Genomic DNA, 53197 nt, shown 5'->3' with positions numbered 1-53197 from the left:
TCAAGGGCAATGCGGTCATCCCAACCATTAAAATTTACTCTAAAAACTAAATTCTGTCTTCAACATCACTTTTTCATAGATTTTTTGACATAACCTGTTAGAAAAACTATATTATTTTCTTCTTCTCATATTTATATATTAGGCAAAATTAGGTAAAATCCTTTATTTATTTATAAAATTAAGATTTATAAAATTATTCATTTATATTAGAAATCGTTTTAGTGTTTAAGGGCAAAATATAGTTTATTCCTGCTATTTATGCTATAATATAGTTAAAGAAAGAAGGTGGAATTTATGCAGATAATTACAATTTCAAGGCAGACAGCAAGTGGGGGAGAAGAAATTGCTGAAGAACTGGCCAACAGACTTGGCTTAAAATTGATCGACCGCAGTTTTGTTCTAAAAAACTGGCTGCCCGAAGTTGCCGATGAGCATCAGCTTCATATGCTGGAGCAGAGTTCTAAATTCTACACTAAGATTGCTAATCCAAAAGCAGAAAAAGATGAGCAGATAAGCTTTGCTGATTATCTTGCTCAAAGACTAAAAAAAGAAGCTGAACAGAATAATCTCCTCATTTTAGGTCTGGGGGCCCAGATTATTTTTAAAAACCATCCTTATGCTCTGCATTTTAAAGTTGTAGCCAGCGAGGAATTTAGAATCAAAGAATTAGAAAAAAAATATGGTCTCCATCCCGAAGAAGCAGCCAGAGAACTTGAGCTTGCTGACCGAAAACACCGCCGCTATGTCTGGCGAATTCATAATCTGGACTGGGAAGAAACGACCCTCTATCATTTAACTTTAAATCGAGATGGCCTCAACCTGGAAGAGAGTCTCTCTGTTTTAATGAATTTAGTTGACCTCAAAAAAGAAAACCCTAAGCCTCTGGAAGATAATAACGAAGCAGAGGCAAAAGAAATTGAAAGTGAAAGCCAGCGCAGCTTTGGCCATGAGAGCGAAAAGGAATTTGCTAAAATTTTAGATATGCATCATATCAAATGGGAATATGAACCAAGTGAATTTCCACTGGAATGGGATCCTGAAGGTAATGTGATCATGGCCTTTAGACCTGATTTTTATCTGACAGAACATGACACCTATGTTGAACTAACAACAATGAAAAGAAAATATACAACAGAAAAAAATAAAAAGGTGAGGCTGCTGCAGGAGCTCTATCCTCATATCAAAATAAAAATTGTTTATAAAAAAGATTTTGAACAGCTTGCTGAAAAATTTGAGCTGGACAGGGGTGAAAATTAAATGAAAAAAGATAATATAGGTGAAATTATACTTTCCGAAAAAGAAATAGCAGCAAGAATTGACCAGCTGGCAGCTCAGATTAATCAGGACTTTAAAGACAAAGAGGTAATTTTAGTCAGCATTTTGAAAAGCTCGCTTTATTTTATGACCGATTTGAGCCGCAAATTAGATTTCCCTGTCAAACTTGATTTTCTTGAACTAAATCATTATGCAGACAAAGACAACTCAGGTATTATCAGGGTAACCAGAGATTTAGAATTTAGTATTGCTGGTAAAGAAGTTTTAATTATTGAAAACATAATTAGAACCGGCTTGACTCACAGCTATCTGCTTAAAAATTTAGGTGCACGCAGTCCTAAAAATATCAGTATCTGTACCCTACTCCATATTAATGAAGATAAGCTGCTGGATCTGCCAGTTGAATATACTGGCTTTGAAATTGAAGATAATTTTGTCGTTGGATATGGTCTGGATTATCAGGAAAGATACAGAAATTTACCCTATATTGCAAAATACGAAGAAAATCCCCAGCCCTAGAGAACTGAGGAGTTTAGCTTATTTATATAATTCTGCTTCAATCTTTTTCATTGCCAGACTGGCTTTCTCCTGAATAAATAAATCTGTAATATCATCAGTGAAATTTGATTTCTTAATGTTAATTTCAATTATTTTGGCTCCTTTACTCCTGGCAACTACTGGAATCAAAGAAGCAGGCTGTACCTCTCCGGTAGTACCAATTACAATAAAAAGATCTGCCTTTTCCGCTTCTTCAAATGATAATTTTTCGGCCTGATCAGGTATTGCTTCTCCAAAAAAGACAAAGTCCGGTTTTAAAATTTCTCCACACTTTTCGCACTTTGGAGGCAGCTTCTGCAGAATTTCTTCTGTTACCGGATATTTTGCTCCACATTCAGTACAGACAAGTTCTCTAGAATTGCCGTGAAACTCAAATACATTTTTACTACCTGCCTCCTGATGCAGATTATCAATATTTTGAGTAATCACTGCCTGAACATAGCCATCAGCTTCCAGGCGGGCAATCACTCGGTGAGCAGCGTTGGGTTCTGCTTTGCCAAAATAATCATAAAATATCTTTTTAATTGTTACCCAGCTTTCTTCTGGATTTTTATAAAAATTTTTTAGGTCTAAAATTATAGGATCATATTCATTCCAGAGGCCGTTTTCTCCTCTAAAAGGTGGAACACCACTTTCGACTGAGACACCGGCTCCTGTAAATACAGTTACATGCCGCGAATGCCTTATTAAATCAGCAGCTTTTTGATATTCTTTCATATTTCTCACCTCAAACCTATTATATCATATTTTTATGATAAATAGTCAAAAACAGCCAAAATTTAATCTAAAAAGTCATCCTTGTCATCTTCAAAAGTCCGCATAAAATCTACCGCTTTTTTGCTGATCTCAAAAAACTCTCCCCGCTGTCTTTCACGAAAATAGCTGCTCTGTTTATAACTTACAAAGTCATTCTCATCAAGCTGATAGATCTCCATTAGACTCCAGCCCCAGTCAAATTTTTCACCTATCTCCTGTCTGAATATCTTTTTAGAATTCAAAATAGAAGCCACTTCATAATCAGTGTGATTAAAAGGCTCAACCCTTTCATCAGCATTATATGTTATCAATTCTTCAATGTCAGTTTGATTTTGGTCGATTAACTTTTCAAATTTAATGTGCGCAGGGTCTTTTTCTACTGCTTCTATTTCCTTTTTACCAAGATAATGAAGATTGAAGTCATAAAGAACCTTCATTTTTAGATACTCATATTCCCTGACATCAGAAAAACGGCCTTTAATTTTCTGGACAGGATAATGAATTAGATTATCTCGATTTTTATTATGCTTTGTAATTTCTCTTTTTTCTTTTAAAAACAGAACTATATCTCCAGTTACTGCCTTAATGCAGGGTTTATTCCAGCTGATTTCTTCCTCTTTTCCGTTTTCATTAAGCAGGTCAACAATTTTTATCGAGCTATCATTAACTTTATCTATTTTATATAAAGATATTTCTGCCAAGAAATCCACTTCAACCACCTCTTTTTAATTTTAGCACTGCTAGCTAAAAAACACAAGATATTTAAACCCCCATCCAAATATTGAATGAGGGCTTAAAATTTTTTCTTTATTATTTTTGCTAGTTATTTTTAATGCTCCAGTAACTCAACCTCGATAAACTCTGTTAGGCCTTCAACTGCAGCATCTGCGTCTTCTCCTTCAGCCTTCAAGGTGATCTCATCACCTTTGCCAAGACCCAAACTCATAATTCCCATAATACTTTTTGCATTGACTTCTTTTTCTCCAACGATAATTTCAATCTGTGACTTAAAATTTCCTGCCTTCTTAACCAGCTGTGAAGCCGGTCTGGCATGTAAACCTGTCTCATTGTTAATTGTCAAAGTCTTTTCTGCTGTCATTTTAAAATCCTCTCCTTATAAGCTTATATTAATTATTTTTTTAGTTGTTTAATTCTTTTTTTATTTCTTCAGCAATTAATTCTGCTTTGGTTCCAACAACCACCTGAGCATTATTCTTATTTGCTTTTAAAACACCGGAAGCTCCCAACTTCTTTAATTTAGCTTCATCTAATTTGCCAGAATCTCTAACTTCCAGCCTTAATCTTGTAATACAGGCATCAACACTTTTTAAATTATCAGCACCACCCAGGGCTTCGATATACTGTCTGGCTTTTGTACTACCAGTCTGTACTGAATTATCTGAACTGCTTTTCTGCTGACTCTCAGGCATTACACTCATCTGATTACCGCCTGCTGCAGCTTCCTCTCTCCCTGGTGTTGGAATGTTAAACTTCTGAATCGCAAAACGGAATAAGAAATAATAGACTGCAAAAAATGCAATCCCAATTGGAATAATTAAAAATGGTTTTGTGGCCAGTCCATAATTTAAGAAATAGTCAATCGCACCGGCAGAAAAGCCAAAACCATGCTGGATCCCTAAAACATAGGTTACAACCATTGAAAAACCTGTTAAAAGTGCGTGAATAGCATATAATACCGGAGCTAAGAACATGAAGGCAAACTCAATTGGTTCAGTAATACCAGTTAAAAAGGCTGTAAGTCCAACACTTAAAAAGATACCGGAGACTGCTTTTTTGTTTTTCGGTTTAGCTGCATGATACATAGCTAAAGCAGCTGCCGGCAGTCCAAACATCATCATTGGGAAAAATCCAGACATGAAAAATCCAGCCGAGGGATCTCCAGCAAAGAAACGAGATAGATCTCCAGTTACAACTTCTCCCGCTGCAGTTGTAAACTCACCAAAGACAAACCAGATAAAACTGTTAAGTACATGGTGCAGGCCAACTGGAATTAATAATCTGTTTAAGACGCCATAAACAAAGACTCCAATTGGACCGGCATTAATAATCCACTCACCGGTAAGCTGAATGACATTCTGAATTGGAGGCCAGATATAGCCAAAAATACCTGCCAGCAGAACACTTGCTGCACCAGTAATAATTGGGACAAAACGCTTACCGCCAAAAAATCCTAAAAAGTCAGGTAGTTCAATATCATGGTAGCGGTTATATAAAAATCCTGCAAGTAAACCACCAATAATTCCAGCCAGAACGCCCATATTTATATCAGAATTAATTGCCTGAGTTGCATTGGTGATTACAAAGTAACTGACTGCTCCTGCCAGTCCGGCTGCCCCGGAACTATCTTTAGCAATTCCAACTGCAACTCCGATACCAAACAATAAAGCCAGATTATCAAAGATTGCAGAACCAGCTGCCATGACAAAGGGAATATCGAAAACATCCCCGGCACCAAGTCTGAGCAGCAGTGCTGCTGCTGGAAGTACTGCTATCGGTAACATCAGAGACTTACCTATTTTCTGCAAACTAGAAAAAATCTTTTTCATTTTTTAAAACCTCCTGTTTTTTGTTAAAAATCTTTACTAAAACTTACTCATAAATAAAATAACTGCAGAGAAAATTTCTTTCCTGGATCTATATAATAATTACAGTTTAAACTGTAATTTTATTTTCATAAATTCTAAAAACAATAGAAAAGCCGAAGAGAATCTACTACTCCCCTGGAATAAGGAATAATAGTTTCTCTTCGGCTCTTGCCTGATTAAACAGTAACATGCCTCAGTGAATATTTAGTTTTTGCATTCTATTTTTAAATGTAATTTTATCTTTAATTAAATTGCTAAATCAAAATTAATTAAAATCCCTATTCAGTCTGTGCAGGTGCAGTGCCAGATAACCTTTCTCATCTTCGGGAACCTGGTAATCAAATCTGGATTCAATAATTTCTGCCAGTTTCCCTGCTAGCTGATAACTTTCTTTAAAGTCCTTTTTGATATTCTCTAAAAGTGGATTAGTATTATTTTCTCTACTTTCGATCCTCTCTAAAGCAAAACGGAGATGGTTGACCAGTCGGGCATAATTTAAACTATCATATTCAAGTTCCTGCCCAAGTTCTTCTTCCACCTTTGCAACCAGCTGTTTGATAATTGAAGTATTCTTAACTGTTTTAGAAACCTCACTGTTATTAATTGCTCCGTGAATGTGAAATGCAATAAAACCAATCTCACCCTCTGGTATGGAAATCTCAAAATTATTTTCCAGAATCTTTACTGCCTTCCTGGCCAGCTGAAATTCTTTTTTATAAAGGGTCCTGGTTTCCATCAAAAATGGATTTATAATCTCCAGCCCCTCTTTAATTCTTTTTAAGGTGAAAGCGATATGATCAGTCAGGCCAATCCTGATATACTGATTTATATCTTCATCAAGCTCCTCATTAACCATATTGATAATCTCTTCAGTTGCCTGAATGATCTTACTGTCTACCTCTTCCAGCAGCTGAAAATAATTACTCCTCTTTTCCCCGGCGAGAGGTACAAACTCCTGCTTGATTTGATAATCATCTTTTGTAAAAATATCACCTTTGCTGGATGCAAAACCAATACCAGTTGCAATCAGAATCAGTTCCTGCTTTTCAGCACCTTTTTCTGCTAGAATCACATTATTATTAAATACCTTTTTCACTTTATACTTTTCTCTAACAGACATCTGATTCCCCCTGAAAGTAAAAGCCTCATTTTATTAAACAAAAAGAAAAATCTAGAAAAAAATATAAAGTCCTCCCTCTTAGCTAATACAAATTAGTTAAGGAACTTATATCTTCTCCTAGATTATGCCTGATTTAACAGTAACACTCTCTTTTCCTCGATTGAGTTTTTTTAATTGTAACACTATTTATCTTTCTTTTCAAGCATTTTAATCAATTTTTTTAGTTAATGAACCGAAAAAAGATCTAATTCGAATTTAGGCTGCATCTTTAGCCAGCTTTTTTGCCAACATCAGTATTGTTTATTTTAGAATTTTGCAGTATAACTGGAGTACCCAGGCCGCCGGCTGCTAGAATAACCTTATCTGCTTCGTATTCAAACTCATCCTCAGCATTAACACCTCTAACTCCATAAGCCTGCCCCTGATCGATAAGAACCTCTTCTACTCTACTATCATATCTAACTACCGCTCCCTGCTTGACAGCCTGATTTAAATAATTTTTTGCAGTCCACTTGGCTCCCTGTTTACAGCCATTAATACAGAGTCCACATTTTATGCATTTTTGTTGATCAATTGCTTTCGGCATAGTTTCCATCTGATAACCCAGGCTTAATGCTGCCTCATAAATTGCTCTGGAACCTGAGGCTTGAATTTCTTTGGTTGAAAGTCTTATTGGAATTTCATTTTCAGCCTCTTTAAATTCCTGACTGAGATCAATCCCCATTTCCTTAAACTCTTTTTCATAACATCTAACTATATTCCCGGTGGCGACAACTGTTGATCCCCCACCCATAAAAGTCCTGTAAATTATTACTCCTTCTTTTGATTTCTTAGGAGTTCGTGTATATTTATTACAGTCATAGAAACTCAAAATATCACGATTAGAAAGGTAATTACCAATTAAACTTCTTATTCTTTTCAACCAGATTGTTTAATATGAATATAATCAACCATCCACCTCTAAAAACAAAAAGATTTTGAATGGCTAAATAATATAAAACCTCCTCTTAAGATGATTTTTTTTTACATCTAAGAGGAGGCTTAAGCATCCAGGAAACAATTTAATTTTGAGTTACAATTTTTTAGACAGTTTTACCAGGGTTTAAGATGTTTTGAGGATCAAAAGTATTTTTAATTCCCCGCATCAGCTCCAGCTGCATGGGTCCAATATCTTCATGTAAATACTCTTTTTTGGCAATTGCAATTCCGTGCTCTCCTGATACCTTACCCTTCATCTCTCTTGATTTAGCATAAAGCTCGCCCATAACCGCTTTGTTTCGCTGCTGCCAGGTTTGATCATCTAAGTCGTCTTTTAAAGTATAGAGATGTAAATTTCCATCACCAGCATGACCAAAACCGCGGATTCTTAAATTATGTTTATCCTCTAACCTGTGAGTAAAGTTAACAAAGTCAGCAACTCTATTTCTCGGCACAACTACATCACACTCATCTAATTCACTAACTGCTTTTAAAGCTTCAAGCAGGGCACCTCTGGTATCCCAGATTACATCCTGCCGCTCATCAGTGTTGGCAATATAGACATCATAAGCATTATTTGCCAGACAGACATCAGCTGCTACTTCGTACTGTTTTTCTATTTCCTTTTTATCATTACCGTCAAATTTAAGTAAAAGGTAGGCTGGAGCAGATGTATCTGGAAACTCTTTACCCAGATAATCAGTTGCAGCAAGCAGGACTTCCTTTTCCATAAATTCAATGCCTGTGGGCACTATCTTCGCATTTATGATTTCCGGTACAGTTCCAATCGCCTCTTCCAGGCTGTCAAATGGAATCAATAAAGTCAATGCTTTTTTAGGCATTGGCACTAATTTTAAGGTGATTTCTGTTACAATACCAAGGGTTCCTTCTGAACCGATCATCAGATCCTGAATACTGTAGCCAGAACTGTTTTTAACAACCTTACCACCGGTATTAATAATTTCTCCGTTTGGCAGCACAATTTCCATTCCCAGCACATAATCTCTGGTAACACCATATTTAACTGCTCTCATTCCTCCGGCATTGGTGAGCACATTACCACCCAAGGTAGCACTTTTTTCTCCCGGATCAGGTGGATACATAAAACCTAAATCATTTACTTTCTCAGCAAAATTCATTAAGATAACTCCCGGCTGGACACTGGCAGTTAAGTTTTCTTCATCAATTTCAATGATTTCATCCATGGAAGTTGTTAATAAAAGGATACCACCCTCCATGGCAACTGCTCCCCCACAAAGCCCGGTTCCGCTTCCACGAGGAGTTACAGGTATATTTCTATTACTGGCAAATTTCATAATTTGAGCTACTTCTTCTGTATTTTCAGGCTCTACAATTAGCTCAGGATATACTCTAAGCTCTGCCAGTTCATCATGAGAATAATCTTCACTAATATCTTCCTTTAAAGTTACTCGATCACTATCTAAAATTTCGATTAAGGATTCGATATCTGCCTCTGTTATTTTATTAAAATTCATCAATTTACCCCCTATAAGTAGTACTAAACAACTGCTGCTGTTTTCTCAAAAACCTGCTCACCATTTTTTATCTTCTCAATTAATTTTGGTACAATCTCATATAAATCGCCCACCATACCATAATGAGCTACATTAAAGATACTTGCTTCTGGATCAGTATTTACTGCAAAAATATGTTCTGAGCTCTTCATGCCAGCCACAAACTGTACCGAACCTGAAACTCCTAAGGTGATTAATAATTCCGGTCGAACTGATCTTCCGCTTAAGCCAATCTGCTGCTGGTGTTCGGTCCAGCCCTTTTCAATTAAAGGACGGGTGGTTCCAATCTTAGCTCCTATTAAATCAGCAAGTTCTCTGATCATCTCTAAATCTTTTTCTTCCCTTACTCCCCGGCCAACAGCAATAATTTTATCTGCTTCTTCGATACTATCAACTTCAGGTTTTTTAGTGATGCTGACGAAGTTGGATCTGGTTTCTAATTCTTTTTCGTCAACACTAAAGTTAATAACTTCTCCGGTCGGATTCTCTATTCTTTCAGCAGGTTCCATAACCTTATAGCGCACAGTTGCCATCTGGGGTCTGGTTCTGGTAGTTAAAATCCTGGCCATAATATTACCACCAAAGGCAGGTCTGGTCTGGACTAAATCTGTATTCTCTCTAACATCTAAAATTGTACAGTCTGCAGTCAATCCTGTTTTAAATCTGGTTGAGATTCTTGGTGCCAGAGATCTACCGATTGAAGTTGCTCCAATCAGGATTATTGTTGGCTTTGTTCTCTCTACACAGTCTTCAAAGGCCCTGGCATAGGCTTCAACATCAAAATGATGCAGAGGTTCCTGATTATAAACATAAACTTTATCTGCCCCGTGTGCCAGGATTTCTTCAGTCTGATCAGTTAAATCATGGCCGAGTAAAATAACATGCAGTTCCTGATTAATTTTATCAGCCAATTCCCTCCCTTTACCCATCAACTCATAGGTAACCGGGTGAATTTTACCTTCTAACTGTTCTGCAAAAACTAAAACATCACTGTAGAGGCTCTTATCAACAGCTTTTCTTTTGTCCTCAACCGGCTGAATTAAACCTTCAGGACAGCTTTTAACACAAATTCCGCAGGCCTTACAGGCTGAATTCATCTCAATTTTACCGTCTACTATATCTATAGCATCAAAAGGACAGGCTTCAATACATACTTTACAAAGAGAACAATTTACATAATCTATGCTGTAGTTACTCATACAAGCTTCAACTCCTTTAATTCATTAAATAATTTGTCAGACAGTTCTTCTCCACTTCCATCCCAGATTACCTGTTCAATATTATCATCTGGAGGGAAAACTTCTTCTACCTGAGTTGGAGAACCCTTTAGTCCAAAATTATTTTCATCATCATCAAGTAGATCAGCAAAGGTAAGTGTTTCTATTTCTCTGTCAGCTGTTTCTAGTTTAAGTCTATAAGAAGGAAGGCGGGGCTGATTTACATGTTTGGTAACAGTAATCAAACCAGGGTAGCTAAATTCTACCACTTCAATAGTCTCTCCCATATCCTTTTCCACCATAATTTTTTCCTCAGTAGAGCCTTTAATTGAACTGACATAGGCTACATGGGGAATCTTAAGAGTTTCAGCAATAGCTGGACCAACTTGAGCGGTATCTCCGTCCGTGCTCTCCATACCGCAAATAATTAAATCATAGCCATTTTTGAGACCGATAACCTCAAGTCCCTTGCTCAAGGTATAACTTGTCGCCAGAACATCTGCTCCAGCAAATTTAATATCAGATAAAATAAAACCCTTATCTGCCCCCATCATATAAGCCTCTCTAATAACTTCTTTTGCCTGAGGAGGCCCCATGGTAATTGCGGTAACTGTTCCTCCGTGTTCAGCTTTCAACCTCAGTGCAGTTTCCAGTGCATACATGTCATAAGGATTCATTATTGAATCAACACCATCACGAATTAGATTTCCGTTTTCATCTACTTCCACATTTTTGGTTTCTGGAACCTGTTTAACACAAACTAATATTTCCAATTATTACACCCCTTTAAATTATATACCCGTTATTAAAAATTTAAGCCCAAATGCTAAAAAATATTTTAGATAACAATCCCCACTGTCATCTAAATATAAAATTTAAATCTGCCCCAATAAAATTATTTTTAATTTGAACCCCCTTTATCCAATATTTTAAAATAGAACTATCGGACCGATGGTCTGACCAATTTTGCGAAAAAATAAATATTTTTGCTTTATGTATTTTAGGACTGATGGTCTGACCATTAATTTTAAAAAAATTTGAATATTTAATTATATTCTTATCATATAGCATTCTATCAGGCTTGTCAAAGGAATTTGCAAGTTATTTATTTCTCAAATAAAGTTGAGATATTTCTTCTCTTTATCTTAAAAAGAATATAAATGGCAAAGAGACTGAATTTTCATCCAGCCTCTTTACAAGTTTAAACAACCTGACTTAATTTATTTTTGCCTGTTGGAATACAGAGAGGGGTTCCAAATACAGGATCAGAAACAATCTGACAGTTTAAATCAAAAACTTCTTTAATCACTTCTTCATCAATAACTTCTTCCGGTTTACCCTGGGCAAAAACTCCTTTATCTTTAACAGCCACTATATGATCAGCATAGCGGCAGGCTAAGTTTAAATCATGCAGGACCATAATAATTGTCCGCTGATCTTTCTTGTTTAATTCATAGAGTAAGTCAAGCAGATCAACCTGATGGGAGAGATCAAGGTAAGTAGTTGGTTCATCGAGTAAAATTATTTCTGTATCCTGAGCCAGGACCATTGCCAGCCAGGCCCGCTGCCGCTGTCCACCAGAGAGTGAACTTAAATCTCGGTCAGCAAGTTCTAAAAGACCTGTGTCTTTTAAAACCTTTTCAACTATCTTTTGATCCTCACTGCTTGAGGCCTGATACCATTTTTGATAGGGATATCTTCCCTGTTCAACCAGTTTGCGGACGGTAATCCCCTCTGGAATAGTAGAGCTTTGAGGTAAAAAGGCAAGCTTTTTTGCCACTTCTTTGGTTGAAAGCTGATTAATATCTTCTCCCTTCAGTTCTACTGACCCCTCCACAGGTTTTAAAAGCCGGGCCATAGAATTAAGCAGGGTTGATTTGCCAGAACCATTACCACCAATAAAAATAGTAATTTCGCCTTCTGGTATCTTTAAGTCAAGGTTATCAATTATTTTATCTTTGTCATAGGCCAGTGATAAATTTTTAGTTTCTAAAATACTCAAAGTTCTACCTCCTTTAAAATTGGTTGCGATTTCTGTAAAGTAAATAAATAAAAAATGGAGCTCCGATTCCGGAAACAAAGACTCCTGCCGGTAAGTCAAGTGGTAAAAAGGCCGTTCTGGCAAGCAAATCTGCTGCCATAAAAATCATTCCACCACTTAAAACTGAATAGATAATTAAGATTGAATAAGATTTTCCTCCCATTTTTCGGGCAATATGAGGTGCAATCAGTCCAATAAAAGCAACTCCTCCGGCATAGGCTACAGCAGATCCGGCCAGAGCTACACTGATTGTCATTAAGAGAAAGCGGTTGAGCTGGATATTTAAACCCAAAGCTGCAGCTACCTTATCACCTAAGGCCAGGAGATTTAAACTTTTGTAAAAAGCAAAAGCCAGTGGAATAAAAATTATAACCCAGGGCAGAAATTGAAAAAGATCCTCCCAGTTTGTACCATAAATACTCCCGGTCAACCAGACATAGGACTGAACTGTGGTACTGATTGGACTGAAGACAATAATCATTGTTACCAGAGCATCGACAGCTGCTGCAATCCCAATTCCAATCAAAACCAGCCTGATTGAACTGACACCCTTCTGCCAGGCCAGAAAATAGATCAAAGCGGAAACCACCGCTGCTCCCAGGATGGCAGCAAAAGGCAGACCGCCAATCCCATAATCAGCACTAAAAAAACTTAAGTAGGTGATTGCTCCAGCAGAAGCCCCACCTGTGATTCCAATTATATCCGGAGAAGCCAGGGGATTTTTAATATTTGCCTGCAGAATAAGTCCTGAAACTGAGAGAGCTGCCCCAACTAAAAAAGCCATAAGTGTACGGGGTAAGCGTAAAATATTAATTGTAAAATTATAAGACCCAGCTTCCAGTCCCAAAAAGTGACTGATCACAGTCACTGGTGAGATATAGCTGCTGCCGAAGGATAAAGAAAGAATAAAAATTAATCCTGCCAGCAGAATGAGTCCAAAAATTAAGATAAGCTCCCGCGAAATTTTCAAATTTTTAAGCATTAACTTTAAACCCCCGCCTGACAATGTAAACAAAAAATGGTGCTCCCATAAAAGCTGTCATAACTCCAATCGGTACTTCCTGAGGCATAATGATAATCCTGGCTGCAATATCTGCAATTAAAAGCAGGACTGCCCCAATAATAAAAGAATAAATTATCAGCCAGTGGTAGTTATTCCCGACAAAAAAGCGGCTGATATGAGGAACTACTAAACCAATAAAAGATATTGCGCCTGCTGCAGCCACTGAGCTGCCAGCCAGAATAACAATGCTCAGACCTAGTAAAAGTTTAATGATTATAGTTTTTTGACCCAGGCCTGCTGCCATCTCTTCTCCAATTAGTAAAATATTAATATCTTTGGCCAAAATTAAAGCCAGAATTATCGCTCCTAAAATAAATGGAAGCAGCGGCATAATCATTCCCAAATCTCTACCGGCAGTTGAACCAGAAAGCCAGAAAAGAACACTTTCTAAACTCTCCTGGTTAATTACCAAAAGACCCTGAGTAAAGGAATGGAAAAGAGCAGTCACTGCAGCTCCAGCCAGAATCATTTTTAGAGAGGAAAGTCCACTTCTACCCAGAGAAGCAATAAAATAAACCAGCAACCCGGCCAGCATTGAGCCAAAAAAAGCAAGCCAGATACTGAGCTCCATCGAAGTTACTCCAAAAAAAGTAGCTGCAATTACCAGCAGGAAAACTGCACCTGAGTTGAGCCCAAAAATTCCGGGAGCAGCAAGTGGATTACCGGTCAGCGCCTGCATTAAAGCCCCGGCAACAGCAAGACTCCCGCCTGCTGCTAGAGCAATCACAGTTCTGCTCAATCTGGTTGAGCGGATTATTAGATGTCTTGTTGACTGCTGGTCAAAACTAAATATTGCCCTGTAAACACTGGTTAAGGAAACAAAGTGCTGACCAACAGCCAGACTAAAAACTGCTGCTGTGATTAACAAAAAAGTTAAAAACAGCAGCATATTCATTTTTGCCTTTTGATTACGCAAAATGTAAGTCATTAAATTTATTCTTCCAGTTCAAAGTGTTCATATAATTGATCTAACATAATATGAGCTGATTCAATTCCGCCGGCCATATTCCAGGCAACCTGATCAACTCTAAATACCTGCTCATTTTGAACAGCATCCAGATTCTGCCAGAGTGGGTGTTCAGTCCATTCCTGATAGGTGTTTTCTACTGCCTGATCATCTGACATAAAGATGAAGAAGGCTTCTGCATTCATCTCCGGGATACTCTCTTTAGAAGTTAATTTAACTCCCCAGGTATCTTTTTTATGGTCTTCAGGTCTCTCAAAACCAAGTTCATTTAGAATTCTTCCAGCATAACCACTGTAATAAATACGGGCATGGTCTGCTCTAAAGTTTAAAACAGCAACCTCAATCGGCCACTTCTCACCCATTTTAGCTTCGATTTTTTCTCTGAAATCTGCAGCTCGCTGATCCCAGTTATTTAAAACTTCTGCTGCTTTTTCTTCTCTACCTGCAGCTTTACCCATTAATTTAACAGTTTCCCGATAGCGGAACACATTTTCTTCCATTACTGTTGGAGCAATCTGGGAAAGCAGGTTGTAAATATCCTCGTGCCTCATCTTAGAAGCAATAATTAAATCAGGATTTAATTTACTGATTTCTTCAAGATTGGGCTGAGTTTCCAGTCCAACCTGTTTAACATCACTCAGGTCATCCCGCAGATATTTATAGACAGGTTTTTCTACCCAGGATTCTACAATACCAACCAGGGGTATGTCAAGGGCATGAGCAGCATCACTGGCACCCTGATAAAGGGTTACAACTCTTTGGGGAGTGCCCTCAATTTCAGTTTTTCCCATTGCATGCTCAACAACCCTTGTTTCTGCCATCACCGAAATACTTAAAATTAACACCAAAGCCATTACCAGAACAGCTATGTAATTCTTTTTATTTAACAAAATAAATCCTCCTTTAGATTTACTTAGTGATTTTATGAATCCAATATTTATCACTAATAAAAATTATTAATTGAGACTGATTATCAAGCTCAATCGTTATTAATTATAACTAAACCCATTTGTTTTGTCAAGATTAAAAAATAAAAAATCACCTTTTGGAATTAAATCAATGGCTTTTTAATGCCAATATTCTCAAGGTGACTGCTTTTAAGACTATTTATTTCTTTTAACAACTTTTAAGGCTTCTCTTTCTGCTAGCGCTGAGAGCTGATGAGTATTTGAAAATTTAACCACTGCCAGCGGTTCCAGTTTAGAATATTCTCGTAAAGCCCAGCCAATTGCCTTTTGAATAAAAAATTCATCGATATCTCTTAACTTTTCAATCAGGTCAAATAAAAGCTGAGCATCTGTTTCTTCCTTATAGCCCAGCTGAAACAGTAAAGCGGTCCGCTGCAGCCAGATATTGCCGCTTTCCAGCCATTTCATAAGCTTGGGATCTCTTTCTTCAGGAAAAAGCTGAAAATATTCTCCCACAGATTTTTTTGCTATCTGATCCACAGTATCCCACCAGGATTTATTGGTCAGCATGTATTCAAAGAGATCTATCATATCTTTGCTATAATCTTTCTTATACTTTAGAATCAGCTCCTGAGCAAAATACTGAAATTCTCTTTCCGGCAGCTGCCAGAGCTTTTTGACTGCAGTTTTTAGCTGCCTTAATTTAGGCCGCTGATCCTGCCTCATATATTTTCTTAAAGTTTTTCGCCTCTCAGCTGCCTGCAGACCGTAGAAAGGAAACTGATCCCGCATGTAGCCTTCCATTCCCTCTGCTTTTTCCGGGTTAGAATTTTGAGCCAGACTGCTGCGGACAGCGTCCAAATAATCAAATAAAGCTTCCTCTTCTACCTCTTGCCAGCAGTCAAGCTGCTCTGCAAAATCAAAATTCCCGTCAATTAGATAAACTTTTTCTGATTCACGAGGTAGCTCAAGCTCCTCTAGATAGTTTTTTATTTCTTCCTGATTGTGGCTGTACAAGCCTGCCGAGCGCAGTTCAGCCTCTGCAAGCTGATTTCGCTGCTGCTGTCTTTTTTTAATTTCAGCCAGGTTTGTCTTTAGATAAAAGAGCTTTAACTCTGCGCCACAGTTTTCAGCCAGCTGATAATATTCTTTTCGAATCTCATATTTATCAAGATTGGCATCAGCGATGACTGAATAACCGGATTTAAGATAGTATTCAATTAGCTCATTAAAAATTTCAAAGGTCCAGTGATAGTTATCTGATTGGTCCAGATTATATTCTAAAGCTATCTGATCAGCTGCCAGATAGATACTTTCTTTTTTGTTTCGCTGATAAAGCTCTTCCGCCAGTGTTGATTTACCGCTGCCTGGAAGGCCAAAAAATAGAAAAAGTTCTCTTGTCTCAGCCTTCCGCTCAGGCATCTCAATTGATTTTTTTATCTTATTTTTTATTTCAATTTTATTCATTAAAATCATTCCGTTCTTTTCTAGTCTATTATTATTTTACTGTTTTAGATTATAAACCGTATAATATATCCTGTCTGTAGTTAGAATCCTTTCCCCGCCGCAGCTCTTTTAATAAGCTGGCAGTGAATTCTTCCAGGTCATAAGCTTCAATTTCGCTGAGCTCAATCCATTGATAGGACTGGGCCTCATGATTTAACTCAACTTTTGTAGAATCACTGCGACAGATAAAATCAACAAAAAGGAAATGTTTCTGATTTTGAAAAGACTCAGAATAAATACTTTCTGTGATTCCAAGCAGTTCAATATCATAAATTTCAAGCCCTGTTTCTTCTTTAACCTCTCTCACTAAGGCCTCTTCCATTTTCTCTCCTGCTTCAATATGACCGCCGGGGATTACATATTTTTGCTGCCATTTATTTGATTTGCAGATCAGAACTCTGTTTTCTGGATTCAAAATAACAGCACCTACTGTGGCTTCCGGATATTTCATTTTGCTCACTCCTCTGGTTTTAGTTATTATATAGTTTAAAAACTTTATATTTCTAATGATTAGAAACTTATGTAAAATAAATATAGAGCCATAAGAGAAACAGCAGCTGTTAAAACAGCTTTAACCAGTTTTTCTCCTTTATCTACCGCTAAAGTACTGGCCAGATAACTTCCGGTGCCATTTCCGAGCGCTAAAATCAGAGCTGTTATCCAGTCAACCTTACCGTTAAAAATAAAGATACTGAGTGAAGAAAAAATATAGATTGCAACCACAAATACCTTAAGGCTGTTAATTTTGACCAGGGAAAAACCTGTTAAAAGTGAAAGGGCTGCGATGATTATAATCCCTACTCCAGCCTGAATAAAACCTCCATAAATTCCAATCAAAAAAAACACAAAACCTGCAGTTATTTTTCGGCTGCTGCTTAGTTCTTTCTGATTAAGCTTTAGATTTTTTAGCGGATTCCAGAGTATAAAAACTAACATAAGCAGCATAATTACTGCCAGAAGCTGATTAAAAAACTGCTCAGAAATTGAAACTGCTATCCGGGCTCCGATTAAAGAGCCAATTACAGCCGGTAAGGCAAGAATCAGGCCAAATTGATAATCAAAATAGCCTTTATCTCTAAAATTAATAACAGCTGTGATATTTTCAACCAGTAAGGCTACCCGATTGCTCCCATTAGCTACAGCGGCTGGCAGACCTAAAAAAATTAAGATAGGTAGAGTAATCAAAGAACCTCCTCCGGCCATTGTATTGATAAATCCAGCTGAGATTCCGGCGGCCAGAATAAGTAAAATTTTAGTCAGCGGCAATTGAATCTCTCCCTTCCAGCTTGATTTCCTCTATCCTAAAAACTCAGTGCATAGATTAAAGCAACTGCAAAAGAAAGCAGAGTTGCCAAAACCGTTACCATAAAATAATCAAAATATGTTTCCTTAAATTTAAGACCTGTATAAGCCAGCATCGCCAGATAGGCACTGTTATGGGGCAGAGTATCCAGGCCAGTTGAGGCAATAATTATAAGTCGGTGCAATTTTTCTGGATCCACCATCTGGACAATGTTTTCGCCAACTGTACTTAAAGTTAAAAGCATTCCCCCGGATGCACTACCTAAAAGACCAGCAGCAATATTTGTGATAATTCCGGTCAGCAGATAGGGATTTAAAGGCAGATTTAAGAGGGTCTGCAGAAAATCTTTAAAAACCGGCAGGGATGAAATTACCTGCCCGAAGCCCATCGCCGAAGCAGCAAACATCAGTGGTAAGACTGCATTGGAGATGCTGTCATTTAAAATTTCTAAGAGATCAATCTTTCTAATATTTTTTATGATTGAAAGTACAACCCCCAGCAGTAAAGCAACTACAGGCGGTTTTGAAAATACTGCCAGCACAATAAAGACAACTAAAAGCGGCAGCATCGCTGTTAAAAAATTAAAAAGTTTAGTTAAATCCGGCTTTTTTAAAATACTGTCATTTAAATTACTACTTTCAGCTAACATTGACCTGCTCCTGTATCTCAAGTAAGCAATTGCAGCCGCTGAACCAGCCGAAATCCCCGCCAGTCCCAGGCCAAATCCGGCAAGGGCGGAAGTATTTAAATAATCCATCATGATTAAATTATGTACCTGGGGACTGCCCGGCAGAGAAAGGCCAACTATTACATTCCCCCCGGCAATAGAAGCGATGATCAGTGATTTGGGCAGACCGGCTTCTTCAAAAACTTTTTTTGCAATTGGATAGATGGTAAAAATTAAGACAAAAGCTGAAATTCCACCAATTGAAAGCAGTACACTGGCAAAAAAGATACCTACAGCTGCATAGCGGTGTGAAAGTACATCAAGCACAAATTCTCCAATTGCAGTTGCATCATCTGAGTCTTCCATTATCTTGCCCAGGACCGCACTCAGCAGAAAAATGAATAGATAATCCTGAACAAAAGAAGCAAAACCGGGCAAATACTGGGCATTCAGGATTTCTAAAATGTTTAAATTATTTAAGTATAAAATTACTGCTGATGAAAGCGGAGCAGCAACTACGATACTTACTTTTAAAATAATTAGTGTTATTAAGATTATAAAGCCAACTGTGATACTTAACAAAATTATTCTCCCTCCAAAAAACTCCAGCCAATTTTAGTTTTCATTTCATCTGATCTAATTAAAGCATATTCTGTTGCTAAAGAACCAAAAATTTCAGTAAAGATTGAAGTAAATAATATCACATTTAAGATCAGCATTGAAATATTAGCCACATTACCGGGGATATGGATAAAATCTTTTTGAATTATAAATGCTAAATCAATTGTAATTCCAATCTGAGGAATCAGACCAAAGCCAATATAATCCTCTACATGTTTGGGAGCAGATGAAAATTTCGCCCCAAAATGCGCACCTCCAACCTTACCAATAATCCTCATTAATGTATAGGCAAACGCAATTACTAAAAAGCCTGGATTAAACAGATTACTAATGTCAATTTTGGTGCCGGCCAGAATAAAGAAAGTAGCAAATAAAGGAACAGTTAAAATATCAATCTTATCTGAAACATTTAATCTTCTTTTTGGGATGTTCCTGTAAACAAAACCGACTGTTAAGTTGGCAAATAGTGGTGAAATATGTAAAAACACTGCTGCTGCAGAAGTCCCAATGATCGTTGCCAGAATTAATAAAATTTTTCGGCTCTCTGAATCACATCTAACCATTAAGTACTGAGAAATATAACCTAAGACAAAGCCGAGCAGAATTGCAGCAGTAACTCTAACTAAGGGCTCAAACAGCATATTAGTTAATGTTAATTCTAATTCGGGTGAAGCAAGTATATATGATAAGGGCTCCATAAAAGAGAAAATAAGCAGAGCCAAAAATTCATCTAAAGCCAGCACAACCATCAGGGTTGCAGAAAACTCTCCTGGAATACCATATTCCTTTAATACCATTACCGTTGCCGCTGGGGCTGTAGCAGTAGCGATTGTACCAAATAAAATAGCCACAAAAAGATCTTTGCCCAAAAGGAGCATAATTCCAGTCACCAGCACAAAAGCACCAATTGATTCGAAAATAACAATCAGAGTTAGCTCAAACTCCAATTTTTTTAAAATTTTTATGTACAAAGAAGTTCCTATCCCAAATGAGATAAAAGATACTGCCAGGACAGTGATAAAATTGAGGGTATTAAGCAAGTAACTGTGCCAGGCTAAAAATTCCCTGGGTAAAAAAGATAAACTCCTAACTACACTCTCACTGAATAATGTTCCCAAAAGTATATAACCAACTACACTGGGAATTCTGAACTTATCGGTTATAGTTTTAATTATAAATGCCGCTAAAAAGAGAAGACCAATTAAATAAATCAGTTTATGGCTCTTATGGTTAAGCAGCATCCACTGCTGTAAATTGTTTAGACTCCCCAGTACATCATAATTGTTAATCATTATCGCCCCCTTTTTTTTATTAAGGAATTAATTTGGATATTCGATTATTTACAGTAATGATTATAGCATATATCTTCACCTGATTAATAGACCTTATTTGATATTTAACTAAATTTTGAATAAAATTAACTAAAAATTATAGATGAAAAGAATAAAAACAGCCTTTTTAGCCAAAAAAATAACCCGATAATAAGATTATTACCGGGTTGAGAATCTATCAATTATTTAGATTATTATTCTACAGGTTCGATTCCAATTAAAGTCTGAACCATTCCCATCTGGAATCCACTTACTCCTCCACTAACTGGAATACCATAAGGATTATCTTCTGTAGGCCAGTTTGTCCAGTTATTGGTCATTGCCTGACCCCACATTCCATTATGCCAGAGTGGTACTGTAGGCATATCCTGCAGCAGTGTCTTTTGAATTTCAGAAGCCAGTTTTTGTTTTTCAGCTTCATCTCTAGTCATATTAAATTGATCTATTTTTTCAAATAATTCAGGGTTATCATAGGCACCCCAGTTACCATTATTAATCTCTTCACCATAAATGTTGCTGTTGGCAACTCCGTTCCAGTAATCAAATGGTGAGGATGAGCGTGTTGTCTGGAAATGAGCAATTATCAGATCAAAATCACCATTGTAGCGTTTGTGGTGAAATAGTGAAGAATCAGGGAAATTAGGATTAATGTTTAGGCCAATTTCCTGAGCGTTGTTGGCAACTATTCTGATTGCTTCCATCCAGTCTGACCAGCCGCTTGGCACCATTATTTCCAGTTCTAAAGGTGAACCATCCGGCATATCTCGCCAGCCATCTCCATCAGCATCAACATAGCCAGCTTCATCTAATATTTTTTCTGCCTGAGCAGGGTCATATTCAAATCCATATTCTTCTACAACATCTTCGTCTAGATAGTCCAGCCAGCTCTCACCAAATAGACCTGTTGGATTAGCAGCTCTTACAAGACCACCATATACTCGATCAACAATGGTCTGCTTATTGACCATATATCCCATCGCTCTGCGAAACTCGAGATCGTCAAAAGGCTCTCGCTCAAGATTCATATACATATTTGCTGTATTCCAGGAAAGCATATATGGTTGATCTTCAAACCAGGTAATAAGACCAAACTGATCTTTAATTCTCTCAATTCCAGGGATGAAATTATTACTAAAATCAACCTCACCTTTCATTAACATTCCCATTGTAATATTGTTGCTCTGGTTAACAAGGTCTACTACAAATTTAGGTTTGGGCTGACCAAAAACATCATTACCCCACCAGTTATCATCTCTTCTCCAGATCATTCTGTCCTGAGCAGAATCACTGTGAGTATAGGGACCAGTTCCAACAGGATCTTTCATTGTTCTGGTGATTAACTCTTCAGCAGGGATTTCACTCCAGATATGTTCAGGAATGATGTAGCGCTCATATAATTCTGAATCCCATTCTGCATAGTGTGGCTCAGAAAAGGTAAAACGAACTGTATAATTATCTTCTGCTTCTACACTTTCCAGCCAGTTCCAGATTGGTGAATAGTAAATTTCACTATCTTTTGCTACCTGATAGGTGAAAACAACATCTTCAGCATTGAATTCTTCACCATCAGTCCAGTTGACATTCTCTCTTAAGTTAACAACATATTCACTTTCATTAACCCATTCCCCACTTTCAGCAAGCCAGGGAGTATAATCATTTTTTACAGCATTATAGGAAAATAAAGTTTCATAAACAAATCCTCCAGTACCTCTAACCTGACTTGGCAGTAAAATATTCCAGGTTGAAGGAGGTCCCCACAGTCCACCTGTGATAACAAGAATCTCACTGCGATCTGCATCTGCCAGTCCTAAATCTTCCTGTGCCATAACTGAAAAACTGAGACTTAAAAATAAAATTAAAGATAAAACTAAAACAAATTTGCCCTTCTTACTCATTAATAAACACCCCTTTTAAATTATTTTTGATTAAAAATTCACTCCAGTTTTTCTTAAGGGATTATAGGCTTATACAAATTGAGAGCGAATAAAAATATATTCTTTCTAAATCCAGCTGCCATTCGGCATTTAGATTAATAATTATTAAAATCTTTAGCTTAACTTACCACTCATGGACACTACCGTCCAGAGCTTCTGCAACAGGTAAATATGCTTTTTGATACGGATATTCAGCTGCAGCTTCTTCGTCTATCTCACAGCCAAGCCCCGGCTTATCTGATATTTTAAGATAACCGTCTTCAAATTCTGGACCACCTTTAAAGACCTCTTTTACCTCTTTTGGGAACTGTGCAAATTCCTGAATACCAAAGTTTGCAATCGCAAAATCAAGGTGTAAATTTGCCAGATGTGCAACTGGAGAAATATCAGCTGGTCCATGCCAGGCGGTTTTAATATGAAAGGTCTCAGCAAGTGCTGCTATTTTTTTAGCCTCTGTAATTCCACCAATATGACTCAGATCACAGCGGATATAGTCTATTAATTGATCTTTGATCAGCGGCAGAGCTTCCCATCTAGTATTGAAAAGTTCTCCCATTGCCAGCGGCGTTGAAGTCTGGCTTTTAAGCTGTCTAAAACCTTCCCTGTTTTCAGGTTTTAACAAGTCTTCTAAAAATAAAAGGTCATATTTTTCTAACTTTCTGGCCAGTTTAATAGCCTCAGGCACTGTCAGGCGCTCGTGAGAATCATGAATTAAATGTACTCCATCACCTATTTCAGCTCTGATATATTTAAAGAGTTCCGGAATTGTTTTCAAATAAGGTTTAGAATCCCACTTTTCAACAAAAGGAAGTTCCAGCGCATCATCTTCAACAGTACCGTAGGTGCCGTCAAGTCCAGGTATAGCAACCTGAATTCTTAAAGCTTTATAGCCTGCTTCAATTTTCTTGAGCGCTTTTTCCTTAACTTCCTCAAAATCGTTTCCAGAAACATGGCTGTAGCAGAGAGCTTTTTCTCTGCTCTTACCCCCCAGGAGAGAATAAACCGGCAGGCCAGCTTTTTTACCCTTAATATCCCAGAGGGCCATATCAATTCCGGCCAGAGCTGTCATTAAAACAGGTCCTCCCCGCCAGTAAGTACCCTTATAAATATAGTTCCAGATATCTTCAATATTATCCGGATTCCTACCAATTAAAATTGGGGCTAAATATTCTTCCAGTGCTTCAGCTACTGCAAGCTCTCTCCCATTGAGAGTTGCATCTCCATAGCCATAGATACCGCTGTCTGTTTCAATTTTTACTACGACATAATTTCTCCCGGGAGAGGTAACAATAACTTTTAAATTCGTAATTTTCATCAGATCACCTTCATTTTCAATTTGTCAAACAAAATAATTAGTTCTAAAATACTTATTGGTTGTCGGTTGTTGGTTGTAATACAAGTTAAATTAAAAATTTTATATCTTTTTGAGCTCTTTAAATCTCTCACGGTCATCTTCTTCAGAAAGCTCTACTGCCAGCTGTGGATCTCTGGCCTCTATTGCCTGAAAAAGTTTTCTGTGACCGGCTATACTTTTTTCAAAATTACCATTTTTATTCATTTCTTCTAAATGTTTAAAGAGTATATCCTTCAATCTCAGCATCGCCTGGTATAAAATTTTATTCTTAGTTGCTCTGGCAACATTTAAATGGAATTTATAATCCCAGACAGTATATTCCTGATAATCATCCTGATGTTTTTTCATCTGCTCTAAAGCATTTTTGATTTCCTGAATGTCCTCTTCATCAGCTCTGATTGCTGCCAGACGGGCATTTTCTTTTTCGATTACACTCCTGAATTCAAGCACATCAAGTATTTCATTATCATTAAAAATCATTCCGGGAATAATATTGCTGATTATACTGCTGTTTAAATCTTTTTTCAAAAAAGTTCCCTGCCCCTGACGGGTTTCAATTAAATTTAAACCCTTTAGTTTTTGAATTGCATTCCTAATTGTATTTCTGCTGACACCATACTTCTCCGACAGTTCATTCTCTGACGGAATTTTCTGGCCAGCTTCCCAGTCGCCACTGACTATTTTTTCTTTCAGCTTTTTATATACTTCATCAACCAAGTTAACTTTTTTAATGGTATCCATTTTTATCCCCCGCTTAAAAATCAGTGGTTGTAGGTTGTTCTACAAGTTATAGGTTAATTATAGATTATATTTTTTAAAATGTCAAATAATTATTTTAATTTCAGCTTCTGAAGTATTTGCTCCTTGAACTTACCGTAATTCTCAGGATCTAAGTTCCTTGCTTCTACAATTTCCTCCGGAAAAGTTACTGCCTCAACCTCAAAGTTATCTTTTAATAAATGCTTGTTTTCCAGGGAAATATTAGTTATCTTATCGATAAAAACTTCTCTTCCCTCACGATCAGTTAAAGGTAAAATAAAAAGATATTTAAAATCTTCCAGAAAAAATATCTGATCAATATTTCTGATTCTGGAAGTAATGAGGTTTTTGATATCCATATAATATTTCTGATCAATCTTATGAGGTAGATCAATTATAACAACTGAAAAAGAAAGTTTTGACCTCATAGATCTATTTAGTTCCAGACTTAAAGTTGTTTTATAGGATTCTTCTTTTTTAAAAAGCCCTTTGTTTTCGAAAGCAGCATCAATATTGTTTACTTTTCTTAAGAGAGTTGATTTATCAAATGGTTTGGCTATAAAATCTTTTGCTCCCAGGCTGACCGCTTTTTTTATCACGCTGGCTCTATTAGCACCACTGACAACTATCACATCAATTTCAGGATACTGCTGCTTTAAAAAGTTCAATAAGTCAAAACCATTTTCACTACTTAAATAAGTATCAAGTAAAATTAGATCAATATCTTTTAGTGAAATATCACTGGCAAAAGTATTCTGCCTGACAGAAGCAGCATTATCTGACTGGTAGACATTAAAGCCTTCTGCTTTTAAGATAGAAGTTATCCTATAACGAACCAGAGTTGTATCATCAATGACTAAAATGTTTTTCATATTATATCTGACCTTTCTCTATTTCTTTTAATCAAAATTATTATCGAATTTCTCTTATTATAATTATATTCAAGAAAAGAAGATATATACCTTTTAAAACTAAATCTTATCACTTCCTGCTTTTGGCTAAAAACTTCTCAGCAAAAAAGTTGTGGAAATCTCTTGACAGTAATCTTATTCTATAGTACAATATTATTCGTGACATAAGTGGAGAGATGTCCGAATTGGCTAAGGAGCCGGACTTGAAATCCGGTGAAGCCGAAAGGTGTCAGGGTTCGAGTCCCTGTCTCTCCGCCATTGAATATTAAGGGCTGATGCCCATTTTAAGAAACCCGCTGAGAGGCGGGTTTTTTGTTGTTTGAGGGTAAATCCTGCCATAATCCTGCCATTTTAAATTTGACGACTTTAAGTTTGAGTTGTATTTTTAACCTAGACTCCCCCTTATACTTCCCATTTCTTTAAGCCAGTTTTCTAATAATTCAACTTCTTTGGGACGAGAAAAATCAGAGGCCTTTTGCAGGTGAAATAATACTCCTAATGAAGAGTCCATTAACATATGATATATGTCAGATTTTATTATATTTTTATCTCGACATATATCTAAATCAAAGAAATCACAACAGAAGTTTATATCTTCTTCAATATAATCAACAGCTTTCTGATTAAAGAATCTATTTATGTTTTTAAAGTTAACAAATTTGCTTGCAAATTTTAGATCAGCTTTCAATGATGGATAATTATTTAAAAATTCATTTAATCCACTTTTGCCCCACTTGTTTTTTATTTCGTTAAGGCCTCTACCTGTTCCTATAAAAACTGGAGGCAGCCCAACTGAATAGAGAGAGGCAGTAAAAGTAATTGCTCTAGGTAAAGCAAACTTTTTATCTGTATTGAGCTTATTTAATTTATTCTTGATACTCTCAATATTAACAAGCTTAGCAATTTCTTCTGGTCTTGCAATATCTCGGGCATAGCCAACACCACTTTTGCGGGCCAGTCTATCTCTCTGTTTGGGAATATAATCTGAGAGTTTTGCTACTTCTGGTATGATTTCAAAAAATGCATCAAGATAATTAGCTGTAAAAATTCCAACATAGTTATATAATTGTTGATATTCGGTTTCGCTATAAAAATGAGCTTTACTATTAGGTAATTCATTATTAAGTATTTTTATTAATTCAATCAATTTTGTTCGTGGTTGATCATACCTAAGACCAGATTGAATCGTGATAGTTTTAAGCCCTGGGTATGTTTCTAAGACATTATAAATGTTTTCAAGTGTCACATGTCCCCTAAAAGGTAGGGCCCCTCCCCCAAAGATAGGATAAATATTTATATTTAGAGATTCAGCTATTTTATATGCTTTAGAAAGGGCTACTCGATTTGCTAAAACTGCAGAAACATTTCCGTAAGATAATGCTGGGTCAGATCTCCCCAGCATAAATCTGAGATAATCAACAGGATAATCATTATTTCTTAATTTTGTAACAAATTGATAAATAATTGAGTCAATATTTAAAAGTTCAGGCACTTCTTCAATAAGAGGAATAATCTGTAATAAATTTTTGTTTTTTTTCATTTTGAACTCTTTTTCTGCTAATTTTGCCACAGAATCTATTCTCTTTTTCACTTCTATTAATTCATCGGCAGAACTTACCATAGGAAGAATAACTTCTATAATAGGCTGGATATCATTATATTCTTTTGCGCTAACTATAGTTTCTGTTATTGAAAGAAAAGCCATTATTTGTCTAAAAGCGGTTTCTTCATTGGCATTTGCTACTCTTGGGGTTACAAAAACTTCTTTTCCTGGTGTTATTCCATTCTCAATTAGACCTATTACAATTTGAGCAGTCTGGTGATATGGAGTTAATTTTCCTTCAAAGTCAATCATTATTTTAAACCATCAGGGATAGCTTTTAAAGCCTCAATTGCCTCTTCTGATTCTTTTTGTATAGGAACATATTCTTGAGCAGAATCAGGGTGTTGGGTCATCATTGTTACAGGTATATTTTCTCTCATCAAAATCACTCCTCATTTTGTTTAATTATCCTAACATCTTCAATATATATAATACCTGCATATTTGGAATGCAGATACTTTGCATAGATTTTCTCTACAACTTTTACTGCCTTTTCATCATCTTTAATAATTACTTCTAACCTTATATTTTCGCCATATCTACTTAAACCTCCAGATATAGATCTAATATCTCGATTTCCCTGTCCAGAAACATCCTTATAGATTGTATAAGCTGTAATATCCATTGATTCTAAATAATCGATAATTTGAGAAGAAATAATCTTTTCAGTAATAATAATTACCTTCTCTGCTCTGATCAACATAATAGAAACCTCCTTATTTTTTCATCAATAAATTTATAAATTAACTCAAAATTATTGCAATCTGATAATACAGTGGTATACCAAGTATTATGTTAAATGGAAAAATGATCCCTAGACTCATCCCTAATGCTATGGAAGGGTTTGCATCTGGAAAAGTACTTCTCATTACTGCTGGTGCTGAAATATATGAGGCTCCTGCTGCTAGAACTGCAAAAACTGTTGCTCCACCTGGACTTAAGCCGATAAAATTAGCAATTAATATTGCCATAACTGCTTGTGCAGGCGGCATTATTATTGCAATCAAATAAGTAACTGGTTTAACATTTTTTAGAACCGATATTCTTCGTCCAGTAATAATTCCTATATCCAGCATAAATATTGTAAAGATCCCGTCAAATGCAGTACTGTAAAATGGCATCAGGTCTTCTGTGCCTTTTACTCCTGCAGTTAAACCAATTATCAGACCTCCAATAATTAAAACTGTTGATTTAGACCTCAGTGACTCCTTAAAAATATTTTTAATACTATATTCATCATCTGAATCTATTTTGTTCTTTTTTAGACCGGCGTGTCCTAAAACAATACCTGTAATCAAGGCTGCTGTATCCATAAATGGATATAGTGCTGGAACAAACTCTTCAAAGTTTACTCCCATCCTGCTTAGAAAAACTATCACTGTAGTTAGGGTTACACTACTACATGCCCCATAATGACCGCCAATAGAGCCAGCATTTGCTGCATCAAATCCTATTTTTAACATTATATAATATACAGTGAAAGTAATTATAGCGCCAACTATAATAGCTGCAAGAACAGGTATTATTATTTCTGATATTCCTGTTTGTCTAACTGCAATCCCTGCCTTTAAACCTATAGAAATTAGAATAAACATAGTTAAAAAAGCTCCAAAAGAATCTGGTATTTCTAAATCAGATCTAATAATTGCAGCAATTAGTCCTAAAATAAAGAACATAATTGCTGGTGAAAGTATGTTATCGATCGCTGCTTGTAAAGAAATAATTATCATCACCTCCTTCTTGAGTTGAAATTATAATATTTAAGATAAATAAACTTAAATTAATAGGTGTTTATTTTCATTTTAATTGTCCAAATTCAAGAGTATATTAAGTTTTATTAGTTAGAAAAAACCTTATATAAACAAAAAAGGCCAACACTTTATCAATATTGATAAATTGTTGACCTAATAATGACTGGTAAAAAATACCTTTCATATATCTGCCAACTAAATATATAATTTATTAAATTTAATATTTGTTTTCTAAATTACAATCAAGTGTAACTATAATTATCTTTTCCCCGGTTTTTGTGCTTACATCAGAATGCACACTGACTAATTCAGTGTTAATTATATTTTGAATAATATTTTTGAAATTTTCTACTTCATTTTCAAATAATAAAGTCCTAACTCTTTTAACTAATTCAACACGATTATTCTCTGCCAGCCTCTTCTCTGAAATACTGAAGAATCCTTCGAGCCTAATAATTATCAAATTTTTAACGATCATAGTATTAATTTGCTTAGGACCTCTACCCATTACTTCTAATTCAAATTTGGTTACTGCCTCACTAATTTTTGCTTCAACTTGACCTTTTGTCACCTGCAATCACCCTTTTAAGATAAAACTAACAAAAGAATACCATAGTTTTATTTAAAAAGCAATAGAAGAGTTCGATAAAAAAATAAAAGTGAATTGCAATATGTAATGCACTTTTTCAGATTTCCTTCAAATTACCTGTACCTTCAGTGTTCATAAAGGTTAAAGCCTAATTTTTTCAAAAAAATTAATTTGTTTAGTGTTATCGAAAATTTCAAGTCAATTTTTAAAGCTATTTGTTTTAAACATACAAATCTGTATTTGTATTATTTAAATTCAAAGTTCAGTTTATATTTTATTAATCCTGACACAATCCTAACAAAAAATCTGATAACAGCTGATACTAGCTGATAAATCATTAGCAAAAAACACCTAAAATCACTGTTTTGGCAAAATAGTTGGCAATACCTGATACTAACTAACAATGCTCAGTACGAACTTGAAATCCGGTGAAGCCGAAAGGTGTCAGGGTTCGAGTCCCTGTCTCTCCGCCATTGAATATTAAGGGCTGATGCCCATTTTGAACCCCCACCGGGATGGTGGGGGTTTTTGTATATCCTAATTTATTAAGCTACCCAAAGATTTCGTAAGCTTTTTTAGAAGCATAAATAATTAATAATAGATTTCACTCCAACTCTCCATAATAAACCTGGCAGAGAATTAAATTTTCTAATAGCATAACTAATTTCACTTAGCATTAGTACCACTCCCGCTATCTTTATTTGTTATTACAAATATTTAGTAAAAATTTTTCAAAAAAAGAGGGACTCCTTAATATAAATGAAGTCCCTTCATCCTTTTATTCAAACTCCACTATTTCAAAAGAACTTTTCAGATTTTTACTGGGAGTATCCAGTTTTTTGTAAACTGCTGCTGTGTTCACATATTTAGATAATCCTTTTGGTATATCTTTGCTTTTAGTATTATCATAGCCAAAGGATCTCAATATATCTTTGACCATTACACCCATAGTTTGTTTAGAAAAGCTGTTATTAAGATTAAATATTTCCTGTTCTCCATAAAGGTCTTCTATTTCAGAAATAGAAGCAGCTAGGGCAGGTATTTCTAATTCACTAAAAACCATCATTCTGTAGATGTTTTCACCTTCTGCTAAAAGATTGTATATTTCTTTAGCTATTTGATTGTCACTAAATTTTTGATGTCTTGGATTCCTCTCAATAAAAGAATTAAAATCAATTTTATAATTTTCCATTTAATCCACTCCTTAGATATAAGATATTCATTATAATTATTTTTAAAATCTATTTAAAGTTTTAAAATATTCAATATTATAGGGGGAGTCTTCACTGAAAATTAGGGCCTTAAAAAATGAAATTTTATAGGAATCTTTTTCTTTAAGCTTAAAAACAGCAAAAGCATCTTCTTTTTCTGAAAAAGCATAAATATAATTTTGAGGGACAAAAATTTCTGCTTCTGGAGCAAAAAAGATACAATAATACTGATTGTCTCTAAACTTAAAACTTTTTATTTGATAATTGTCTATCATTTTTTTAAAATCTCCTGCTTTCATTTGAAATTCGATTCCTTTTATATATAACTCATTGTCCAGATCATTCTGAAATTGATCTATAAAATCTTCGTCTCGTGCTTCAACATATTTTTTATCAGGCCAGTTAAGTTTATTTAACTGATCGCTGAGATCATTATCTGATTTTAAAGTATAATTGATTTTTTTGAATACAGTGTCATCATCACGACAACAAATATTCTTAAGATAAATATAGCCCATTTCCCACTCATTATAAGTTATATCCATAAATTTAACCCCCTATTATGTTTTTGAAAAATTTCTTGCCAGAGAGAGTTTCTCAAGTCTATTCTTTTTTGTTTGAGATAAATGCAATAATATAATTAAGGATTTTTTCAATATAAGCCATTTTATTTAAACCAATTATATTCACCCCTTTGTATTTAATATATTTATTATAGTATATTTAAATGTGGCTGTCAAGAAGTTTGAGAAAATTATATTGAAAATAAAGGGGGTTTTTTACATTTGTAGAATTAATTATATAGAAATTAGTTTAAAAGATATTGTAATAATTACTTAAAAATGTATTGAAAACAGCTTAAATTAATAAAAACCTGGAAGGATGATAAAATGGAAAACAAAAAGATCTTAGAAAAATTAAAGAAAAGTTGCTCATACTCATCACACATTAGTTTACCAAGTAAAATCGATTTTTATCTAAATAATAATGAACTTAATCTGGTTATGAGTGAAGAATGTGTAGTTGAAAATATGCAGGAAAACAATGCTGCTTTTGAAGGCTGGTGTGTTACACTTATCAGATGGTTAAAAGAAGATATTAATAAAGTTATACTGAAATGGTCTGAACCTGATAATCTTGATAATCAACACTATCAAAGATTTTTGTATCGGGTTAAAAATTTTAATAATATGTATTCGTGGTTTGAAATTGAAAATCATCAATATTTAAATCATCTAAAACTAAAGTTCAATTCCAAAAATAATTATTACATAAATGTTCCGGGTGAAAGAGAAATAGAAGAAAATAATAACAAATTGGATAACGAAAAAAATGTGGAAAGTGTTTTAGCAGCTGCAGGAATTAATACAGAAACTAAAGATATATTAAAAAAAGAAAATTTAAGTTTTCAATTACCTGTGGGGGTATTTAATAAAAAACCTATCAAAGATGAAAATAGAATTTTCCCAGGGGGAAAAAGTGCAATTGATTTATTTGGAGTAGAATCAGATACAACTTATATCTTTGAATTAAAAGTTAATAGTAAAATGATAGGAATTCTAACTCAAATATATTTCTATTCTATGATAGTAAAAGCTATTCAAAAAAATAATTTAAAACCAGCTGAAAAGAATGATTCTATTGAAAAAATCAGAGCAACAGATAAATTATCAGCTTATATGATTGCCGATGAATTCCATCCGTTAATTGATAATAAAGTTCTTGATATTATGAATGAGGGTATCGAAGAGATAGAATTTAAAGCTCTTAATTTTATCTTAAATAAATTTAGTCTCTCTTATTTTGATAGATAATAATTATTAAATTAATTAAGAGCAGATATCACTTTTTTAATTAGTCATATCTGCTCAGATAATCAACGGGATAATTTAATTTCCTTTAAACGTAAAGACTTCGTAATTTTCCTGCAGATGCTGATATACTCTGCAGAAATGCTGGTATTTAGATTCTAAATAAGAAGAAAAATCAGAATCTCCCTCATTATTAACTTTTTTATATTCCGGCAAATATTTTAATAAATCCTGATAAGCTACTCCATCAACAACTTTAATTCCCATCATAGCAGCGCCTATAGCCGTATTTTGATTATAATCAGGAATATATTTAATTTCACCAAGCAAATAAGAAATTAATTTCATAAAATGATCTGTCAATCCAAGGCCGCCAGTCATTATAAGCTCAACCTGATCACTACTATTTAATCTTCGTAAATCTTCATAAATAAGTTTTAAATGAAAAGCAATACTTTCATAAACAGCAAGAACCATATCGCCTCGGTTGTGATTTAAAGAAAGTCCATAAAATAAAGCTCTTGTCTTTTCATTATAACTGGGTGCTCTCTCTCCCATCATTGTTGGAATGTAAATAATCTCATTGCCCTGATAAGGTATTTTAGGCAGGTTATCTCTGCTAAATTTTTTAATATCTTTATATTCTAATTGCTTTTTAAACCAATTTAAAACCACACCGGCACCATTAGTGGCCTCACCAGTTATATAAAAATCCTCATCGATAAAATAATTCCAGGCTCTACCTTTAGGATCATAACTATATTCAGATGAAGTATATCGAACTGCAGAACTTGAACCAGCTGTTAATACAATTTTACTTTTATCTATTGAACCTGCTCCCAGATTGGCCAGAGCTCCATCAGTGGATCCTAAAATTCCTTTAGTTTCTTTTCCATTAATTTTAAATTTAAAAATATGATGGCCGGAATAAACTTTTGCTAAATCATTTTCAGTTAAATCAAGAATTTGCAATATTTTTTTATCATATTCTTTCTTTAATGAATTAAAAATGCCTGAGGTTGAGGCAAGGGAATAATCTGTTTTCCACTTTCCGCTTAATTTAAAAATAATATATTCTTTGATTGAAACATATTTATCTATCTTCTCATGTATATTTTCTTTTAACCACATTATTTTAGCCGGCCAGTAAGAAGAATGGAGGGGACAGCCAGTTCTAGAATAAAATAAATCTGATTTATAATTTTGGCTCAGCTGATCCCTGTATTTTTCTCCCCTGCTGTCAGCCCAAATAATTAAATTGCTCAATTTATTTCCTTTTTCATTTACAGCCATAATACTGTGCATCACTGAACAAAAGATTATATATAAGTCTTCCTGTCCAAACTTCTCTATAACTTCAGCCAGCAAAGTATAAACTGCATCAAATATCTGATCCGGGTCCTGCTCTGCCCAGCCCTGTTGAGGAGAAAAAAGATCATATTTAATAGAATTTTCATGTTTTAATACTAAATTTTCTGTAACAACATCAATCCTGACACCATTTGTACCGATATCAAGTCCAGCAAATAATTTCATTTCGCTCACCAGTCCCTCTATATAAACATTTTTCTATATATTAAACTATATTCTTTACAAAATATTGAAATCCTTGTTTTAATTTAGTAGATAAGAGGTATCTCTTTTCCTTTCTTGAATATATTAAATAAGAAAATAATTTAATTATATAAAAGTAATTAGAGAAAGGAATGAATAAAATGAAAATAATTTTATCACCGAGCAAAACTCAGAATCATGAAAGACAGAGAGAAGAAAAAGGTAAAAAAATTCTAAAAGAAGATATGACTAAAAAGTTATTCAATTACCTTAAGTCACTTGCAAAAGATGAGTTGGGAAAAGAACTTGATATTCAGGGTAAGCTTTTAGATAGAACTTATGCGCTTTATCAGGAACACAATTTTGAAGATCAGACTCTCCCGGCTATTGAATGTTACAATGGATCAGCATTTAAGCAGATTGATATAGCTAATTATAATAAAGACCAGTTTTCATATATGCAGGATAAGCTAATTATAATTTCTCCCATGTATGGGCCCTTACATTCAAATACTGAAATTTGGCCTTACAGACTTGAAATGAGGCTGAAACCTGATAATATTAATCTAAATGAATACTGGCAGGAAGTAATTAAAGACTACTTTGCTGATGTTGATTTAATTATCAATTTAGCTTCCAATGAATACAGTAAGATAGTTGAAAATAATTATCAGGGAGAAATAATTGATTTTTACTTTAAAGAAGAAAACGAGGACGGCAGCCTTAAAACAGTTGGCTATTATGTTAAGCATAATAGAGGTAAACTTCTAAATGAACTGGTTAAAAACCAAATTGAAAGCACAGACCAAATAAAAAATATTAATCTAGATGGATATGTGTTTAATGAAGAAAAATCTTCCGAAAGTGAATTTTATTTTATTAAACCCTTTGAAAAATAATATTATTTGTAATTTAAAAACCCGCTCCAGGGCGGGTTTTTATCATTTAGAATAATTATTTAGACTAAAGTTTATTTCCAAATTATTAAACTTCAAACTTAACCCCAGCTAAGCCTTTAACTCCAGCCTGATATCTAAAAATTCCTCCAGCAAGTGGCTGCGCTTCTTTTTCTTCTTCACTTAAACCAACACTGGCAGTTGTGATATATAGTTCATCCAGATTTTTACCGCCAAAAGCACAGGAAGTAACATTAGAAACTGGAAGCTGAACAGAATCTATCTTCTCTCCGCTGTTTGGATTCCATCTTGATACCTGTCCCCCACCAAAGTGTGCTATCCAGAGCTTGCCTTCTGCATCAATAGTCATTCCATCCGGCACTCCTTCAGCTTCTGCAAAAGAAATGATTACTCTTTTATTTGTAATCTCAGCAGTTTCCAGATCATAATCAAAAGCCAAAACTTCTTTAGTTGGTGAGTCTATATAATACATTGTCTTATTATCAAGACTCCAGGCCAGACCATTAGAAATTTTAACATTTTTAATCTTTTCCACTAAATTTAATTCCTGATCCAGACAGTACAAAGTCCCGAGTTCCCTTTTTTCTTCCAGATCCATAGTTCCCACCCAAAATCTACCTCTGCGGTCACACTTACCATCATTAAATCTTGTTTGATCGTTATTTGATTCTGGATTGACTAAAAATTCCTGCTCCGAAGTTTTGGCATCAATTAGATAGAGACCATCTTCTAGAGCAGCCAGCAGTTTCCCGTTTTCTGCTGGTATCAGGGCTCCTATCATTTTATCAAGCTGAATAAGCTCATTTTTAGCTGCTGCTGGATTATAGAGATTAATTGTCTTTCCCAAAATATCGACCCAGTATAAAAACTGTTTTTCTTGGTCCCAAAAAGGTCCTTCTGCAATTTGAGCCTTAGCATCCAAGACAAGCTCAAGTTTTTCATTAATTGTTTTCATCAAAATCAACCACCTTTTATTCTTCCATATTTTTGATCAAGCTTAAATCTCCAGTTTTTGCAGCCTCTAATATTGGAGCCATATATTCATCTACCAGTGAGGCATCCAGTGGAATCGGCATATTCTTTAATTTCATCTCCAGCTGCGGATCTTTAGCAGCTTTTAAGGCTCTTTCGATATGCTGATCAGTAAATCCATCTAGTTCTGATAAAGTGGTTGGAAAATCAATTTCTTCTGCAAAACTGATAATTCCACGAGCAACTGCTTCTCCTAATTTTCGGCCTTCCAGCTTATCAATATTCTCTTCTATATAACCATTTCTCTTAAAAATATTGCCGATTACTCTAAGCTGGTCTTCAATTGCCGGAGCAAAAAAGACAGTATAGTAAATATTCATTATCCCACAGGCCCGACCGTGACTGCTTGCATCTACTAAAGAAAAACTGGTTAAATGACCACCATTAGTACCACCTACCATAATCGAATAAGCTCCCAAATCGGTTGCTAAGCCTAAAGCTTCTCGGGCTTCTGTATTTTGTAAGTCATTAACCACCTTAGGTGTGTTTTTAACTATCAGCTCAATTGCTGTAGAAGCAATTTCTTTTTCTAAATCATAATTTTCAGCGGCAATACCATAAAAAACTTCAAGACAGTGTGATATACCATCAAAAGCACCATCAAGAGTGACATCTAAAGGCATTGTCTTTGTTAACTCATAGTCAAAAACAGATTTTGTGGGAATCACAGCATCATCTACAATTAATTTTTTCTGCCCGCCTACTACATCTGTTACATTAGAATATTTTGTCAGATGAGCACCAGAACTCGCTGCAGTCTGCACAGCAATGGTTGGAGTTAAATGTTCTCTGCTGTGCTCTAAAGCTTCTGTTACCAAACCCGTGCCAAAATAGCTGTCTATATGAGGACTGTAATGACCGAGAGAAGCCACCACATCTGCAGCTTTAACTGCATCAATTGTGCTTCCTCCTCCAATGACTATTATGCAGTCAGGATTAAAAGTATGGATATATCCTGCTAGACGATAGACATCTTCCCGAGGAGCATTTGGATCTGCACCCGGCAGCACCCGATTCCCAGCTGTTTTTACCCTGTTTTTCTTAAGGGACTTTTGAATATCTCTGACAGCAGTTTCAAGATAGGTATCATTGGAGATTAATAAAGCATTATCCCCATACTCTTTAGCATATTCTCCTATCTCATCCAGAATTCCAACACCTAAAGCATATTCATCTCCTTTAAAATCATAAAGAATTTCTTCTGCCTTTTCTTTTAAATCCATCTTAGAGATACCACCTTTCAGAAAATATTTAAGTCAAAAAACATTTTAGCATCTAAAACTATTTTAACTTACCACATTTTGCGGCTTACCAGCCAGCCATTTTTCTATATTTGTAAATACTATCTCAGCTCTTTTCAAAAATGCCTCTTCTGTGGCAAAGGCGGTATGAGGAGTTAAGATAGTGTTTTTGGCATTTAAAAGTGGATGGTCTTCAGGAATCGGCGGCTCCATCTCAAAGACATCAATACCTGCCCCCGCAATTTCTTCCTTATTTAAAGCAGCGGCCAGTGCCTCACTATTAACTACTGGACCTCGAGCTGTATTGATTAATATGGCACTCTTTTTCATTTGAGCAATCTCCTCTGCCCCAATTAAGTCCACAGTCGAATCTTTAAGAGGTACATGCAGACTTACTATATCACTTTTCTGCATCAGCTCGACAATCGAAAGATATTCTACTCCCAGTTCCTCCCCTAATTGATGTTTTTTATGATCATCAACTAAAATATTACAGCCAAAAGCGTCTGCAATCCGGGCAGTCTTCTGACCGATTGAACCAAAACCAATTATACCAAATTTTTTACCAGCCAGCTCATTACCAATCAGTCCTTCTCTGGTTTTTCCAGCTCTGACTGCCTGATCTGAATCATTAATCTTCCGCATTAAATCAATAATCAAACCAAAAGCCAGCTCAGATACAGCCTGATTGGCATAACCAGAAGAATTGGAAACTAAAATATCATTTTCCTGACAGGCCTTCATTGCAATATGATCAAAACCTGTAAAAGCAACTGAAATCATCTTTAAATTTGGACATGAATTAATTACTTTCCCAGAAAGCGGCTGATTAGCAATAATTAATATATCAGCAAGCTCTGCCCTTTTTATCATTTCTGCCTCATCTTCTGCACGATTGGAATAAGCAATCAATTGATGTCCCTCTGCTTCAAATTTCTGCCGGTATTCTTCAATCTTCATCATCGAAATATTAATGGGCTCGATCATCACAATTTTCATTTTTTAACCCCCATTTTCCATCTAAATTTAAGCACCCTTTTCTTCTTTTATTTTCTCGTAAGCATCATTAATTTTTTTGAATTCCTGTTCAGCAAAATCCACAAATTCCTCCGGCAGTCCTTTACCAATTACATTATCAGGATGAAAATCCTTTGCCTTTTTGCGATATTGGCGTTTAACTTCTTTAAAATCTGCCTCAGGTGAACATTCTAAAATCTTATAATATTTCTCTAAATCAGATGTATCTACATACTGAGATCTAATACTTTCATATTGACTATCATTTATCCTAAAAATATTTTTTGCCTTTTTAATATATTGCTCTTCTTTATGATGAAAATCATTGTCTGCAACTGCTATTTTCATCAACAGATCAAACATTCCCAGAACTAAAGTCTGTTCATTTTTAAAATTATCATAAAACTGCTGAGCATATTCTTCAAAAGAATTATTTTTCTTTTTTGCTTCATCAAAAACTCTAATTGCCAGTTTGCGGGCTTCACCCTGCAGCTTGAGTTCATTTTTAATAAAACGGTCGATTGTTTTGATTTCAGCTCTACTGACTGTCCCATCTGCCTGAGCAAATTTTGCCAGCATCGAGAAGACACTGGTAAAAAAGATTGTCTGCTTTTCTTCCTGTTGATTTAAATTGTTCTGCTGTCTGTATGCCTGCTGATTACCAGCGGCATCACTATTTTGATCAAAATGATTACCAATAGCTGCTCCAATTACCGCCCCTAAAGGCCCACCAAAAGACCAGCCAACTGTTCCTCCAAGAATTTTTCCCATCCAGGACATAAATTTAACCTCCATTTAAATTGATTATGTTAATTTTTATAAATAAATTGGGTGTAAATTTAACTCTTAACCTTATACCCAATTTTAAATAAATAAGTTACTACTACAAGCAAAACAACAGCCAGACTGCTGATAATTAAAGCGGAAAAATAAGGTGAAATATCCGACTGACCAATAAAAGCAAAGCGAACTGCATCTACCATATAAAATACCGGGTTAAATAACGAAACTTCACTCCAGATTCCGGGCAGTCCTTTAACAGAATAAAAAACACCACTTAAAAAAGTCAACGGTGTAATAAAGAAATTGGAAAAAATTGAAACATGATCAAATTTTTCTGCCCATAAACCGGCAATGATTCCAAAAAGGGAAAATATCGAAGAAACCAGAACAGCAAAAAACAGCGCCAACAGTGGATGAGCAATTGCACCCCCATAAAAATAAATTGAAACTAGATAAGTGACAGTTCCTACTAAAAGCCCTCTCACCATGCCGCCAATCATAAAGCCCAGGCTTAATTCAATATAGGAAAAAGGGGCCAGCAAAAAGTCGATAATAATCCCATTATATTTGGCACCAATCAAAGAAGATGATGTATTGGCAAATGAATTCTGGATCAAACTCATCATTATCAATCCCGGTACAATAAAACTGATATAGGGAACTCCATAACCTGTAACCTCCCTATTTTGAAAAGAATAAGAAAATATTATTAAATAAAGACCGGTTGAAATTAAAGGAGCAAAGATTGTCTGAATAGCAACTTTAGTAAACCGCGCCACTTCGCGTCGAACCAAACTTAAAAAAGTGATAGAATTAATTGTCATCACCTCCTAAATTAGTTAACTTAATAAAGACATCTTCCAGTTTTGCACTTTCAATATCAATATCAACAATTTCTAAATTTAAATCATTAATCTTTTTAAGAATTTTATCTAAATCTCGTTTGGCAGTTTCAATTTCAATCTGTCGCTGATCATCATCTAATTCAAAATCAATTTCTACTAACTCTTCTTCCAGGCCATGAGCGGGATCAGCAAATTTAATTTTAATGATCTTTTTGTCTATAGAATTGATTAAACTTTCCTTGCTGTCCACTTTGACTATTTTACCTTTATTCATAATTGCAATCCGATCACAGAGAGCCTCTGCTTCTTCCAAATAATGAGTAGTTAAAATAATAGTTTTCCCTTCTTCATTTAGTTTAATTACATATTCCCAGAGACTATTTCTCAACTCAACATCAACTCCAGCAGTTGGCTCATCTAAAACAATTATTTCTGGATCATGAACTAAAGCCTTGGCAATCAAAAGTCTTCTCTTCATTCCACCTGATAACTGTCTGGGACCTATTTCTGCCTTATCAGTCAGGCTTAAAGCGTTGAGCAGCTCATCAATTTTATCACTATTATCCTTAATTCCAAAATAACCTGAATGTATCTCAAGTGTTTCCCTAACAGTAAAATATGGATCAAAGGTTATTTCCTGGGGGACAATCCCTAAAGATTTTTTGTCTCTCTATAATCATCGATAATATCCTTACCTAAAACTGTAACTGTTCCTGAATCCTTATGCACTAAGCCCCCCAAAATCCCAATTAAAGTACTCTTGCCAGCTCCATTAGGACCCAACAAACCAAAAAACTCACCTTTTTGAATATCTAAATTTATATCAGCCAAAGCCTGTAAATTACCATAACTTTTATTAATGTTTCTAATCTCAATTGCTGTAGACATTTTTTCCTCCTTGTATACCCTAAAATTAGGGCCCTTATCTTATTATCCCTCAGCCTATATATTTAAGCTGTTTTTCTCATTCTGGACATTGATTTTTTCATTGTAGATATTAGCCAGAAGGTCATTAACACAAAAGATACTGTTTCTGCAATTGGAAATGAAAACCAGACAGCATCCAGGCCAAAAATTCTCCCAATAGATACATTCCAGGAACTAAAAATATCGCCTGTCTTAAAAATGTAATAGCAAAACTGGGCATTCCCTTACCCACAGCCTGAAAAGTCGCCACTCCAATAATATTTAAAACCATAAAGAAGTAAGATAAACTCACTCTTTTTAGAGCTCCAACTCCTATATTCAATAGCTTAGGATCACTATTAAATAATCTAATGATCACCCCAGGAAACAGCTGAAAGACTATAAAACCAATTATCCCAAAACTTAAGGCAGCTGCACTACCAATTAAAATTGTTTTCTTCATCCGTTCTGGATTATTATGTCCATAATTATAGCCAACTATGGGCAGATATCCCTGAGTTAAACCAAAAACCATCATTAAAAAGAAAGACTGCATCCTAAAAATTAAACCCATAACAGCTATTGCAGTCGAAGAAAAAGCTCCTAAGATCAAATTAATAAATACAACTGCGACACTAAAAAGCAGCCGATTGGCCATCGCTGGAATACCTACATTATAGATTTCTTTGATAATTTGAAAATCAAATTCAAAATCCTCTAATTTTAAGGTTAACTCATTTTTATCACTGAATAAAACAAAAACAATAAAAATACCGCCAATAAAACGTGAAAATACAGTTGCATAGGCAGCCCCTGCTACTCCAAGTTGTGGAAAAGGCCCCAGACCAAAAATTAAAAAGGGGTCAATAATCATATTTAAAACTGCCCCAATGATCATTGTCAGCATTGGTACAAAAGTATTACCTTCTCCCCGCAAAATATAATTAAAAGTAGCCGGAATAAAAATTGCAATCGATCCAGTTAAAATTATATTTATATATTGATAACCTAAATCTATTAAGACCGGATCATCAGTAAATAATCTAATGATGTTTTCAGAGAAAAATATTCCGAGCAGTCCACCAAATATCCCATAAATTATAGCAATAAAAAAGACATGTTCTGCCACATTATTTGCCCGCTTTTTATTTCCCTGTCCTAAAAGTCTGGAAATCAGCGAACTTGTGCCAACACCTGTTCCAACTCCAATCGCAATTAAAAACATCTGTACCGGAAAAGAAATTGATAGCGCCGACAGAGCATCTGTACTCAAACGCCCTACATAGATACTATCTACTATATTATACATTGCCTGAATAATCATACCTATTATAGCAGGCGCAGATAGTTTAAACAGTAATTTTACTATTGGTTCTTCTCCCATTCGACTTGATTTTGATTTGAGTGCCATCTTAACCCTCCATTAGAACAAATTAATTTATCTTTGTCAGATTACGTCCATCATCTTTGGCTTTATATAAAATTTTTATCTCTATTAGAATATCTCACTATTTAAATATTCTATCACAAAAGCAGTAACTAATAAAATAATAGAACAAAATTTCCTTAACATTAAAAAACACCCTTACTGACAGTGAAATCAATCTCAGTAAGGGTGCTCTTCTTTAATTATTTTTTCGACATTATTCTACATAAATCGGGTGGTACACGGTGCCTGCACATTATCTTACAGGACAGGCTCCACTTTCACAGGAAGATTCATCGAGTTCTCTTTCTAAATACTCTGTTTCGTACTTAGAAACTAAGGAAGGATTAAATCTTTCCATCTCTTCCACCCGCTGATTGTATTCTTCTTCTGTGATTTCCTCATAAGGCATCAGATCATAGAAGTTGTCATTATAGGAAATAAAGGAAATACCTACTACGCTGTTCCAGTTTTCCCAGAGCCATTCTTCTACATCTTCCCACTCATCATCGCGAACATGAACGGTAATTGAAGCATTATGATCAACATAATTTTCCATAAACATCTTATAGGTTTCCAGTTGAGTTATTGCATCAACATCTCCCTTGACTTCTCCTTCTGGAGCTTTGACAGGGAATTCTACAACTAAAGTCTCTGGATCATCTGGGTCCTGACCAACTTCTGGATGGATTGGGTAGTCCAATTCTTCACAGACTCTAGCCAGTGGATCAGAAGCAGAAATTCTTACCCGGCGTACATAGTGGGCACTGTGAGAATAATGAAGACCACTTGATACTGTAGGCATCTGAGTCTGAGTTCCCTCAGGTTTTACAGTTGTAATCAATTTAGGCTCATTATCTCCTACTTCTTTGGCAATTTCTCTGGCTGCCTGATGAGCTACCTCACGCAGTTCTTCTAAGAGTTCTGCTTCCTGAGCTTCATTTAAATCAGCAGCATTTTTCATATCCTGCCAGCCGGTCAGGGAAGTTCCAATCAGTCTATCTCGCTTATTGATCTGATCCCACTCAGGTAACTCAAATTCAATTAAAGCCATTCTGTAACCTGCTCTGGCAGAGAGCTTCTGAGCTTCAAACATGGACTCTTTATCAATATTACCTTCTTCATCAACAAAAGCCATTACATTTAAGGAAGTTAAGTTACAGACACCTCTGGAGTCCAGCAGAATTTCAGCACAGGGGTTAACACCTTTAAAGTTTTCACGGCGTCGGCTGCCCTCTACAGCATTGATAAAGCCAGGCTCACCACTAAAGCGCATCTGCTTAACATGCCACTTTAACTGTTCTTTGGTAGGTTTGCCTTCATAGAAAATACTGTTATTACTCATCTGGCGGTGAGAAATTTCCTTATTAATTACCCACTCATCATCTTCTTTGACATATAAGTTGCTCTTTGCCTGAGCAATTTCTTTGTCATCTGCACTGAAGAGACAGATCTGAGATGAGCGTCTAACTCCACCAGAAACAACATTTTCGGCAACAATATTGGCTAAATCCATAGCATCAATTGGCTTTAACTTAACCCGATTAATATCATCTAAATCGCGGTCCGGCTTTTCTTTTAATAATTTATCGATTTTAGTAAACATCCGCTTTAAACTCTGATGTCCGGAAGCTGTACCACCAAAAGTCTTGAGTTTTTCACCTTTTGGACGCACAGAATCATAATTAAAGATAATTCTCTTTAGAGGACGATAAGCATGGTCAACTAAGAATTTAAAGTAGTATTCCAGTGACTGAATCCAGCCTTCTTTGGAATCTCCAACATTAATTGTTACTACATCATCTTCATCAAAGTCAAAGTCAGTATATTCCCTTCTTTCCTCTCTATCTACCGGCTCATAATATTTATGAATAACTTCGATATCGGTTCTAATCTTTGGCAGCTGCTCTACATCACGCGGCAGTACGCGGAAACCAACTCCACTACCGATCATCAGCAGATAAAATAAATCCTGGTAGGCTTTAAAACTGTCGATAACTGTAAAGGAACAGTTATAATTACTCATTCCATATTTTTTGGATGACTCTGTAGAAGCAGTCCAGAGTGTACGTCCGGCCAAAAAGTTTCTTAAATTATACACATTATCATAAAGTTTTTCTGCCTCTTTTTTTGTAGTCTGAGCCAGTGAGCAGTTATATTCCACTGCTCTTTTTACTGTTTCCCACCAGTATTCTCGACGCTGCTCTTCTTCTAACCAGCGTGAATATGTTCTATAATAAATAAATTCTCCCAGTTCTGTCGGAAAAGGATTGGGCTGGTGTTTGTATTTACTCAAAAATTCGTTGGTTAAAAGAGGATTTTCTTTTTCCCTCTTTCTGGATAATCTTGACTGCTGTCTTTTATTTCTGTATAAAATATATGACTTAGCTGTTGTCACATAGGCAGCCTTCATTAATTTTTCTTCCACTAAATCCTGAATTTCCTCTACTTTAGGTACCTGATCCTGATTATAGAACTCAGTAATTAGATCTGATTCTACATCCAGAGCAACCTGTTCCGCGTCATCTTCGGTCGCATCTTCTCCAGATTCGACCATTGCCCTGTAAATTGCCTTGGTGATCTTATCCCGACTATAAGCTACTTCTCTCTCGTCCCGCTTGATTACCGTCATGTCGGATTTACTCAAAATAAAAACCTCCTTGAAATTTTAATACATTTATATTATTTATTTATCTATTTATATCCTGAATTATAATTATAGCATAAAATTTATGATTTATAAATTAAATTTCCACTAAAAAAACTTGCTAGATAAACAGGAGTTCAATTTAAATCTCCCATAATAGGGCTCAGGCTAAATTTTAAAAAAAGATGAAAGGCTCAGCTAAAATATTAGCAAGCCCTTCATCTCATAAAATTTATTATATTTTTCTGCAATATTGTTAACGATGAATCTCTTCTTTTTTCCCCTGATAAATCTCTACCTGTTCCCAGGTGGGTAAGCCTTCTATATCTCCCTTAACTGTAATACACAGAGCTCCAACCAAATTAGCCAGTTCAACTGCCTCTCTAATCGGCATTTCTCTTAAAAGACCGGTAATTAAGCCTGCTGCAAAGGCATCTCCAGCTCCAATTAAATCTACGATATTGTCCACACAGTAAGGCTCAACATGCTCAATCTGATCTCCCTGATAATATAATGCTCCTTTAGCACCAATCTTAAGCACTATCAGAGATCCAGGCTCCATCATTTGATAAAAACCTTTAATTATCTCTTCCGGGTCAGAAAGTCCAAGCAGAATTTCTCCCTCTTCAACTCCCGGCAGCAGCACATCAACCTGAGGTATTATATCTAACATTACTTCTCTCATTTCTTCTATAGAATCCCAGAGTTTAAGCCTCAAATTGGGATCAAATGAAATTTTTAAATCATTTTCCCGGGCCACCTTTAAAGCTTCAAAAAACGCTCCCTGAGCACTCTGACTCAAAGCTGGTGTAATTCCTGTTAAATGAAGATGCCTGGCCTTTTTAATATAGCTTTCATCAATATCTTCTTTTGCCAGATGGCTGGCAGCAGAATTATCACGGTAATAAAAAACTTTTGGCTCCTTAGTTGTATGCATTTCCTTAATTAACAAGCCAGTCCTGTGTTCTTCATCTCTTCTTACCTGAGAAACATCCACACCTTCACCGCGAACAAAAAATTCTACATAATCCCCCAGTGGATCTTTCCCCAGTTTACTGATCCAGCCGGAATTAAAGCCAAGCCTTTTAACACCAATTGCAACATTGGATTCAGCTCCTGCTATATACTTCGAAAAATTATTTAAATACTTTAATGAACCTACCTCGTTTGGTGCCATTGCGGCCATCGTCTCTCCAATTGTAACAAGATCAATCATTTAAAATTCCTCCTAAAATATAAAAATTTGCCTTTAATGCTAAAATTGCAAAAAAGGCCACAGCTAAGCTGCAGCCTTCTTTAAGGAATAGAATTATTAACTCTTTATCTTTTAACTCTACCGGAAGCATTTCCCCCAGCTAAAGTTTCTACCTCTTTTACACTTACATGGTTAAAGTCACCAGGAATTGACTGCTTTAAAGCAGACGCAGCAGCTCCAAACTCAGCAGCTTCCTGAAGTCCTTTTCCAGTTACCAGAGAATAAATTAAGCCACCTGCAAAGGAGTCTCCTCCTCCAACACGATCAATAATTGTGATCTCATATTTAGTTGACTGAACAAAGTTTTCTCCATCAAAGAGAATAACTAACCAGCCATTATTAGAAGCACTGTGGCTGATTCTTAAGTGACTACCAACTAATTCTAAATCAAAGCGGTCGATTAACTGCTTGGCAACATCTTTATAACCTTCAACATTTAAGTCACCACTGGTAATATCAGATCCACTCTTAATATCGAATACCATTTCGGCATCCTCTTCATTGGCAATTACAACATCAGTATATTCCATTAGGCCTTCCATTACCTGACCGGCTCTTTCTTTGCTCCAGAGCTTAGCGCGGTAATTTAAGTCACAGCTAACCTTGACTCCGTGCTTTTTAGCAGCTTTAACAGCTTCTAAAGTGACATCGGACATCTGCTCACTTAAAGCAGGTGTAATTCCTGTATAGTGGAACCAGTCTACATCAGCAAAAATTTCTTCCCAGTCAAAATCTGCACTTTCAGCTTCAGCAATTGCAGAATGAGCTCTATCGTAAACTACATTGGATGGTCTCTGACTTGCTCCATTTTCACAGTAATAGATTCCTAAGCGGTCTCCACCACGAGCAATGTAATTAGTATCCACACCAAAACGGCGAATTTCGTTTAAAGCTGCCTGACCAATTGGATTGTCAGGTAACTTAGTTACAAAACGAGCATCCAGACCATAATTAGCTAAAGATACAGCAGTGTTTGCCTCTCCTCCACCATAAATCACATTAAATGTGTCAGCCTGAATAAAACGCTCATGGTTAGGGGGTGTCAAACGCAGCATAATTTCTCCAAAAGTAACAACTTTCTTAGACATAATATAAAAACCTCCTGATAATTTTTGAATTCAATTTAATTTGAATAAAACAATTTTATAGTAATAATTCAGATGAACAAGAAAAAAATTTATAAACAGATGTACTTTTACTAATAAAATGTAACTTTCAGCTGACCAATCTGCTCAAAGATATAAGAGCACTCCAGCCGACCTTCTTAACTAAAAGAAATGATATTAAATTTTTATAAATTAGAATTTTTATTAGAATAACTTAACATTCTTAACTAAAAGAAATAGTCTTAAATCTCATAAATTAAGAACTTTATCTAGAATAACTTAATGAAGATTTCTAATAAATCAGGTTGAAGGGCAGGACACCCTGAACTGACCGTGCCACAGGAGGTGGCAATCGGGAAGTGGGCCTGATTTATTAGAAAGATGAATTCTAGTTATTCTTTAAAGTTATTTCTGAAATGAGATTTAAGCCATTTCTGCTCTGGCTTCCTTAATCAACCTAATAAATTCTTTAGCAGTTTCTGTTACCTGCTCATAGTCACCAGTCTTGGCTCCCTTACTTAATGAACTACCAACACCTACTGCCAAACTGCCAGCTTTAATCCAGTCTTTAACATTATCTAAGCTAACTCCACCAGTAGGCATAAGTGGTGCCTGTGGTAAAGGTCCCTTAACAGCTTTGATAATTTTTGGTCCAAATAAAGTAGCAGGGAAAATCTTAATAATATCTGCACCAAACTTCATGGCTTTAACTACCTCAGTCACACTCATTGCACCCGGCATAACAGCCTTTTGATAGCGGTTACACATTGCTATTGTTTCTTCATCTAAAGAAGGAGAAACAATATACTCAGCTCCAGCTAAAATACAGGCACGAGCAGTTTCAGCATCTAAAACTGATCCTGCACCAATTAAAATTTCATCTCTGCTGTACTCATCAGTTAACTGCTTGATAACATCTAACGCACCCGGAACAGTCATTGTAATTTCAATAGCATCAATTCCACCAGCTTTTACCGCTTCAGTAATCTTTAATGCCTTTTCTGCATTTTCAGCTCTAACAACAGCAACAATCCCAGTTTCTTCAATTCTCTTTAAATCTTCAACTTTACTCATTAAATAAGCCTCCTTTTAATTTTAAACCTTTTTCAAAACAGCTCAGCATCCTATTCGAATCTCTCAGCCGGTATTTTAAGACAGTGTTTCTAATAGTAAAACACTGTTTTATTTATATCTCGTTTTATATTATTCTATACTCAGAACAATAATCCTTCTTTTTTTGCAAAAAAAATTAAAAAAATTTATAAAAAGCAAAAAGAGCCCCCAAAAGGGCCCTTTTGATTACAATATTATCTTTTAATGTAAAATATTATTTTATCACTGTTTGAACCAGGTCCAAAAGTTGTCTTTTGGACCTGGTTCAAATGAAATTAATGAAATTGGTCAAATGAAGCTTATTACTTAATTATATCTGTTCCCATAAATGGTCTTAAGACCTCAGGCACTGTAACAGTTCCATCTTCATTCTGATAATTCTCCAGGATAGCTGCCACTGTTCTTCCAATTGCCAGACCTGATCCATTTAAAGTGTGGACAAATTCTGTACTGGCCTCTGGTTCAGGACGATAGCGAATTCCGGCTCTTCTGGCCTGAAAATCTTCGAAGTTTGAACAGGAAGAAATTTCTCTATAAGTTTCATAAGCAGGCATCCAGACTTCCAGATCATAAGTTTTAGCAGAAGAGAAAGTCAAATCCCCTGTACATAAGCTTACAACTCGGTAGGGAAGTTCCAGTTTCTGCAGCACATCTTCTGCATCTGCAGTAATTTTTTCTAATTCATCATAAGAATCTTCCGGCTTAACAAACTTAACCATTTCTACTTTGTTAAACTGGTGCTGACGGATAATTCCTCTGGTGTCACGCCCGTGAGCCCCGGCTTCTGCTCTAAAGCAGGCACTGTAGGCAGTTAAATACTCAGGCAGCTGTTCAACATCCAGAATTTCATCTCTGTACATATTTGTAACAGGCACCTCAGCTGTTGGAATTAAATAATAATCATGGCCTTCAAGTTTAAACATATCTTTTTTAAACTTGGGCAGCTGACCGGTCCCGGTCATACTATCTGCATTGGCAACAAATGGTGGAAACACTTCCTTATAGCCGTGTTCATCTGTATGCAGGTTGAGCATAAAGTTGATTAGGGCTCTCTCTAATCTGGCACCTGCTCCTTTTAGAAAGGTAAAGCGGGTACCAGTAACCTTTCCACCTCTTTCAAAATCTAAGATATCTAAATCTTCTCCAATATCCCAGTGAGCCTTGAATTCGAAATCAAATTTTCTGGGCTCTCCCCATTTTCTAATTTCCTGATTATCCTCTTCATCTGTACCCACAGGTACACTCTGATGCGGAATATTAGGAATTGATAAAAGCAGCTCATTTAATTCTGCTTCAACCTCGGCTACCTGCTGGTCAAGTTCTTTAATTCTGGCAGAAACATCCTGCATCTCAGAAATTAAATCAGAAGCATCTTCTCCATTCCTCTTTAACTCACCAATTTTATCAGAATTAACATTACGCTTATGTTTTAACTGCTCAGCTTCATATAATAGATCGCGTCTTTTGTCATCAAGTTCCTGAAATTTTTTGACTGGTGACTCCATATTTCTTTTTTTCATTGCCTCTTCCAGCACTTCTGGATTTTCTCTAATAAATCTCATATCTAACATTTTTATTCCTCCTTAAAATTTATTTTAAATTTAATTTTAAACTCGATAAAATAAAAAAACTCCTCCCTAAAAAAGGGACGAGAATGCTCGTGGTGCCACCCTAATGACAGCTTTTAAAATGCTGCCGCTTAAATAGATTTAACGGTCTCAACCGGTTCAGCTTACTCATGATTTTTCGGCCTCACAGCTCCAAACTGGATTCGATTATTAACTGGCTAATTTGCAGCAGCCATCAGCTTTCTAATTTCAGTTAATAAATCTACTAATGTCCTTCACAGCTTTTATATTACTGGCTATTTATTTATTATGCTAATTATATTACAGCTTTTTTCTAAATTCAAGTTAAAATCATTAAAAGTTTATTCTTTTTTAAGCAGCTTCTATAAATAGTCTTATTAAATAGATTAGTTTATGCTAATTTAAGTCTAATCAAAATAAACTTTTTCCAGCCTCTCACTTAAATTACAGACAATCTCATAATTAATTGTACCACAGAGTTCGGCAATTTCGGCAGCTGATATCTCCTCATCTCCCTGATGGCCAATTAAGACAACTTCATCTCCAACTTCGACATTCTTTATCTGATCAACACTGACAATAGTCTGACCCATACAGACCCTGCCTCTTATTGGTGCCCGCTGGCCTCTAATCAAAACCTCTCCCCGATTGGAAAGCAGTCTGGGATAACCATCTTTATAACCTATCGGAAGTACTGCCAGCTTTTCCTCACTATCAGTTTTATAAGTTGAACCATAACTGACAGCAGAACCGGCAGGAAGACTTCGAAGCTGTACAATCCTTGTTTTAAAAGATAGAAGTGGTTTAATTTCAGCCTCATTTCTTAATTGGGCAGACGGCAGCAGTCCATAGAGCATAATTCCAGGTCTGACTAAATCAAGGGAAGTTTTTTCTAAATCTATTACAGCTGCACTATTTGCTATATGTAATTGCGGTAACTTATAACCAGCGGCTCTAATTCTAGTTAAAGCAGTTTTAAATCTTTCAAGCTGAAGCTGAGAAAATTCTTTGTTCTGCTCATCAGCTCTAGCAAAATGAGAAAATATACCTTCTACTTTAATATATTCAAGCTCCTCAGCTAAATTATAAATTTCTGGTAACTCTTCCGGAAAGAATCCAATCCTTCCCATTCCGGTATCAAATTTTAAATGTACCTTGATTATTTTATCAGCTTTAGAACCGGCTTCATTTAAAGCCTTTAAAGTTTTTAAACTGGCAGCTGTCTGAATTAAATCACCTTTTATAATATCCTGGAACTGGGAAGCTAAAACCTCAGCTAAGACTAAAATGGGTTTTTTAATGCCAATATTTCTCAATTCAATTCCTTCATCCGGACTGCCGACACAGAAATATTCTACTCCCAACTGAGATAATTTTTTAGCCACCTGGACAGCTCCATGACCATAGGCATTTGCTTTAACAACTGCAGCAATTTTTGTGTTTTTATTAATCTTACTACGAATAAAATTATAATTTTCTTCTAAAGCACTGAGATCAATTTCAATCCAGGCCGGCCTTTTTAAATTTAGTTCCATCTTTTAACCTCCATCGACTGCTTCAACTTACTGCTATAAATATTCTTATGATTCATTTACTGCCATGATTCTAATAATTTATCTAAATTTTTGTATTCCTGATTAAAACTTTCGGCAACTGCCTGACAGATTATTTCTCCCTGATAAATATTTAAACCTAAGGCCAGTGAATAGTCATTAAGCATCGCCTTTTTATATCCTCGGGCAGCTAATTTTTTAATATAAGGCAGAGTTGCATTGGTCAGAGCAAAAGTTGAAGTTCTGGCAACTGCTCCCGGCATATTAGCCACCGAATAATGTATTACTCCGTGTTTAGTAAAGACTGGATCATCATGGGTTGTTGGATAAGTACCCTCTATACAACCACCCTGGTCAATTGCTACATCAACAACTACAGAACCGTTGGTCATAGTTTTTATCATTTCTTCTGTAACCAGATTGGGTGCCTTGGCTCCAGGAATTAATACTGCCCCAATAACTACATCCGCTTCTTTTACTTCTTCAGCTACATGAGACTGATTGGACATTATTGTTTTAATTCCACAGGGAAAGGTGTCATCAATATAACGCATTGTTGACTGTTTTATATCCATAATTGTCACATCTGCTCCCATACCAAGGGAAATTTTGGCTGCATTACGGCCAACTATACCTCCACCAATAACAACAACTTTAGCTGGTTTTACCCCCGGAACTCCACCCAGCAGCATTCCACTTCCACCTTTTGGCTTTTCCAGAAAAGAAGCTGCGGCCTGAACAGATAATCTACCTGCGACTTCACTCATCGGAGTTAAAAGCGGCAGCTCACTATCTTCTGTCTGAACAGTCTCATAAGCAACTGCAGTTACACCTCTTTCTTTCAGAGCTTCTGTTAATTCCTGATCTGCAGCTAAATGAAGATAAGTAAATAAAATTTGTCCTTCTTTAAATAAATTATATTCTTCTTTTAAAGGTTCTTTGACTTTAATGATCATTTCTGCCCGATCAAAGAGCTCTTTTTTGTCAGCTAGTATTTCTGCACCAGCCTCTTTATAATCCTGATCAGAAATACCGCTCCCCTTACCGGCATTTTTTTCAATTAAAATTTGATGTCCTGCTTTTTTTAAAATTTCAGTACCTGCAGCTGTTAAAGCTACTCGATTTTCGTTGTTTTTAATCTCTTTTGGCACAGCAATTATCATTAAAATCAGCTCCCCATTTAATTTTAAAGAAAATTTTATCTATAACCATAATATCAGATATATTCTTTTATTAAAAGTGATTTATTTTTAGTTTTTGACATATGTTATTAATTAATGCTATAATTTCTTTATAAATTATCTTATTTTTAAAGGTGGTGAATTAATGAATTTAAAAGTTGCTCTGGCTACAAATGATGGGAAAACTTTTGTCAGCAGTCATTTTGGAGAAGCTAATGAATATTACATATATGATATTGACAGCAAAAATTATCAATATCTTAAATCAGCAGCGAATAATTCTACTGAAGAGAAAATGCACGCAGATCCTAAAAAGGCAAAAAGTATAATTAAAATATTAGAAAAAGAAGGGGTTCAGATTGTCTGCAACCTTGCTTTTGGAGCTAATATTAAGCGGGTAAAAAAGAAATTAGTTCCAGTAATCACTTCTAAAACTAATTTAAATGACGGCCTGGAAGAACTGGTTGCTAATTATGATCAACTGCTTGAGCTCTGGAACAAAGGAGAAGAAAGAGATTACTTAAATTTAACGAAAAATTAGACCTTCTATTTTTAAATAAGCAGAACAAAATGGCCTAACGGCCACCCTACTATAGAAGTTAATTAATATTTCTTTAGTAGGGTTTTATCTTTCAAATGTGTATTTAAACTTCATTT

48 protein-coding genes, 1 tRNA gene, 1 pseudogene and 1 other annotated feature are annotated in these 53197 nt (G+C 35.5%); of the genes and pseudogenes, 6 read left to right on the top strand and 44 right to left on the bottom strand.

Annotation, left to right across the window (positions count from 1 at the left end):
• Positions 1–294: 294 nt before the first annotated feature.
• A complete protein-coding gene (locus tag C8C76_RS09740) occupies positions 295–1257 on the top strand; it encodes a cytidylate kinase family protein (protein WP_108141136.1) in 963 nt (320 codons plus the stop codon).
• Complete coding sequence (gene hpt / locus C8C76_RS09735; protein ID WP_108141134.1) at positions 1258–1794, top strand: hypoxanthine phosphoribosyltransferase; 537 nt, start codon at positions 1258–1260, stop codon at positions 1792–1794. It begins immediately after the preceding gene.
• 18 nt (positions 1795–1812) lie between these two features.
• On the opposite strand, the gene C8C76_RS09730 is transcribed toward hpt, so the two are convergent.
• The 22 genes from C8C76_RS09730 to C8C76_RS09625 form a co-directional block, all read right to left on the bottom strand.
• Entirely contained in the window at positions 1813–2550 is a 738-nt protein-coding gene (locus C8C76_RS09730) for an SIR2 family NAD-dependent protein deacylase (protein WP_108141132.1), read from the bottom strand.
• A 62-nt stretch (positions 2551–2612) separates the two neighbouring features.
• Positions 2613–3299, bottom strand: a complete 687-nt coding sequence (locus tag C8C76_RS09725) for a hypothetical protein (protein ID WP_108141130.1) — start codon at positions 3297–3299, stop codon at positions 2613–2615.
• Positions 3300–3418: 119 nt separating this feature from the next.
• Entirely contained in the window at positions 3419–3688 is a 270-nt protein-coding gene (locus C8C76_RS09720) for an HPr family phosphocarrier protein (protein WP_108141128.1), read from the bottom strand.
• A 40-nt stretch (positions 3689–3728) separates the two neighbouring features.
• Positions 3729–5156, bottom strand: a complete 1428-nt coding sequence (nagE, locus tag C8C76_RS09715) for an N-acetylglucosamine-specific PTS transporter subunit IIBC (protein ID WP_108141126.1) — start codon at positions 5154–5156, stop codon at positions 3729–3731.
• A 304-nt stretch (positions 5157–5460) separates the two neighbouring features.
• The gene (locus tag C8C76_RS09710) at positions 5461–6315 is read right to left on the bottom strand and encodes a BglG family transcription antiterminator (RefSeq protein WP_108141124.1); all 855 of its coding nucleotides are present in this window, start codon (positions 6313–6315) and stop codon (positions 5461–5463) included.
• A gap of 268 nt (positions 6316–6583) precedes the next feature.
• The gene (locus tag C8C76_RS09705; RefSeq protein WP_108141122.1) at positions 6584–7237 is read right to left on the bottom strand and encodes a GMC family oxidoreductase N-terminal domain-containing protein; all 654 of its coding nucleotides are present in this window, start codon (positions 7235–7237) and stop codon (positions 6584–6586) included.
• Positions 7238–7397: 160 nt separating this feature from the next.
• The gene (locus C8C76_RS09700; protein WP_108141120.1) at positions 7398–8789 is read right to left on the bottom strand and encodes an FAD-binding oxidoreductase; all 1392 of its coding nucleotides are present in this window, start codon (positions 8787–8789) and stop codon (positions 7398–7400) included.
• Positions 8790–8812: 23 nt separating this feature from the next.
• Positions 8813–10027: an electron transfer flavoprotein subunit alpha gene (locus C8C76_RS09695; protein WP_108141118.1), complete on the bottom strand. Its 1215-nt coding sequence runs from the start codon at positions 10025–10027 to the stop codon at positions 8813–8815.
• Positions 10024–10818 carry an electron transfer flavoprotein subunit beta/FixA family protein gene (locus C8C76_RS09690; protein WP_108141116.1) on the bottom strand — a complete coding sequence of 265 codons (795 nt, stop codon included), beginning with the start codon at positions 10816–10818 and terminating at the stop codon, positions 10024–10026. The genes C8C76_RS09695 and C8C76_RS09690 overlap by 4 nt, the downstream gene beginning before the upstream one ends.
• A 428-nt stretch (positions 10819–11246) precedes the next feature.
• The gene (locus tag C8C76_RS09685; protein WP_375135308.1) at positions 11247–11996 is read right to left on the bottom strand and encodes an ABC transporter ATP-binding protein; all 750 of its coding nucleotides are present in this window, start codon (positions 11994–11996) and stop codon (positions 11247–11249) included.
• Positions 11997–12060: 64 nt separating this feature from the next.
• Positions 12061–13068, bottom strand: coding sequence for a FecCD family ABC transporter permease (locus C8C76_RS09680; protein ID WP_258222470.1), 1008 nt, complete (start codon positions 13066–13068; stop codon positions 12061–12063).
• Positions 13061–14077, bottom strand: a complete 1017-nt coding sequence (locus C8C76_RS09675; RefSeq protein ID WP_108141110.1) for a FecCD family ABC transporter permease — start codon at positions 14075–14077, stop codon at positions 13061–13063. Before C8C76_RS09675 ends, C8C76_RS09680 begins: the two co-directional genes overlap by 8 nt.
• Positions 14078–14082: 5 nt before the next feature.
• The gene (locus tag C8C76_RS09670) at positions 14083–14970 is read right to left on the bottom strand and encodes an ABC transporter substrate-binding protein (RefSeq protein ID WP_181248188.1); all 888 of its coding nucleotides are present in this window, start codon (positions 14968–14970) and stop codon (positions 14083–14085) included.
• A 249-nt stretch (positions 14971–15219) separates the two neighbouring features.
• A complete protein-coding gene (locus C8C76_RS09665; protein ID WP_166637189.1) occupies positions 15220–16491 on the bottom strand; it encodes a DNA alkylation repair protein in 1272 nt (423 codons plus the stop codon).
• A gap of 49 nt (positions 16492–16540) precedes the next feature.
• On the bottom strand, positions 16541–16981 hold the full coding sequence (locus C8C76_RS09660; protein ID WP_108141104.1) for an NUDIX domain-containing protein: 441 nt from the start codon (positions 16979–16981) through the stop codon (positions 16541–16543).
• Positions 16982–17040: 59 nt separating this feature from the next.
• Positions 17041–17796, bottom strand: a complete 756-nt coding sequence (locus tag C8C76_RS09655) for a sulfite exporter TauE/SafE family protein (protein WP_108141102.1) — start codon at positions 17794–17796, stop codon at positions 17041–17043.
• Positions 17797–17831: 35 nt separating this feature from the next.
• Positions 17832–19082 (bottom strand): GntP family permease, encoded by a 1251-nt coding sequence (locus tag C8C76_RS09650; RefSeq protein WP_108141100.1) that lies wholly within the window; start codon positions 19080–19082, stop codon positions 17832–17834.
• A 2-nt stretch (positions 19083–19084) separates the two neighbouring features.
• Positions 19085–20413: a cation:proton antiporter gene (locus C8C76_RS09645; protein WP_258222469.1), complete on the bottom strand. Its 1329-nt coding sequence runs from the start codon at positions 20411–20413 to the stop codon at positions 19085–19087.
• A gap of 233 nt (positions 20414–20646) precedes the next feature.
• Complete coding sequence (locus tag C8C76_RS09640) at positions 20647–22347, bottom strand: ABC transporter substrate-binding protein (RefSeq protein ID WP_108141098.1); 1701 nt, start codon at positions 22345–22347, stop codon at positions 20647–20649.
• 163 nt (positions 22348–22510) lie between these two features.
• Entirely contained in the window at positions 22511–23701 is a 1191-nt protein-coding gene (gene manD / locus C8C76_RS09635) for a D-mannonate dehydratase ManD (protein ID WP_108141097.1), read from the bottom strand.
• Between the two features lie 99 nt (positions 23702–23800).
• Entirely contained in the window at positions 23801–24481 is a 681-nt protein-coding gene (locus C8C76_RS09630) for a FadR/GntR family transcriptional regulator (RefSeq protein WP_108141095.1), read from the bottom strand.
• A gap of 89 nt (positions 24482–24570) precedes the next feature.
• Positions 24571–25371 carry a response regulator gene (locus C8C76_RS09625; RefSeq protein ID WP_108141093.1) on the bottom strand — a complete coding sequence of 267 codons (801 nt, stop codon included), beginning with the start codon at positions 25369–25371 and terminating at the stop codon, positions 24571–24573.
• A 209-nt stretch (positions 25372–25580) separates the two neighbouring features.
• Here C8C76_RS09625 and C8C76_RS09620 point away from each other — a divergent pair.
• A tRNA-Ser gene (locus tag C8C76_RS09620) sits at positions 25581–25668 on the top strand.
• Between the two features lie 127 nt (positions 25669–25795).
• On the opposite strand, the gene ppcA is transcribed toward C8C76_RS09620, so the two are convergent.
• The 7 genes from ppcA to C8C76_RS09590 form a co-directional block, all read right to left on the bottom strand.
• Positions 25796–27265, bottom strand: coding sequence for a phosphoenolpyruvate carboxylase (ppcA, locus tag C8C76_RS09615; RefSeq protein ID WP_108141091.1), 1470 nt, complete (start codon positions 27263–27265; stop codon positions 25796–25798).
• On the bottom strand, positions 27265–27393 hold the full coding sequence (locus C8C76_RS15380; RefSeq protein WP_258222468.1) for a hypothetical protein: 129 nt from the start codon (positions 27391–27393) through the stop codon (positions 27265–27267). Before C8C76_RS15380 ends, ppcA begins: the two co-directional genes overlap by 1 nt.
• Before the next feature lie 5 nt (positions 27394–27398).
• On the bottom strand, positions 27399–27716 hold the full coding sequence (locus C8C76_RS09610) for a P-II family nitrogen regulator (RefSeq protein ID WP_108141089.1): 318 nt from the start codon (positions 27714–27716) through the stop codon (positions 27399–27401).
• Between the two features lie 40 nt (positions 27717–27756).
• Entirely contained in the window at positions 27757–28743 is a 987-nt protein-coding gene (locus C8C76_RS09605; protein ID WP_108141087.1) for a sodium-dependent bicarbonate transport family permease, read from the bottom strand.
• A gap of 238 nt (positions 28744–28981) precedes the next feature.
• Positions 28982–29335 carry a DUF2294 domain-containing protein gene (locus C8C76_RS09600; RefSeq protein WP_073159370.1) on the bottom strand — a complete coding sequence of 118 codons (354 nt, stop codon included), beginning with the start codon at positions 29333–29335 and terminating at the stop codon, positions 28982–28984.
• Positions 29336–30131: 796 nt separating this feature from the next.
• Entirely contained in the window at positions 30132–30545 is a 414-nt protein-coding gene (locus C8C76_RS09595) for a hypothetical protein (RefSeq protein WP_108141085.1), read from the bottom strand.
• A gap of 42 nt (positions 30546–30587) precedes the next feature.
• The gene (locus C8C76_RS09590) at positions 30588–31109 is read right to left on the bottom strand and encodes a hypothetical protein (protein ID WP_108141083.1); all 522 of its coding nucleotides are present in this window, start codon (positions 31107–31109) and stop codon (positions 30588–30590) included.
• 345 nt (positions 31110–31454) lie between these two features.
• Here C8C76_RS09590 and C8C76_RS09585 point away from each other — a divergent pair, with 345 nt between their 5' ends.
• Positions 31455–32378, top strand: a complete 924-nt coding sequence (locus C8C76_RS09585; protein ID WP_108141081.1) for a hypothetical protein — start codon at positions 31455–31457, stop codon at positions 32376–32378.
• Positions 32379–32453: 75 nt separating this feature from the next.
• On the opposite strand, the gene C8C76_RS09580 is transcribed toward C8C76_RS09585, so the two are convergent.
• The gene (locus tag C8C76_RS09580; RefSeq protein ID WP_108141079.1) at positions 32454–33911 is read right to left on the bottom strand and encodes a gluconokinase; all 1458 of its coding nucleotides are present in this window, start codon (positions 33909–33911) and stop codon (positions 32454–32456) included.
• 179 nt (positions 33912–34090) lie between these two features.
• Between C8C76_RS09580 and C8C76_RS09575 the strand changes: the two genes are divergently transcribed.
• Positions 34091–34828, top strand: a complete 738-nt coding sequence (locus C8C76_RS09575) for a YaaA family protein (protein ID WP_108141077.1) — start codon at positions 34091–34093, stop codon at positions 34826–34828.
• An 85-nt stretch (positions 34829–34913) separates the two neighbouring features.
• Here C8C76_RS09575 and C8C76_RS09570 read toward each other — a convergent pair whose 3' ends face one another.
• From C8C76_RS09570 to ald, 14 genes and pseudogenes are all read right to left on the bottom strand, one after another.
• Positions 34914–35801, bottom strand: a complete 888-nt coding sequence (locus tag C8C76_RS09570; RefSeq protein WP_219909380.1) for an SMP-30/gluconolactonase/LRE family protein — start codon at positions 35799–35801, stop codon at positions 34914–34916.
• A gap of 16 nt (positions 35802–35817) precedes the next feature.
• Positions 35818–37101: an iron-containing alcohol dehydrogenase gene (locus tag C8C76_RS09565; RefSeq protein ID WP_108141075.1), complete on the bottom strand. Its 1284-nt coding sequence runs from the start codon at positions 37099–37101 to the stop codon at positions 35818–35820.
• A gap of 63 nt (positions 37102–37164) precedes the next feature.
• Positions 37165–38118: a 2-hydroxyacid dehydrogenase gene (locus tag C8C76_RS09560; RefSeq protein WP_108141073.1), complete on the bottom strand. Its 954-nt coding sequence runs from the start codon at positions 38116–38118 to the stop codon at positions 37165–37167.
• 27 nt (positions 38119–38145) lie between these two features.
• Positions 38146–38916, bottom strand: coding sequence for a TerB family tellurite resistance protein (locus tag C8C76_RS09555; RefSeq protein ID WP_108141071.1), 771 nt, complete (start codon positions 38914–38916; stop codon positions 38146–38148).
• A gap of 59 nt (positions 38917–38975) precedes the next feature.
• On the bottom strand, positions 38976–39743 hold the full coding sequence (locus C8C76_RS09550; protein ID WP_108141069.1) for an ABC transporter permease: 768 nt from the start codon (positions 39741–39743) through the stop codon (positions 38976–38978).
• Positions 39733–40652, bottom strand: a pseudogene (locus C8C76_RS09545) (ABC transporter ATP-binding protein). The gene C8C76_RS09550 and the pseudogene C8C76_RS09545 overlap by 11 nt, the downstream one beginning before the upstream one ends.
• Positions 40653–40776: 124 nt before the next feature.
• Positions 40777–42081 carry an MATE family efflux transporter gene (locus tag C8C76_RS09540; RefSeq protein ID WP_308812599.1) on the bottom strand — a complete coding sequence of 435 codons (1305 nt, stop codon included), beginning with the start codon at positions 42079–42081 and terminating at the stop codon, positions 40777–40779.
• Positions 42082–42352: 271 nt separating this feature from the next.
• Positions 42353–44743 carry a ribonucleoside-triphosphate reductase, adenosylcobalamin-dependent gene (gene nrdJ, locus C8C76_RS09535; RefSeq protein ID WP_108141067.1) on the bottom strand — a complete coding sequence of 797 codons (2391 nt, stop codon included), beginning with the start codon at positions 44741–44743 and terminating at the stop codon, positions 42353–42355.
• Between the two features lie 256 nt (positions 44744–44999).
• The gene (locus tag C8C76_RS09530; protein WP_108141065.1) at positions 45000–45959 is read right to left on the bottom strand and encodes a sugar kinase; all 960 of its coding nucleotides are present in this window, start codon (positions 45957–45959) and stop codon (positions 45000–45002) included.
• Between the two features lie 104 nt (positions 45960–46063).
• Positions 46064–47086 carry a sugar kinase gene (locus C8C76_RS09525; protein WP_108141063.1) on the bottom strand — a complete coding sequence of 341 codons (1023 nt, stop codon included), beginning with the start codon at positions 47084–47086 and terminating at the stop codon, positions 46064–46066.
• A gap of 441 nt (positions 47087–47527) precedes the next feature.
• On the bottom strand, positions 47528–48178 hold the full coding sequence (locus tag C8C76_RS09520; RefSeq protein ID WP_108141062.1) for a bifunctional 2-keto-4-hydroxyglutarate aldolase/2-keto-3-deoxy-6-phosphogluconate aldolase: 651 nt from the start codon (positions 48176–48178) through the stop codon (positions 47528–47530).
• 341 nt (positions 48179–48519) lie between these two features.
• Positions 48520–49788, bottom strand: a complete 1269-nt coding sequence (gene serS, locus C8C76_RS09515) for a serine--tRNA ligase (RefSeq protein WP_108141060.1) — start codon at positions 49786–49788, stop codon at positions 48520–48522.
• Between the two features lie 70 nt (positions 49789–49858).
• Positions 49859–50073: a binding site (T-box leader), on the bottom strand.
• Positions 50074–50213: 140 nt separating this feature from the next.
• Positions 50214–51341 carry an alanine racemase gene (gene alr / locus C8C76_RS09510; protein ID WP_108141058.1) on the bottom strand — a complete coding sequence of 376 codons (1128 nt, stop codon included), beginning with the start codon at positions 51339–51341 and terminating at the stop codon, positions 50214–50216.
• A gap of 56 nt (positions 51342–51397) precedes the next feature.
• Positions 51398–52522, bottom strand: coding sequence for an alanine dehydrogenase (ald, locus tag C8C76_RS09505; protein ID WP_108141055.1), 1125 nt, complete (start codon positions 52520–52522; stop codon positions 51398–51400).
• Between the two features lie 163 nt (positions 52523–52685).
• On the opposite strand from ald, the gene C8C76_RS09500 reads away from it, so the two are divergent.
• The gene (locus C8C76_RS09500) at positions 52686–53081 is read left to right on the top strand and encodes a NifB/NifX family molybdenum-iron cluster-binding protein (RefSeq protein ID WP_108141053.1); all 396 of its coding nucleotides are present in this window, start codon (positions 52686–52688) and stop codon (positions 53079–53081) included.
• Positions 53082–53197: the final 116 nt, after the last annotated feature.

The sequence above is a fragment of the Halanaerobium saccharolyticum genome (genome assembly GCF_003053565.1).
Taxonomy (GTDB): domain Bacteria; phylum Bacillota; class Halanaerobiia; order Halanaerobiales; family Halanaerobiaceae; genus Halanaerobium; species Halanaerobium saccharolyticum_B.
The sequence above is the reverse complement of the archived record's forward strand: the minus strand, read 5'-3'. Positions and strand labels throughout refer to the sequence as shown.

Excerpts from the sequence above, each read along its gene's own strand:
- C8C76_RS09560 (WP_108141073.1), bottom strand. The coding sequence starts at position 38,118 with ATGAAAATTGTGATGATCGAGCCCATTAATATTTCGATGATGAAGATT.
- C8C76_RS09670 (WP_181248188.1), bottom strand. The coding sequence starts at position 14,970 with ATGGCTTTGGTGTTAATTTTAAGTATTTCGGTGATGGCAGAAACAAGG.
- C8C76_RS09590 (WP_108141083.1), bottom strand. The coding sequence starts at position 31,109 with ATGGATATAACTTATAATGAGTGGGAAATGGGCTATATTTATCTTAAG.
- alr (WP_108141058.1), bottom strand. The coding sequence starts at position 51,341 with ATGGAACTAAATTTAAAAAGGCCGGCCTGGATTGAAATTGATCTCAGT.
- C8C76_RS09640 (WP_108141098.1), bottom strand. The coding sequence starts at position 22,347 with ATGAGTAAGAAGGGCAAATTTGTTTTAGTTTTATCTTTAATTTTATTT.
- C8C76_RS09625 (WP_108141093.1), bottom strand. The coding sequence starts at position 25,371 with ATGAAAAACATTTTAGTCATTGATGATACAACTCTGGTTCGTTATAGG.
- C8C76_RS09720 (WP_108141128.1), bottom strand. The coding sequence starts at position 3,688 with ATGACAGCAGAAAAGACTTTGACAATTAACAATGAGACAGGTTTACAT.
- C8C76_RS09585 (WP_108141081.1), top strand. The coding sequence starts at position 31,455 with ATGGAAAACAAAAAGATCTTAGAAAAATTAAAGAAAAGTTGCTCATAC.
- C8C76_RS09525 (WP_108141063.1), bottom strand. The coding sequence starts at position 47,086 with ATGTCTAAGAAAGTTGTTACTTTTGGAGAAATTATGCTGCGTTTGACA.
- manD (WP_108141097.1), bottom strand. The coding sequence starts at position 23,701 with ATGAAAATTACGAATTTAAAAGTTATTGTTACCTCTCCCGGGAGAAAT.
- C8C76_RS09565 (WP_108141075.1), bottom strand. The coding sequence starts at position 37,101 with ATGGATTTAAAAGAAAAGGCAGAAGAAATTCTTTATGATTTTAAAGGA.
- C8C76_RS09575 (WP_108141077.1), top strand. The coding sequence starts at position 34,091 with ATGAAAATAATTTTATCACCGAGCAAAACTCAGAATCATGAAAGACAG.
- C8C76_RS09680 (WP_258222470.1), bottom strand. The coding sequence starts at position 13,068 with ATGCTTAAAAATTTGAAAATTTCGCGGGAGCTTATCTTAATTTTTGGA.
- C8C76_RS09630 (WP_108141095.1), bottom strand. The coding sequence starts at position 24,481 with ATGGATACCATTAAAAAAGTTAACTTGGTTGATGAAGTATATAAAAAG.
- ald (WP_108141055.1), bottom strand. The coding sequence starts at position 52,522 with ATGATAATTGCTGTGCCAAAAGAGATTAAAAACAACGAAAATCGAGTA.
- C8C76_RS09595 (WP_108141085.1), bottom strand. The coding sequence starts at position 30,545 with ATGGAAAATTATAAAATTGATTTTAATTCTTTTATTGAGAGGAATCCA.
- C8C76_RS09660 (WP_108141104.1), bottom strand. The coding sequence starts at position 16,981 with ATGAAATATCCGGAAGCCACAGTAGGTGCTGTTATTTTGAATCCAGAA.
- C8C76_RS09500 (WP_108141053.1), top strand. The coding sequence starts at position 52,686 with ATGAATTTAAAAGTTGCTCTGGCTACAAATGATGGGAAAACTTTTGTC.
- ppcA (WP_108141091.1), bottom strand. The coding sequence starts at position 27,265 with ATGATTGACTTTGAAGGAAAATTAACTCCATATCACCAGACTGCTCAA.
- C8C76_RS09730 (WP_108141132.1), bottom strand. The coding sequence starts at position 2,550 with ATGAAAGAATATCAAAAAGCTGCTGATTTAATAAGGCATTCGCGGCAT.
- C8C76_RS09740 (WP_108141136.1), top strand. The coding sequence starts at position 295 with ATGCAGATAATTACAATTTCAAGGCAGACAGCAAGTGGGGGAGAAGAA.
- C8C76_RS09710 (WP_108141124.1), bottom strand. The coding sequence starts at position 6,315 with ATGTCTGTTAGAGAAAAGTATAAAGTGAAAAAGGTATTTAATAATAAT.
- hpt (WP_108141134.1), top strand. The coding sequence starts at position 1,258 with ATGAAAAAAGATAATATAGGTGAAATTATACTTTCCGAAAAAGAAATA.
- C8C76_RS09665 (WP_166637189.1), bottom strand. The coding sequence starts at position 16,491 with ATGAATAAAATTGAAATAAAAAATAAGATAAAAAAATCAATTGAGATG.
- C8C76_RS09550 (WP_108141069.1), bottom strand. The coding sequence starts at position 39,743 with ATGACAATTAATTCTATCACTTTTTTAAGTTTGGTTCGACGCGAAGTG.
- C8C76_RS09645 (WP_258222469.1), bottom strand. The coding sequence starts at position 20,413 with ATGATTAACAATTATGATGTACTGGGGAGTCTAAACAATTTACAGCAG.
- C8C76_RS09570 (WP_219909380.1), bottom strand. The coding sequence starts at position 35,801 with ATGAAAACAATTAATGAAAAACTTGAGCTTGTCTTGGATGCTAAGGCT.
- C8C76_RS09520 (WP_108141062.1), bottom strand. The coding sequence starts at position 48,178 with ATGAGTAAAGTTGAAGATTTAAAGAGAATTGAAGAAACTGGGATTGTT.
- C8C76_RS09610 (WP_108141089.1), bottom strand. The coding sequence starts at position 27,716 with ATGTTGATCAGAGCAGAGAAGGTAATTATTATTACTGAAAAGATTATT.
- C8C76_RS15380 (WP_258222468.1), bottom strand. The coding sequence starts at position 27,393 with ATGAGAGAAAATATACCTGTAACAATGATGACCCAACACCCTGATTCT.
- C8C76_RS09530 (WP_108141065.1), bottom strand. The coding sequence starts at position 45,959 with ATGATTGATCTTGTTACAATTGGAGAGACGATGGCCGCAATGGCACCA.
- C8C76_RS09605 (WP_108141087.1), bottom strand. The coding sequence starts at position 28,743 with ATGATAATTATTTCTTTACAAGCAGCGATCGATAACATACTTTCACCA.
- nagE (WP_108141126.1), bottom strand. The coding sequence starts at position 5,156 with ATGAAAAAGATTTTTTCTAGTTTGCAGAAAATAGGTAAGTCTCTGATG.
- serS (WP_108141060.1), bottom strand. The coding sequence starts at position 49,788 with ATGTTAGATATGAGATTTATTAGAGAAAATCCAGAAGTGCTGGAAGAG.
- C8C76_RS09580 (WP_108141079.1), bottom strand. The coding sequence starts at position 33,911 with ATGAAATTATTTGCTGGACTTGATATCGGTACAAATGGTGTCAGGATT.
- C8C76_RS09695 (WP_108141118.1), bottom strand. The coding sequence starts at position 10,027 with ATGAGTAACTACAGCATAGATTATGTAAATTGTTCTCTTTGTAAAGTA.
- C8C76_RS09700 (WP_108141120.1), bottom strand. The coding sequence starts at position 8,789 with ATGAATTTTAATAAAATAACAGAGGCAGATATCGAATCCTTAATCGAA.
- C8C76_RS09675 (WP_108141110.1), bottom strand. The coding sequence starts at position 14,077 with ATGACTTACATTTTGCGTAATCAAAAGGCAAAAATGAATATGCTGCTG.
- C8C76_RS09555 (WP_108141071.1), bottom strand. The coding sequence starts at position 38,916 with ATGTCCTGGATGGGAAAAATTCTTGGAGGAACAGTTGGCTGGTCTTTT.
- C8C76_RS09540 (WP_308812599.1), bottom strand. The coding sequence starts at position 42,081 with ATGGCACTCAAATCAAAATCAAGTCGAATGGGAGAAGAACCAATAGTA.